Annotated in this window: 51 protein-coding genes and 1 pseudogene (1 of these 52 running past the window's edge); 23 read left to right on the forward strand and 29 right to left on the reverse strand. The window is 44.5% G+C overall.

Annotated elements, in window-relative coordinates; translation table 11 throughout:
- Positions 1-277: pseudogene (locus tag H6F63_RS15360) on the reverse strand (IS701 family transposase); the annotation flags it as partial.
- Between the two features lie 94 nt (positions 278-371).
- A protein-coding gene (locus H6F63_RS15365) for an IS630 family transposase (protein ID WP_199298062.1) occupies positions 372-1,243 on the reverse strand; the annotation gives its coding sequence in 2 pieces (ribosomal slippage) (positions 372-926 and positions 929-1,243; 870 coding nt in all).
- Positions 1,244-1,249: 6 nt separating this feature from the next.
- Between H6F63_RS15365 and H6F63_RS15370 the strand changes: the two genes are divergently transcribed.
- Positions 1,250-1,492: a DUF1206 domain-containing protein gene (locus tag H6F63_RS15370; RefSeq protein WP_190638465.1), complete on the forward strand. Its 243-nt coding sequence runs from the start codon at positions 1,250-1,252 to the stop codon at positions 1,490-1,492.
- A 203-nt stretch (positions 1,493-1,695) separates the two neighbouring features.
- On the opposite strand, the gene H6F63_RS15375 is transcribed toward H6F63_RS15370, so the two are convergent.
- The 6 genes from H6F63_RS15375 to H6F63_RS15400 all read right to left on the reverse strand — a co-directional run bounded on the left by H6F63_RS15375 (position 1,696) and on the right by H6F63_RS15400 (position 6,621).
- Positions 1,696-2,454, reverse strand: a complete 759-nt coding sequence (locus H6F63_RS15375) for a hypothetical protein (RefSeq protein WP_190638466.1) — start codon at positions 2,452-2,454, stop codon at positions 1,696-1,698.
- 202 nt (positions 2,455-2,656) lie between these two features.
- Complete coding sequence (locus H6F63_RS15380; RefSeq protein WP_190638467.1) at positions 2,657-2,860, reverse strand: hypothetical protein; 204 nt, start codon at positions 2,858-2,860, stop codon at positions 2,657-2,659.
- A gap of 917 nt (positions 2,861-3,777) precedes the next feature.
- Positions 3,778-3,978, reverse strand: a complete 201-nt coding sequence (locus tag H6F63_RS15385; RefSeq protein ID WP_190423974.1) for a hypothetical protein — start codon at positions 3,976-3,978, stop codon at positions 3,778-3,780.
- A gap of 211 nt (positions 3,979-4,189) precedes the next feature.
- Complete coding sequence (locus tag H6F63_RS15390; protein ID WP_190638468.1) at positions 4,190-5,287, reverse strand: HAMP domain-containing sensor histidine kinase; 1,098 nt, start codon at positions 5,285-5,287, stop codon at positions 4,190-4,192.
- 2 nt (positions 5,288-5,289) lie between these two features.
- The gene (locus H6F63_RS15395; RefSeq protein ID WP_190638469.1) at positions 5,290-5,997 is read right to left on the reverse strand and encodes a response regulator transcription factor; all 708 of its coding nucleotides are present in this window, start codon (positions 5,995-5,997) and stop codon (positions 5,290-5,292) included.
- 165 nt (positions 5,998-6,162) lie between these two features.
- Positions 6,163-6,621 carry a hypothetical protein gene (locus H6F63_RS15400; RefSeq protein ID WP_190423980.1) on the reverse strand — a complete coding sequence of 153 codons (459 nt, stop codon included), beginning with the start codon at positions 6,619-6,621 and terminating at the stop codon, positions 6,163-6,165.
- A gap of 198 nt (positions 6,622-6,819) precedes the next feature.
- Between H6F63_RS15400 and H6F63_RS15405 the strand changes: the two genes are divergently transcribed.
- Positions 6,820-7,602, forward strand: coding sequence for a CPBP family intramembrane glutamic endopeptidase (locus H6F63_RS15405; protein ID WP_190638470.1), 783 nt, complete (start codon positions 6,820-6,822; stop codon positions 7,600-7,602).
- A gap of 247 nt (positions 7,603-7,849) precedes the next feature.
- Here H6F63_RS15405 and H6F63_RS15410 read toward each other — a convergent pair whose 3' ends face one another.
- Positions 7,850-8,755, reverse strand: coding sequence for a CoB--CoM heterodisulfide reductase iron-sulfur subunit B family protein (locus H6F63_RS15410; RefSeq protein ID WP_190638471.1), 906 nt, complete (start codon positions 8,753-8,755; stop codon positions 7,850-7,852).
- A gap of 563 nt (positions 8,756-9,318) precedes the next feature.
- Between H6F63_RS15410 and H6F63_RS15415 the strand changes: the two genes are divergently transcribed.
- From H6F63_RS15415 to H6F63_RS15425, 3 genes are read left to right on the forward strand one after another with little or no spacing between them, the layout of a single operon-like run.
- Complete coding sequence (locus H6F63_RS15415) at positions 9,319-9,477, forward strand: hypothetical protein (protein WP_190638472.1); 159 nt, start codon at positions 9,319-9,321, stop codon at positions 9,475-9,477.
- A 13-nt stretch (positions 9,478-9,490) separates the two neighbouring features.
- Complete coding sequence (locus tag H6F63_RS15420) at positions 9,491-10,417, forward strand: isoaspartyl peptidase/L-asparaginase family protein (RefSeq protein WP_190638473.1); 927 nt, start codon at positions 9,491-9,493, stop codon at positions 10,415-10,417.
- A 54-nt stretch (positions 10,418-10,471) separates the two neighbouring features.
- Positions 10,472-11,743 (forward strand): ATP-grasp domain-containing protein, encoded by a 1,272-nt coding sequence (locus tag H6F63_RS15425; protein ID WP_190638474.1) that lies wholly within the window; start codon positions 10,472-10,474, stop codon positions 11,741-11,743.
- Positions 11,744-11,748: 5 nt separating this feature from the next.
- Here H6F63_RS15425 and tnpB read toward each other — a convergent pair whose 3' ends face one another.
- Complete coding sequence (tnpB, locus tag H6F63_RS15430) at positions 11,749-12,942, reverse strand: IS200/IS605 family element RNA-guided endonuclease TnpB (RefSeq protein ID WP_190638475.1); 1,194 nt, start codon at positions 12,940-12,942, stop codon at positions 11,749-11,751.
- A 505-nt stretch (positions 12,943-13,447) separates the two neighbouring features.
- On the opposite strand from tnpB, the gene acpP reads away from it, so the two are divergent.
- The 3 genes from acpP (at position 13,448) to tkt (ending at position 17,371) form a co-directional block, all read left to right on the forward strand.
- On the forward strand, positions 13,448-13,699 hold the full coding sequence (acpP, locus tag H6F63_RS15435; RefSeq protein WP_190423992.1) for an acyl carrier protein: 252 nt from the start codon (positions 13,448-13,450) through the stop codon (positions 13,697-13,699).
- Between the two features lie 206 nt (positions 13,700-13,905).
- Positions 13,906-15,156: a beta-ketoacyl-ACP synthase II gene (gene fabF, locus H6F63_RS15440; RefSeq protein WP_190638476.1), complete on the forward strand. Its 1,251-nt coding sequence runs from the start codon at positions 13,906-13,908 to the stop codon at positions 15,154-15,156.
- Positions 15,157-15,358: 202 nt separating this feature from the next.
- Positions 15,359-17,371, forward strand: coding sequence for a transketolase (gene tkt, locus H6F63_RS15445; protein WP_190638477.1), 2,013 nt, complete (start codon positions 15,359-15,361; stop codon positions 17,369-17,371).
- A gap of 324 nt (positions 17,372-17,695) precedes the next feature.
- On the opposite strand, the gene gloA is transcribed toward tkt, so the two are convergent.
- On the reverse strand, positions 17,696-18,124 hold the full coding sequence (gloA, locus tag H6F63_RS15450; protein WP_190638478.1) for a lactoylglutathione lyase: 429 nt from the start codon (positions 18,122-18,124) through the stop codon (positions 17,696-17,698).
- Positions 18,125-18,453: 329 nt separating this feature from the next.
- Between gloA and eno the strand changes: the two genes are divergently transcribed.
- Entirely contained in the window at positions 18,454-19,746 is a 1,293-nt protein-coding gene (eno, locus tag H6F63_RS15455) for a phosphopyruvate hydratase (RefSeq protein ID WP_190638479.1), read from the forward strand.
- A gap of 90 nt (positions 19,747-19,836) precedes the next feature.
- Here the strand turns inward: eno and argC are convergent, their stop codons facing one another.
- Positions 19,837-20,898 carry an N-acetyl-gamma-glutamyl-phosphate reductase gene (gene argC, locus H6F63_RS15460; protein WP_190638480.1) on the reverse strand — a complete coding sequence of 354 codons (1,062 nt, stop codon included), beginning with the start codon at positions 20,896-20,898 and terminating at the stop codon, positions 19,837-19,839.
- A 475-nt stretch (positions 20,899-21,373) separates the two neighbouring features.
- Between argC and H6F63_RS15465 the strand changes: the two genes are divergently transcribed.
- A complete protein-coding gene (locus H6F63_RS15465; protein WP_190638481.1) occupies positions 21,374-22,240 on the forward strand; it encodes a site-specific DNA-methyltransferase in 867 nt (288 codons plus the stop codon).
- Here the strand turns inward: H6F63_RS15465 and H6F63_RS15470 are convergent.
- A complete protein-coding gene (locus H6F63_RS15470) occupies positions 22,220-22,834 on the reverse strand; it encodes a ScaI family restriction endonuclease (protein WP_190638482.1) in 615 nt (204 codons plus the stop codon). The genes H6F63_RS15465 and H6F63_RS15470 overlap by 21 nt on opposite strands.
- Complete coding sequence (locus H6F63_RS15475; protein WP_347276800.1) at positions 22,831-23,046, reverse strand: helix-turn-helix transcriptional regulator; 216 nt, start codon at positions 23,044-23,046, stop codon at positions 22,831-22,833. Before H6F63_RS15475 ends, H6F63_RS15470 begins: the two co-directional genes overlap by 4 nt.
- 175 nt (positions 23,047-23,221) lie before the next feature.
- Here H6F63_RS15475 and ribBA point away from each other — a divergent pair, with 175 nt between their 5' ends.
- Positions 23,222-24,922 carry a bifunctional 3,4-dihydroxy-2-butanone-4-phosphate synthase/GTP cyclohydrolase II gene (gene ribBA, locus H6F63_RS15480; RefSeq protein ID WP_347276801.1) on the forward strand — a complete coding sequence of 567 codons (1,701 nt, stop codon included), beginning with the start codon at positions 23,222-23,224 and terminating at the stop codon, positions 24,920-24,922.
- A 61-nt stretch (positions 24,923-24,983) separates the two neighbouring features.
- Positions 24,984-25,970, forward strand: a complete 987-nt coding sequence (locus H6F63_RS15485) for a tetratricopeptide repeat protein (RefSeq protein ID WP_190638483.1) — start codon at positions 24,984-24,986, stop codon at positions 25,968-25,970.
- Between the two features lie 179 nt (positions 25,971-26,149).
- Here the strand turns inward: H6F63_RS15485 and H6F63_RS15490 are convergent, their stop codons facing one another.
- The 3 genes from H6F63_RS15490 to H6F63_RS15500 form a co-directional block, all read right to left on the reverse strand.
- Positions 26,150-26,893 carry a pyridoxine 5'-phosphate synthase gene (locus H6F63_RS15490; protein WP_190638484.1) on the reverse strand — a complete coding sequence of 248 codons (744 nt, stop codon included), beginning with the start codon at positions 26,891-26,893 and terminating at the stop codon, positions 26,150-26,152.
- A 6-nt stretch (positions 26,894-26,899) separates the two neighbouring features.
- Complete coding sequence (locus tag H6F63_RS15495; protein WP_190638485.1) at positions 26,900-27,586, reverse strand: pyridoxamine 5'-phosphate oxidase family protein; 687 nt, start codon at positions 27,584-27,586, stop codon at positions 26,900-26,902.
- A 64-nt stretch (positions 27,587-27,650) separates the two neighbouring features.
- Entirely contained in the window at positions 27,651-28,124 is a 474-nt protein-coding gene (locus tag H6F63_RS15500; RefSeq protein WP_190638486.1) for a GNAT family N-acetyltransferase, read from the reverse strand.
- Between the two features lie 123 nt (positions 28,125-28,247).
- Between H6F63_RS15500 and H6F63_RS15505 the strand changes: the two genes are divergently transcribed.
- Positions 28,248-29,702, forward strand: a complete 1,455-nt coding sequence (locus H6F63_RS15505) for a PLP-dependent aminotransferase family protein (protein ID WP_190638521.1) — start codon at positions 28,248-28,250, stop codon at positions 29,700-29,702.
- 22 nt (positions 29,703-29,724) lie between these two features.
- Here the strand turns inward: H6F63_RS15505 and H6F63_RS15510 are convergent, their stop codons facing one another.
- Complete coding sequence (locus H6F63_RS15510) at positions 29,725-30,450, reverse strand: Uma2 family endonuclease (protein ID WP_190638487.1); 726 nt, start codon at positions 30,448-30,450, stop codon at positions 29,725-29,727.
- Between the two features lie 215 nt (positions 30,451-30,665).
- On the opposite strand from H6F63_RS15510, the gene H6F63_RS15515 reads away from it, so the two are divergent.
- On the forward strand, positions 30,666-32,168 hold the full coding sequence (locus H6F63_RS15515; protein WP_190638488.1) for an NAD(P)/FAD-dependent oxidoreductase: 1,503 nt from the start codon (positions 30,666-30,668) through the stop codon (positions 32,166-32,168).
- Positions 32,169-32,210: 42 nt separating this feature from the next.
- Here H6F63_RS15515 and H6F63_RS15520 read toward each other — a convergent pair whose 3' ends face one another.
- Both H6F63_RS15520 and H6F63_RS15525 read right to left on the reverse strand, forming a co-directional pair.
- Positions 32,211-32,558 (reverse strand): type II toxin-antitoxin system PemK/MazF family toxin, encoded by a 348-nt coding sequence (locus H6F63_RS15520; RefSeq protein ID WP_190638489.1) that lies wholly within the window; start codon positions 32,556-32,558, stop codon positions 32,211-32,213.
- The gene (locus tag H6F63_RS15525) at positions 32,545-32,730 is read right to left on the reverse strand and encodes a hypothetical protein (protein ID WP_190444935.1); all 186 of its coding nucleotides are present in this window, start codon (positions 32,728-32,730) and stop codon (positions 32,545-32,547) included. Before H6F63_RS15525 ends, H6F63_RS15520 begins: the two co-directional genes overlap by 14 nt.
- A 221-nt stretch (positions 32,731-32,951) precedes the next feature.
- On the opposite strand from H6F63_RS15525, the gene H6F63_RS15530 reads away from it, so the two are divergent.
- Complete coding sequence (locus tag H6F63_RS15530; protein ID WP_190638490.1) at positions 32,952-33,779, forward strand: hypothetical protein; 828 nt, start codon at positions 32,952-32,954, stop codon at positions 33,777-33,779.
- Positions 33,780-33,858: 79 nt separating this feature from the next.
- On the opposite strand, the gene H6F63_RS15535 is transcribed toward H6F63_RS15530, so the two are convergent.
- Positions 33,859-35,436, reverse strand: coding sequence for a Na+/H+ antiporter (locus tag H6F63_RS15535; RefSeq protein ID WP_190638491.1), 1,578 nt, complete (start codon positions 35,434-35,436; stop codon positions 33,859-33,861).
- Positions 35,437-35,606: 170 nt separating this feature from the next.
- On the opposite strand from H6F63_RS15535, the gene H6F63_RS15540 reads away from it, so the two are divergent.
- The 3 genes from H6F63_RS15540 (at position 35,607) to H6F63_RS15550 (ending at position 38,346) form a co-directional block, all read left to right on the forward strand.
- A complete protein-coding gene (locus tag H6F63_RS15540; protein WP_190638492.1) occupies positions 35,607-36,284 on the forward strand; it encodes a uracil-DNA glycosylase family protein in 678 nt (225 codons plus the stop codon).
- A 356-nt stretch (positions 36,285-36,640) separates the two neighbouring features.
- Positions 36,641-36,910: a hypothetical protein gene (locus H6F63_RS15545; RefSeq protein ID WP_190638493.1), complete on the forward strand. Its 270-nt coding sequence runs from the start codon at positions 36,641-36,643 to the stop codon at positions 36,908-36,910.
- Positions 36,911-37,041: 131 nt separating this feature from the next.
- Positions 37,042-38,346 (forward strand): response regulator, encoded by a 1,305-nt coding sequence (locus H6F63_RS15550; RefSeq protein WP_190638494.1) that lies wholly within the window; start codon positions 37,042-37,044, stop codon positions 38,344-38,346.
- A 35-nt stretch (positions 38,347-38,381) separates the two neighbouring features.
- Here the strand turns inward: H6F63_RS15550 and H6F63_RS15555 are convergent, their stop codons facing one another.
- From H6F63_RS15555 to glgP, 3 genes are all read right to left on the reverse strand, one after another.
- Entirely contained in the window at positions 38,382-38,756 is a 375-nt protein-coding gene (locus H6F63_RS15555; protein ID WP_190638495.1) for a hypothetical protein, read from the reverse strand.
- 329 nt (positions 38,757-39,085) lie between these two features.
- Entirely contained in the window at positions 39,086-39,892 is an 807-nt protein-coding gene (locus H6F63_RS15560) for a Tab2/Atab2 family RNA-binding protein (protein WP_190638496.1), read from the reverse strand.
- Between the two features lie 153 nt (positions 39,893-40,045).
- Positions 40,046-42,241, reverse strand: a complete 2,196-nt coding sequence (gene glgP / locus H6F63_RS15565; RefSeq protein WP_190638497.1) for an alpha-glucan family phosphorylase — start codon at positions 42,239-42,241, stop codon at positions 40,046-40,048.
- A gap of 477 nt (positions 42,242-42,718) precedes the next feature.
- Between glgP and H6F63_RS15570 the strand changes: the two genes are divergently transcribed.
- The 3 genes from H6F63_RS15570 (at position 42,719) to rimM (ending at position 46,029) form a co-directional block, all read left to right on the forward strand.
- A complete protein-coding gene (locus H6F63_RS15570) occupies positions 42,719-43,999 on the forward strand; it encodes a valine--pyruvate transaminase (protein ID WP_190638498.1) in 1,281 nt (426 codons plus the stop codon).
- A gap of 267 nt (positions 44,000-44,266) precedes the next feature.
- A complete protein-coding gene (locus H6F63_RS15575; RefSeq protein WP_190638499.1) occupies positions 44,267-45,205 on the forward strand; it encodes a DUF4394 domain-containing protein in 939 nt (312 codons plus the stop codon).
- Between the two features lie 170 nt (positions 45,206-45,375).
- Complete coding sequence (gene rimM, locus H6F63_RS15580) at positions 45,376-46,029, forward strand: ribosome maturation factor RimM (protein WP_199298063.1); 654 nt, start codon at positions 45,376-45,378, stop codon at positions 46,027-46,029.
- Between the two features lie 152 nt (positions 46,030-46,181).
- Here rimM and H6F63_RS15585 read toward each other — a convergent pair whose 3' ends face one another.
- Complete coding sequence (locus H6F63_RS15585) at positions 46,182-46,610, reverse strand: hypothetical protein (RefSeq protein ID WP_190638500.1); 429 nt, start codon at positions 46,608-46,610, stop codon at positions 46,182-46,184.
- A 289-nt stretch (positions 46,611-46,899) separates the two neighbouring features.
- On the opposite strand from H6F63_RS15585, the gene H6F63_RS15590 reads away from it, so the two are divergent.
- Complete coding sequence (locus H6F63_RS15590) at positions 46,900-47,538, forward strand: L,D-transpeptidase (RefSeq protein WP_190638501.1); 639 nt, start codon at positions 46,900-46,902, stop codon at positions 47,536-47,538.
- Positions 47,539-47,602: 64 nt separating this feature from the next.
- Here the strand turns inward: H6F63_RS15590 and H6F63_RS15595 are convergent, their stop codons facing one another.
- The 4 genes from H6F63_RS15595 to H6F63_RS15610 form a co-directional block, all read right to left on the reverse strand.
- Positions 47,603-52,006, reverse strand: coding sequence for a PAS domain S-box protein (locus tag H6F63_RS15595; protein ID WP_190638502.1), 4,404 nt, complete (start codon positions 52,004-52,006; stop codon positions 47,603-47,605).
- Between the two features lie 435 nt (positions 52,007-52,441).
- The gene (locus H6F63_RS15600) at positions 52,442-53,908 is read right to left on the reverse strand and encodes a HAMP domain-containing sensor histidine kinase (RefSeq protein ID WP_190638503.1); all 1,467 of its coding nucleotides are present in this window, start codon (positions 53,906-53,908) and stop codon (positions 52,442-52,444) included.
- 212 nt (positions 53,909-54,120) lie between these two features.
- Complete coding sequence (locus H6F63_RS15605; protein ID WP_190638504.1) at positions 54,121-55,617, reverse strand: ATP-binding protein; 1,497 nt, start codon at positions 55,615-55,617, stop codon at positions 54,121-54,123.
- A 293-nt stretch (positions 55,618-55,910) separates the two neighbouring features.
- Positions 55,911-57,008, reverse strand: coding sequence for a GGDEF domain-containing protein (locus H6F63_RS15610; RefSeq protein WP_199295268.1), 1,098 nt, complete (start codon positions 57,006-57,008; stop codon positions 55,911-55,913).
- Between the two features lie 292 nt (positions 57,009-57,300).
- Here H6F63_RS15610 and H6F63_RS15615 point away from each other — a divergent pair, with 292 nt between their 5' ends.
- On the forward strand, positions 57,301-57,671 hold the beginning of the coding sequence (locus tag H6F63_RS15615; RefSeq protein ID WP_190638505.1) for a permease. Its footprint extends 640 nt past the window's final position; the window shows 371 of its 1,011 coding nt (coding positions 1-371); it begins with the start codon at positions 57,301-57,303; its stop codon lies off the right edge, out of view.

Below are 57,671 nucleotides of genomic sequence, written 5' to 3' on the forward strand. Positions count from 1 at the left end.
TTAATCTTCGGCTTTTTAATTTCTTTACTGACCAATCTGAATAGGCAAGAAAATGATGTAATGACTGTGCCGAGTTTATACTTACTACTTTGGCTATTTCTGGTAATGATTTTCTTTTTATTTCTGATATTATTCCTAAATGTAAATACTTTAAGCATTCATAATTTCTGACTTCTTTGAACAGGTCTTTATACTCTGCACAATATTCATCTATTATTGCCACTGTTGGCTGGGCATCCCTTGGCAAATGTTTCCGGATTTGTAATTCTACATCCATTGCTCTATCTACCTTGTAGAGTTTTTTCTTTTCATTCTTCTACTTATAATACCCGGAGAGTGACAGAAGAGGGTTATAGCACTCGAAGTATAGGTTAGGACGCTAAACGAACAGAAGTATCTACTCTTTCTCGGAAATCTTCAATCGTTCCAATGGATTTTCTAACCCGATTTTTTATCGGAAACCAGTAATGCTCAATTTCATTCAAATCCGGGGAATAGGGCGGTAAATATTGCAGTTCACATTCGACTGATTCGATTAATTCTTTAATTGAAGCGGATTTATGAAATGTTGCATTATCTAAAATAATAGTTTTTCCTGGTTTCAACTTAGGCAGAAGTTCTGATGATAACCACTTCTCAAATACTGCTCGATTACAAGAACCTTCAAAAGTCAGTGGGGCTATCAGTTTTCCTTGGCATAAACCACTTATTATACTCACCCTAACACTTCTTTTTCCTGACTTCATATCATAATATCTTTGCCCTTTTTCATTCCATCCATATCCGTAATCGTCTCGGTTATCTATCCCTGATTCGTCAACATATACTAAATCTTCCGGCTTCTTTAACTTGATTTTTTGCAGAAATTCTTGCCGAATTTCTTCATTTCTTTCTCGATACCCATAAGTTTTTTTTTGCGAGTAAAGTTGATTTTTTTTAACGCCTTCCCGATAGTCAGGTCACTGATTTTCTCCGGCCAAGCTTGGGCCATTTCTTTTTGGGTCTTGCTTCCCTGTTGCTGAGCAAATTTTCTAAAACTTTCTAAGTCTGTAATTTTCGCTCCATACCCTTGTTGATATCCTTCCTTGGCTTTATAGTCTCCTGTTTCTTCCCTTCTAGCCAACCAGAGATTAATGGTATTCCGGCTAATTTTAAATATTTTACTGGCAAGGCTTTTGCTCATCCCATCATCAATGGCCTCTAACACTTTCTTTCTCAAGTCGTAGCTGTAGGGTGAAGGCATTTTTTTTTGAAGTTTACTTTTTGTCTATTATGTCCTAATCTTTGCTTCGAGTGCTATATCGGTCTTTTGGTGATTCAAGCTGCACTTCAGGATGACCCAGGCGAAGTTCAAGGACTGGGGGGTTCTCTGCAAGCGCTTGCAGAAGAACCTCTCGGTCAGTGGATTTTGGGCGCGATCGCTTTTGGTTTCATGGCCTATTCTCTCTATATGTTGATTCAAGCGCGGTATCGTCGCATTGATCCCCCATAAACTAATCTAATAATCTTATTTACTGGGTTGAAAGCTACTTTTTTTAACCCAAGTGCCGAGACAAGTCAAATAGGATTGCTATATAAAAATTTTGATTTCTTCGTAAACAATAATTTGGGGATAATTAGTGATTGGAGAAAAACTATTACCGTTGTAAGTTTGCTCTGTGCAAAATAGCGTTACCTACTAAATGGCTCAATCTCTTATTTCAACCTTTTGACTGACTGAGCAATTACTACAGGTTGGTTCTCATATTCTATTTTCAATTCAGGCTGCAAGTTAAAATCGAAATCTCTCTCGATTTCGGCTGTAACAAACTTGCGGACTATACCTGTCACTTCAACAATTTCACCTTTTTTAATCGGATATCCTGCTATAACGGCACCTGTCACGAGTAACTCTTTACCCCCAATTAGTTCTTGGTCATCGAGTAGAAAGGTATTTGAGCTGATAACTTTTTCAACATTGCTAGTTACAGTTACAACCTGACCAAAGTATTTATTTGGTTCTTCTCCGACTTCACCCGGTTCGGGTGTTAGAGTCACATCCGAGGCTATAATTACAGATTCGCCCTCGTATTTTTTAAATAAATCATCCTCTAAATCAAGGCTCAAATTTCTCTCGATATCGGCAAGAATAAATTTAGTAACTTTACCCGTCACTCTGACATGAGAATCTTCAATTAGACGCGCTTTTTTAACACTTACTATCAACACTACTGGGTCGATAAATAGCGTTTCCCCTTCGATTAAGAACGCTTTTGAGCCCATAAGTTCTTCGACTTCGCCATTTACAGTTATAGTTTTGCCTATGAAATCCTTAGCCGATTTGCTAACAACTTTACTTATCGTTGTGGTAGCCTCAGGAGTATATGAGGGAGTACACGCGGCAAGAAATACAGCAAAGAGTAATAGAGCGATCGCTTCTTTAGCCTTCCATTTATGCAAACATTTATTTACCATTAAGATTACCACTCTTGAAAATCTCTTTACTCTTATCAATCACTCGAAAATAGTCACTGGAAAAAGTAATTTTTCTTTCTTCAGTGTGGGGCAGATAAAATTTATGAAGTTTCGGTAATCTAATACTTGAAAGAGAATAAAAACCGATTCATAAAACTAAGGGGAAGCAACTTGCTTCCCCTTAAATTATAAGCCTGTCAGCTTATGGCGTTACTGGGGCTGCTGGGTATACATCTTTAACAACCAGTACGGGCTTGTTCTTGTATTCCACTTCCAGTTTTCTTCGCAATTCCAAATCCCAGGTTAAATCGTCTTCTTTTTTAATGTCAACGACAACGAACGGACGAAGAAGACCAGTAGCGACAACCTTTGTGTCCTCTTTAATAGGTGTTGTTGTCGCAACCAACTTTATAAAATAACTTTTACTTTATTTTATATGACTTGTAGCACCAATCAAACTGCCTGACTTTTACTCAATTAACCCTAACGCGATCGCTCCCTTTACTTTCCACAACCCTTGAGCCAAACCGTTATTTTCTAGATTATTTTGTATCATTTGGGAACGCTTTCAAAACTATAATATTTTAGGCATAATTGATAAATTTTCCTACTGATTATGGACAGAAAACCCCTTATTTTTAAACTCAATAAAGGTTTCTTTCCACTGTTTTTAAAATGCCCAACTAGGCAACGATAAAACCCCCCGCCACCCAATTAAATCAGGCAACTTATCGTCATGGGATAACGACCAATTACTTGTAATTTAAAAGCCAAAGCCGCTGTTTTGCGTCTGCCTAGAGAAAGAGAAGTAGAATACATACTTATTTCTCAAGGAGTGCTCTTTGTGAACTTTCTTTAAAAGCGAGCTTGGTGGAAGCGATGTCCCACCGGAACAGCCCACAATAGGTAGGGTTTGGACTCCATTTTTCCCCTCAACAGCAACCTCTGTACCATTCACCCTAACTTACTGCGGCTTAAACCCTTGGAGATGCAGTTGTACACCTGCGTAAGGGAAAGCTTAATCGCCCGTTGTTCTATCTATCAAGCTCTTTTATGGTGGCGACTAAATACCACTGATATCAATATTAAAGGTGTGAAAGTGAAATACTGCTTGAAATACTTTGAGATCCAATGTCATGCGATCTAAAAGCATTTCAAGCAGCATTTTTATCAAGCTATACCAAATACTCGTCCTAGATATATGAATCGCCAGACTGATTGACAATTATTTGACAATAGTCTCTTTACAAGAACCCATATAATTCAATTGCTATTCTCAACTGAGAATAGCATTAAGAAAAACAAAAACAGTATTGCTTTTCCTTATAATTGAGATTTGGATTTCAAAATTTCTATATAAGCAATGGGAAGAACCAGAGGCCAGAAAACAGTTGCTACCACCAAAGTCACAAAACCTGCAAGGCGCTCTTGTGTCTTCCAAGTGCGATCGCGTTTGAAGAAGTCTAACCAGATAGTAAACAAAGTGGTGGCTATCAGCAGATAAATAACTTCTACGCAGATCATAAGTGTCTCCAGAACAACTTCTTTTATAAGGGTTCCCGTAATCTAGATCGGCCATTACTATTTCTTTACAAAACGTTACAACAAATAGTAGTGGCTGATACTTACAGCCTATCAGCCTGGTGTTGCAACCATGTGACCAACTTGTGTAGAGAATCTGTAGCGAAAGAAAGTTGTAGGTAGCTGATCCCAATCCGAAATAAAAAATTTATACTCAAGCCAAAGGCAGAAAAAAACGAAACGTGCTGCCCATGCCCAGCTTACTTTCTACCTCAATCTGACCGCCTTGCAGTTCAATCAAGCGCGAGGAGATAGCTAACCCGATGCCAGTTCCTCTAGAATTTTGACGAGACTCGTCAGCCCGCCAAAAACGCTCAAAGACATGGGGCAAATCTTCCGGTGCAATTCCTTTACCCGTATCAACTACAGCAATCCACAGCCGTTGTGATGCACTCCAAACTCGGACAGTAATCGAACCAAAACTGGTATATAGCAGCGCATTTCCCAACAGATTCACCAAAACCTGTTCCACGCGGTCAATATCAGCTAAGACGGGGGGCAGTTGGGGCGGACAGTCTAATTTCAGGGCTACCGGGCCATCTTCTAGTAACTGCTCAGAAAATCTTTCTACCAGAGACTCTAATAAAGGTCGTAAATTAACAGGCTGGAGATTAATCGGCAGATAGCCAGCTTCCGCCTTAGAAAGTTCCTGCAAATCGTTGACTAACCGCTCTAACCTAGAGGTTTCGCGCACCAGCTGCTGGTAAACTTCTGGCGATGGTTCAATTCCGCCGTCAGCCATCTCCTCCAAATAACCGCGAATCACTGTTAGGGGTGTCCGAAGTTCGTGAGTGAGGTCGCTAATAAGTTCCCGCCGCCGCTGTTCCACTCCTTCGAGACTGGATGCCATGCGATTAAAACTTGCAGCCAGCCGATTGAGTTCCCGAATTTCGCTGTTTGGTAGTCGTTCATCCAGATGTCCGGCAGCAAACTTTTGGGTGATTTGTTCCATTTGTTTCAAAGGCTGGACGATCCGCCGCGTTACCAAATAGCTCAATCCACCAGCTGCGGTAGCACCCACAAGAACTGATAATAAGGTGCTGCGACTCCAAGCTGTTTCAAAGCTTCTTACCAGCTGCCTCCGGGCATAGCGTACTTGCACCCCAGATATTTCGATTTGTTGCAGCTGCACGATAAAAAAGCGCGGCGAAGACAATTTGCTAATCGCCAGTAGGCTACCCACTCCCACCATCATGACCAAGAGGTGGGAAAGAAATAGACGCGATCGCAATCCAACTTTATTGAACGGCATTTTTATCCTATGGCATCTTCAAATTTATAGCCAACACCTACCACCGTCTTAATAAAGCTAGGATTGGCTGGATCTGGCTCAATTTTTTTCCGCAACCGTGCCACATGAGTATCTACAACTCGTTCATCACCAAAAAAGTCATCTCCCCAAAGTTTCTCTATTAGTTGCGTTCGGTTCCAAACTCTACCAGGATGACTGATAAAAGTAGATAACAAGTTAAATTCTAGAGTCGTCAAATCTAAAATTTCTGATTGTTGAGAATCGATTTGGCGTTTAGCAGTGCGCTGCTCTACATCAAGAGCGAAATGTTGGGTATGATAAACCTGATGCTGTCCTCCCTGACGCAAGCTGCGGCGCAATAACGCCCTTACTCTAGCAACCAATTCTCTCGGACTAAACGGTTTGACCAGATAATCATCAGCACCAGTAGAAAGTCCGATAACGCGGTCAATTTCTTCACCCCTAGCGGTCAGCATCAAAATATAAGGGTCTTTCGCACCAGGTTTCTGTCGGATTCTGGCACACACTTCCAGCCCATCTAAACCAGGTAGCATCAAATCAAGAACGATTAAATCTGGTTGTTGCTCCTGAAAAACTTGTAAAGCTTTCAAACCATCGCGGGAGTGATGGCAAGAAAAACCCTCTCGTTCTAAAGCTGTCTGGATGAGCTTAGCAATTTCCGGTTCATCCTCAACAATCAAAATATCCATTTATAACAATTAAAAATTAGTAAGTAGGTGGGATTAATTATTTGTAGGATGGGTTACGCTATCGCTAATCCATGCAGATGTTGGGTTTCCTACGTCAACCCACCCTACGAACATCTTCAATCTAATCGCGTCCGCCTACTTAAATTAAAAATTGAGCATCAATTTTTAATTTTTCGGACGCATCGCTTCTCGACCCAATATCATCATCCCAGCAACACCTAGACAGACAAACCAGACGTATTGATACCAATATTCTCGAATCTGTTCTGCTGCGCTAAGTTCCGGGTGCAGGGCATCTAAATAGAGTACCAATAAAACCATAAATAACGCCCCAAACCCCGAAAAGGTCAAACCGATGAAAATTCTAGCGGGTTTTAGTTCATCATCACTGATGGCATCCAGGTCAATTTCTGCCAACTCGCTGAGAGACTCATCTGCAACTGCTGAAGCTGCTTGCAAATTATTGGCCACAGGCGGCGGCAAAACTGGCATTAAGGTTTTTACGGTTTTGCGTCGCAGCAAACATTCTGTATCCCGCAGCAATGCTAGAGGCTTTGCTTGAGGGTAGTCAAATTCGGCGGCTTTGGGTGTCGATGTAGTGGTGACTTCCGGTTCAAAATCCATAGCTTGCCTACCAGTGCTTGTTTCTAAGATACAGCACCAAACTGGATTAAAGGTATATCCGGCAAATAGCTCTTAAGTTAGTAACAAAGCTTTTTTTGTTCGCCCAGTTAGGTGAACCCTGATGGAGGAAGTGCGATCGCTCTAGCTAATTCTATGCTGAAACTTAGCTGGAATTTGAGAAAACTATAGATGATTAGGATGTCTAGGAAAGCAACCTTAGACCCAAATAAGTCCGCGAACTTAAAAGTCTTTGGAATACTAACGGCTGGCGGAGTGCTTGGCTCCTTAGCAAGCCTTCCTTATGTTTTTAGCTTAATCGAGCCGCCTCCCATACCTATTTGGCAATTCTTGCTATTAGCGACAATACAAGCTTCCGTGCAGACAGCTTTCCTCACCGGGCTGGGACTTTGGTTAGGGGGTAAAGTTGGACTAGGCGCACCCGTGCTTAAAGCTTGGTTAGCAGGCGACCCGAAAGCGTTCCATCGGTTTCGGTCATCCCTACCCATATCTGTTGGTGCAGGTGTGGTCGTAGCAGCGATTATGTTGCTGCTAGAGATTTTTGTGTTTGTCCCCTTGTTACCTGATGCCTTACGCAAAGTATCGCTTCCCTCAGTGTGGCAAGGTTTCTTGGCTTCCTTCTACGGTGGAATTACCGAGGAGTTGATGTTGCGCTTGGGTTTGATGACGTTACTGGTTTGGTTGGGAACAAAACTCACCCGTCAGCAACATCCTAAGTCAAGTGTAATGTGGAGCGCGATCGCTCTAACTGCCTTAATTTTTGGGGCGGGTCACTTACCAATAACCGCTCGTCTAGTTCCCCTAACTCCCTTTGTGGTCACACGGGCCCTATTGCTCAACGGTATCCCCGGATTGCTTTTTGGCTGGCTCTATTGGAGAAAGGGACTTTTAGCCGCAATGGTAGCGCACTTCTGGAGTGACATCGTTCTGCACGTTATTGGAGCAGCTTTATTCTTGGCGTGAAAAAGTTATTCACTTACCCAACAAGTGCTTATACAGCGGCTTGCAGTCGGATGAAGTACAGGCTATCTGGAGAGATGCCCGACTTATCTAAGAAGTCGGGCATCTGTGTCCCTCACTCACAAGGGAAAGCGCTGTATGTGTTCGAGTTCGTCCCTCAACGAGGGAAACCCCCACAGCAGGGTGGCTCCCCAACCTAGAACTTTTAGGGTTTGACGGCCCGCTTCATTAAATGTGGAACAACTTCAAACTAAAAGCCTAATTTTTCCAACACCGGACGAGTTGAGACAATGTGCCTATCTAAACCGAGTTGTTGCGGACTAATCCCCAACGCGAGGCAGATAAGCTGAGGTAGATGCAGCACTGGCAAACCCAAAGTTTTGCCGATTACCTTTTCCACTTCCGGTTGACGAGAATCTAAATTCAGGTGACACAATGGGCAAGGCGTTACCATACAATCGGCACCAGCGTCAAGTGCTTCTTGGATGTGCGAACCAGCCATCTTAAAAGATTGCGTCGTCGCATAGCTGGAAAGAGGCCAGCCGCAGCATTGGGTGCGTCCTCGGTAATAAACTGGTGTCGCCCCCAGCGTCCGGAACACATTCTCCATTGATTCTGGTTCCAGCGGATCGTCGTAGGGTATATGAGTTTGGGCGCGTAGCAAGTAGCAACCATAAAATGCTGCACACTTCAACCCAGCAAGCTTGCGGCTAACCCGGTTTTGCAGTTCTTCTAGCCCGTAATCTGCTACTAACGCCCATAGTAGGTGTTTGACTTCGGTACTGCCCCGATAAGGGGAACAGCCTTCTTTTTTCAATAAGCCATTAACCTGCTCAAAGTAGTTTGGGTTGGTTTGTTGGGATTCCTTCAAGCGTTCATCCACATGACCAATCACCCCTTGACAAGTGCTGCAATGTGTGAGCAAGGGCAGATTCAGTTGCTCGGCTAGAGCAATATTGCGGGCGTTAACGGTATCTTCTAGTAGTTGGGAATCTTCTTTGAAGGTGCCAGAACCGCAACAGGAGGCTTTTTTCAGTTCAATCAGTTCAATTCCCAATGCTTGGGTGAGGGCTGCTGTAGATTGGTAAAGTTCCCGGCAAGCTCCTTGGGCAACGCAGCCGGGGAAGTAAGCATATCTAAGAGTTTGGGATGGCATAGCCTTGAGTGAAGAAAACACGCGATCGCATGAGCGTAGCGTGGGGGAAACAAGCTGATATCTCTATCATCGCTCTTGAAGGGGGAATTATTAGGTCACGTTGCGAAGATAAACATAAAACCTTCTCGATGTGAGTTGGGCGTTTGTAGGTATACAGATGGGCTGGTATTGAATCCTATTGTGAGGATAGATACAGCTATTTTTTGATTGGGATGAGGCTGCCTTGAAATAACCGAACAGCCTATTGTTCGCGCTTGCAGAATTTTAAAAAATAATGTATCGAAAGATACAGATTGACGTAATGTAGAACTCCGTCTGTAGAGAAAGCCAGCCGCCTCCTGCGGTAGAAGCTTGGTAAAACGACGGCATCTATTCTATTAAGAAGCCACTGCCCCGTAAACATTCCCAGCCATCAGCAAAAAACGACAAGGATGCAACTCAAGCTTATCAATCAACAAGTTGTTGCCATCTTGGGAGTTTCTTGCAGTATCAGGCGCAAAACTGTTTAGCAATTTGCTAAACAGGGCGTCAACTTGGTAGTGGCTGCTTGTAGTCAGGTAGGGTTGAACCTTCGTGTAGACAAGATTCCTCGCATGGGCAGTAACGCGGTTCTAGTCGTTGCTGATGCAACCGTCTTTGAACAAGTCAAGGCAGTTAAAACAGTTGAAACTGCCAGCGAGGATCAGTCAACGCCAAAGGTGCTGTATTCAAATTCAATTTAGCTGGTAGAAAAATATGACAATAGCGATCATTGTGCATGGTGGAGCAAAAACCATTTCAGAAGATAAGACAACAGCGAATACAGAAGGTTGTTTAGCTGCTGTCGAGGCAGGTTGGGCTGTGCTTGAACAAGGCGGTAATGCCAAAGACGCAGTTGAGGCTGCCATCCGAGTGCTGGAGAGCGATGCAACCTTCAATGCCAGTCTTGGTGCCACCCTCGACGTTGAAGGCCAAGTGTACCTGGATGCCGGGATGATGGAAAGTGACAAATTGCGGTGGGGAGGTGTGGCAGCAGTACAGCGAATCGCTCACCCCATTTCAGTGGCAAGGAAAATTTTAGACGAAAAGCCGTCGCTGCTTGTAGCAGAAGGCGCAGAACGCTTTGCTGCTGAGCATGGCTGCGAGATGTGCGAGCCAACAGATTTGATTAGTGATGAACAGCAGGAGGAATGGGAGCAGCAGAACACGCCGCACGATCGCCCTGCTACTGTCGGCTGTGTGGCGCTGGATATCAATGGTAACTTGGTTGCCGGAACCTCAACGGGAGGTCTTGAGAACCAACTACCAGGTCGTGTAGGGGATACCGCACTGGTGGGAGCTGGCTTGTACGCGAATAGTCAGGGAGCTTGCTCAACTACAGGCGATGGGGAGTCTATAATCCCGGTGGGTTTGGCTAGGACTGCTGTCGATCTATTGGCGGGTAATTCCCCTAGCTCGAATGGCTCCGCTACCCGTCATCCAGAGGAAGCAGCTCAGATGGCAATTGATAAGCTCAAGCAGCAGGTTTCTGGAGAAGCCGGATGTATTGTTTTAGATCCTCACGGACAAATCGGTTGGGCGTACAATTCCCAAGACATGGCAGTTGGCTATAGAAGCTCAGAAATGGATCGGGCAGCAGTATTTACAAAGAAGGAAGACGAGCGTTTCGCTAAAAGCGCATAATTGCTTTGACTGCTTCTGGTAAATAACGGTTTTGAGACCTCCAGGCATCTCCCTATGAACCATCAATACAACTTCCAGTATTTCCAAGGAAGTTCTTTTTCTGAGCTATTTGCCCAAGACATAACAGATGCGGGGTATACGTTCATCTTGAATTACCCCGCGACTGCTAGTTGGGCAACTTATCCCAACACGAAAAAATACTTCCTTCAAGACGGTAGTGATGAAGCCACCAAAACTGGCTATGACAAGATTGGTGAGAAGGAACCTTGGAAAAACCTGGCGGTTCTAGGGGATACCATTCCCGGCATTATTCTTAGTCCGCCGCCAGACCTGTTAATTGACTACTGGCGAGAGTGTTTTGGCTTTGGCTACAACAATTTGGAACTGTTGGATCGGCAGGTTTATTTAGATGAACTCAATCAGAGCGATCGCTTCGAGCGAGTTATTACCTTATTCCCTTTCGATGGTTTACTTCCCCAGAAGCACGCTGTCGATCCAGATACTCACTACCGTCTCCTGAGCAAAGTGACGCTAGCCGATCTTGGGGTACCCTGTCCAAAGTATCAGAGCTACAATCTGCACACCTGCAATCTTGATGAGATTAAGTTACCGGAGCAATTCCCCTACTTGATCAAAACATCTCACGGACTCTCAGGCGAAGGTACTTATATTATCAAAAGCGCCAGCGACCTGAACTACTCTTTGGAAGAAATCAGGAAATATCTGGCTATCAAGCTGGTGGATACCATCATCGTCTCGGAGTTCGTCAAAGATGAAGTACAAAACTACTGCGTGCAGTTTTACGTCAACAAGGTAGGAGACATCACGCTGATTGGTGTTACTCAGCAACTCGTCACCCCTGATGGCAAATATCTAGGGGGGCTAATTCACTACCGTACTGACATGAGCAAGTTCTATGAGATGATTGCTGCTGTCGGTCAGTATGCTCACCAGCAGGGATATTTCGGCGTTATTGGGTTCGACGTGTTGGAAAATAAAGACGGCGAACTTTACGCGATCGATGCCAATTTTCGAGTTAATGGCTCAACGCCCCTCTGCTTGCAGCGTCATAGGCTGCTGGAACTAGGGAAGGAAGTCGCTAAATATTCCAGTGACTACCGTATGGATGGAACCTTGGAGTCGATTTTAGTCAACCTAAAGCCAGAACTAGAGCGCCAGGACTTCACGATCCTGTCGGCTCTAGAGAAGGTTAAATATGGCAAAATCTACACAGAAATTTACGGAATCGTCACTGGAGAAACCCTTGAGGAGATGCAGAGCATTGAGCATAGCCTGCATGATAAGGGATTGCAGTTGGTTAGCTAAGTGAATTACTGCGGGGACAAGCCCGCGCAGCTTCCCAAGCCCAAGGAGTAACCCCCTTGGTATCCCTGTCTCTCAACAGGCTCTTTGGGCGTAGATTCCGGCAATTCCTGCCGTATTTGTGGGTCTGAGAATATGAGAATGTTGGTCGCTGCATTGATATCCCGGTCGTGGTGAGTGCCACATTCTGGACAAGCCCATTCTCTGATATCTAGCGTTAGAGTCTGGTGAATATATCCACACTTCGAGCAACGCTTAGAGCTTGGAAAGAATCTATCGAGTTGGCGAATCTCGCATCCGTAGAGTTTTCCTTTGTACTCCAACATCGTTAGAAATTGACCCCAACCTGCATCACTAATAGCTTGAGCCAGCTTGTGGTTTTTAACCATTCCCTTAATATACAAATCTTCCACAGCCACAACTTGGTTATTGCACGTTAACTGTAGAGAGAGTTTGTGTTGCATATCTAAGCGCTGGTTGGCTACTTTTTCATGGGATGCAGCCACAAGTAGCCGTTGTTTATTGCGGTTGTTTGACCCCTTGACTTTACGGGACAAAGAACGCTGCAACCGCTTCAGGCGCTTTAATGAACGTTTGTAGAATCTAGGATTTGGATATTTCTCACCCTCACTGGTAATCAAAAACTCCTTTAGCCCTAAGTCAGCGCCAATCTTCCCACCATTGAGTGGAGCTTCCCTATGGTCATATTCAACCAAAATAGAGGCGTAATACTTACCCCCTGGAGTTTTGCTGATAGTGACGCTACTTGGCGTTCCTTCCATTTCCCGATGTTGCACCATTTTAATCGGCTGCATCTTGGGAAGTTTTAGCATCCCATCAGGGGTAATACTCCAATGCTGTGGAATACGGAATGATTGGCGGTTGCGCTTTTTCTTGAATACTGGAAAGCTTCCTAGCTTCTTAAAAAAGCGTACAAAGGCTGACTCCAAATCTTTGAGTGACTGCTGTAGAGATTGACTATTAACGTCTGTAAGCCACGAAAACTGCTCGTCTTTCTTTAAAAGAGTTAGTAGCTTGGCTGTGTCGGTGTACTTAAGGTGTTTCTTAGATTCAGCATAAGCATCAATGATTAACCGCAAAAAATAGTTATACACAAAACGACTGCATCCAAAACACCTGGAGAGATATTGCTCTTGCTCAGGGGTGGGATACAGCCTCCATTTGTAACCTTTGTTTGCCATCAATCACTGCTTTTATCTATTTGTTTTATTTTAGATAAGCGCCGGAAGTTGGTCAATACAACCAGGTTAATTTGGCAATCTCCGTATCTCCGATTGCCCTGCCTTTGATCTGCGTACCCTCGTGGTCGCGGATCAAAGGCGGAGCCGATAAAAATAAAAATTTTTCCCGATCTTCCCCACTGGGGAGGGAGTGAGCAGGCTGGGGGTTAAGTCTTGTATTTGAGTCCACAGACAACCGTTGTAGATTTCAGGATTGTTATTAGTATTATTTAAATTTTATTCTCAGGCCATTGAGCTGAAAAGCTTTGTGGGCGGAGTTTTCAGGTTGTTATGGTAACTCAATATCCCTGTTTCCCAGTGTGATGATCCCCGACTCTGACTAAGTGCCACTTAGATAAGCGACTATCTATCGCTTTTGTTGTCCCTCTTTCAGATAAGATGAAAAAATGCTTAAAAACCGTATCACCCTATATAGCAAGTTCTGGAGACTGGGTAGAGGATTAATATGAGCCAAGAGGAAATTTTTGCAAGAGTCAAGAAGATTGTGGCGGAACAACTAGAGGTTGAACCCGATCAAGTAGTGCCGCAAGCGAACTTTGCTAACGATCTGGGAGCGGATTCCCTGGATACGGTTGAACTCGTCATGGCCCTAGAAGAAGAGTTTGATATCGAAATTCCAGACGAAGCAGCTGAACAGATTGCCACTGTTCAAGCCGTTGTGGACTACATCAACAACAAAGTCACGGCTTCGGCATAAATTCTAGTGTGCTGAGTGCTGTAGGGGCGGGTAAGACGAAAATTTCTTCTAACATTGGATTAACACAATGTGTACGCACTCGCCCCGACGCGAGGGCGATAGTTGAAAATAGTAAGTGATACTGAAGTTCTCAGTATTCTTAGCTCAGTCAGTTCTGTATAGTGTTTCCGCGTTCTGGGTGTAAAAACCCTTTTAGTATTGGCATCATGACAAATTTTGAATGCAAGCGGGTTGTTGTAACAGGTCTCGGCGCGATTACACCGATTGGCAACAATTTGGCTGATTATTGGGCAGGGTTGTTGAGCGGTCGCAATGGAATAGCCCCAATAACCTTGTTCGATCCATCCAAGCACGATTGCCGCTTTGCTGGGGAGGTAAAAGGATTCGACCCCCACGAGTACCTGGATCGTAAGGAAGCTAAGCGGATGGATCGATTTGCCCAGTTTGCGGTTAGTGCCAGCAAACAAGCGATCGCAGACGCTAAATTTGTCATCAACGATCTGAATGCAGAACAAGTGGGCATCATCATTGGTACGGGCATTGGCGGTATCAAGGTACTCGAAGACCAGCAAGAAGTCTACCTGAATCGCGGCCCGGATCGGTGTAGTGCGTTTATGATTCCCATGATGATCGCCAACATGGCAGCTGGGTTAACAGCAATTCACACGGGTGCTAAAGGGCCAAACAATTGCACGGTGACAGCTTGTGCCGCAGGTTCTAATGCGGTAGGAGATGCTTTTCGCTTGATTCAGCGAGGATATGCTCAGGCGATGATCTGCGGTGGGACAGAAGCGGCGGTAACGCCTTTGTCGTTTGCTGGATTTTGTGCGTTGCGGGCGCTTTCAACGCGCAATGATGACCCGCAAAAAGCTTCTCGTCCGTTTGATCGCGATCGCGATGGTTTTGTCATGGGCGAAGGCTCTGGCATTCTCATTCTAGAAGAATTGGAACACGCCCTCAGTCGAGGAGCCAGAATTTATGCCGAAGTTGTCGGTTACGGCATGACTTGCGATGCCTATCACATGACAGCACCAGTTCCCGGCGGCGAAGGTGCCTTCAGAGCTATGCAAATGGCTTTAAAGGATGCCTCCTTAACTCCCGATCTGGTAAGCTACATCAACGCCCACGGCACCAGTACCCAGGCGAATGATGTCACAGAAACAGCCGCGATTAAAAAAGCTTTGGGCGAAAGTGCTTACAAAGTAGCAATTAGTTCTACCAAGTCCATGACTGGTCATCTTTTAGGCGGAAGCGGTGGTATTGAAGCAGTCGCTACGGTGATGGCAATTGCCAACGACCAAATTCCACCCACAATCAACTTGGAAAATCCCGATGAGGGGTGCGATCTGGATTATGTCCCCCACACAAGTCGCTCTTCAAAAGTAGACGTAGCACTTTCAAATTCTTTCGGATTTGGCGGTCACAACGTAACCTTAGCATTTAAAAAGTACGTCTAGAGGCGATAAAAATATAAATAGGTCAGGTAAAGACTCAAACGTTTTGGTCTTTATCTTTCATAATTTCGTCTTTTCCACAGCTTGCCCATAAGTCCTGCTAATGGGATGATAATCGGGTAATGGGTGCTTAGGGCGATCCCAGAGCATTCAATTTCCAGCTCATCCAAAAAGCGTGCTAACCCGTCGTTAAGTAGAATAAATCATGGTTGTTGCAACCCAATCACTCGAAGAGCTTTGTATTAATTCCATCCGCTTTCTGGCGATTGATGCCGTAGAGAAGGCAAAATCAGGCCATCCAGGGCTACCAATGGGCGCTGCGCCGATGGCATTTGTGCTTTGGGATCGCTTTATGCGGTGTAACCCGAAAAACCCCAAGTGGTTTAACCGCGATCGCTTTGTCCTCTCCGCTGGACACGGCTCAATGTTACAGTATGCTCTGCTGTATCTAGCTGGCTACGACAGCGTGACGCTGGAAGACATCAAGGAGTTCCGTCAGTGGGAATCAAGAACCCCAGGACACCCGGAAAACTTCATGACATCTGGAGTGGAAGTCACGACGGGGCCATTGGGACAAGGTATTTCTAACGCTGTAGGTTTAGCGATCGCTGAAGCTCACCTAGCAGCTAAGTTTAACAAGCCTGATAGCACCATAGTAGACCACTATACCTATGTAATTTTAGGTGATGGTTGCAACATGGAAGGTGTTTCCGGCGAAGCTTGTTCCTTGGCGGGACACTTAGGTTTGGGTAAACTCATTGCCCTGTACGACGACAACCACATTTCCATCGATGGCTCCACTGACCTAGCTTTCACCGAAGATGTCGGTAAGCGCTTTGAAGCTTACGGTTGGCATGTTCTGACTGTAGAGGACGGCAATACCGACCTAGAGGCAATTCACAAAGCAATTGAAGCAGCAAAAGCTGTCACCGATAAGCCCTCAATGATCAAAGTCCGCACCACCATTGGTTACGGCTCCCCCAATAAAGCCAATACCGCAGGTGTCCACGGTTCCGCATTGGGTGGCTCAGAAGTAACTGCAACCCGTGAAAAACTCGGTTGGGAATACGAGCCTTTTCAGGTTCCAGAAGATGCCCTTAACCATTGGCGCAAAGCCGTTGAACGCGGTGCTAAGTACGAGGAAGAGTGGAATAAGAACTTCGCCGATTACAAAGCCAAGTATGGTGCCGAAGCAGCCCAACTAGAACAAATGCTCAGCGGTAAACTGGCAGAAGGTTGGGAGAAAGTACTACCTACCTACACCCCAGAAGATAAGGCAGATTCCACCCGCAATCAGTCTGGTAAGTGCCTCAACGCCTTGGCTGATGTTGTCCCTGGATTAATTGGCGGTTCTGCTGACTTAGCTCACTCCTGCATGACCTTGCTCAAGTCTTCCGGCGACTTCCAGCCCGGTCATTACGAAAATCGCAACATCCGCTTTGGTGTCCGCGAACACGGCATGGGAGCCATTTGTAACGGCATTGCGCTACATGGTTCCGGATTAATCCCTTACGGTGCCACCTTCTTAGTTTTTGCTGACTATATGCGGGCGGCGATTCGTATTTCAGCATTGTCCCACGCAGGTGCTATCTGGGTGATGACCCACGACTCCATCCAACTAGGTGAAGATGGCCCCACCCACCAACCAGTTGAAACCATCGCATCTCTGCGGGCAATTCCCCAGCTAACAGTAATTCGTCCTGCTGATGGTAACGAAACCTCTGGTTCTTATAAGGTAGCGATTGAAGCTGCTAACCAAAATCGCCCGACGTTGCTGGCGCTGTCTCGTCTAGCACAGCCCAACTTGCCTGGCACTTCTATTGAAGGCGTGGCTAAGGGTGCTTACACCCTCTCTGACAGCGATGGTACTCCTGACATCATCCTGATGGGTACAGGTAGCGAACTTCAACTCTGCGCTGGTGCAGCCGACAAGCTGCGCGGTGAAGGCAAGAAAGTCCGCGTCGTCTCCATACCTAGCTGGGAACTGTTCGACGCGCAGGATGCGGCTTACCGCGAGTCTGTGTTACCTAAAGGTGTCACTAAGCGCTTAGCTGTGGAAGCAGCTTCTAGCTTCGGTTGGTGCCGTTACATTGGCAGTGAAGGCGCGATGATCAGCGTTGACCGTTTTGGCGTTTCCGCCCCCGGCCCGGTGGCTCTAGAGAAGTTCGGCTTCACTGTTGACAACGTAGTTGCCAAGGCTAAAGAATTGCTCGGTTAATAACAACTCAATAATCTCTTGAGGGGTGGGCATTTTGACCGCCCCTTTTTTATTGGCAAAAATACAGATATCCTTCGCCAACAAGCTGCCGGGGTGACAACCTCGCCAGTATTGAGGTTTTTGTTTACAACTTGTTCTTTTTATGACAACTTGTACTCCTAATGTCTCAGTATAATTGCTGTCTAGTTCAGCGTGGCTAATTTTTAGAAAAGATGAACATCACTAACAAAAGAAGTATTGAGTAGGACGCAAAAAAAGCCCGGATGGTGAGCGGGCTTTGTCTGTATAGCCCCACCTTATAAGGGTGCGAGCGACATCGCAAACCTAGCGACTTGCTGCTTCAGCCGCTTCCTGCTTTTGGGCACCCTGAGTCCCCAGTTGAATCAACTCCACCTTGTATCCATTCGGGTCTTCTACAAAGGCTATCACCGTCGAACCATGCTTCATGGGCCCAGGTTCCCGCGAGACTTTGCCGCCACGCGCCTTTATTTCATTACAAGTGGCGTAAATATCATCAACACCAATAGCAATGTGACCGTAGGCATTTCCCAAATCGTACTGTTCTTTGCCCCAGTTGTAGGTTAGTTCTAACACCGTGTGGTCAGACTCATCCCCATAACCCACAAAAGCCAGGGTAAATTCCCCGCCAGGATAATCTTTTTGGCGCAGTAACTTCATGCCCAGCAGTTCGCAGTAAAATTTCAAAGACTCTTCTAAGTTGCCGACTCGCAGCATGGTGTGTAGCATTCGCATCGTTTTAATCCCAAATTCCTTCTTAATATGACGCTTGAGTGTCCGTTCAGGACGTATTCTAACAATCGGGCTACAAAACCTGATCCAGTTCAGTGAGACTACTAGATGTCAACAAATTTGTAACGTAAATCCCCCCAACCCCCGAATTTATCGGGCTTTGAGGGTACCCCGATAAATTCGGGGGCTTTGAAAATACCTCCCTTAAAGAAGGGGACTAGGGGGAGCAAATGTGTGACACCGAAATATCTGAACTGTATTTGGCTAAAAGCCGATTGAAGGCCTGCATAAATGTGAGCCACTTGCAATCTTGCTATTAAGGGTGAAACAAAATGATGAACACGCCAGATACAGCCATTGACGCTATTGTGGCTCGTGAAATTCTCGACTCTCGCGGTCGTCCGACAGTGGAAGCAGAAGTCTATCTGATCAACGGTGCGGTGGGGCTGGCTCAGGTTCCCAGTGGAGCATCTACAGGGACTTTTGAGGCACACGAACTGCGGGATGAGGATAAAAGCCGCTACGGTGGGAAAGGTGTCCTCACGGCGGTGAAGAATGTTGAGGAGAAAATCGCGCCTGAATTAATGGAGTTGGACGCGCTGGATCAGGTGTTGATTGATACCACGATGATTCAAATCGATGGCTCGGAAAATAAATCGAACCTGGGCGCAAATGCTATTCTTGCCGTCTCGCTGGCAAATGCTAAAGCTGCTGCTGCGACTCTAGAATTGCCTCTTTATCGCTATTTGGGGGGGCCGTTATCGAATGTGTTGCCAGTACCGTTGATGAATGTGATTAACGGTGGCGCTCACGCTGATAATAATGTCGATTTCCAAGAATTCATGATTGTGCCTATTGGGGCAACTTCTTTCCGAGAAGCACTGCGTTGGGGTGCTGAAGTGTTTGCGGCTTTAGCTAAGGTGTTGAAAGATAAGAATTTGCTGACGGGCGTAGGGGATGAAGGCGGTTTTGCGCCAAATTTGGAGTCGAATCAAGCGGCTTTAGAATTGTTGGTGGCGGCGATAGAGAAGGCTGGTTATAAACCAGGAGAACAAGTTGCTTTGGCTCTGGATGTTGCCGCTAGCGAGTTCTACAAAGATGGTCAGTATGTTTACGATGGAGCGTCCCATTCGCCTGCTGATTTTATTGAGTATATGGCGAAGTTAGCCGGGCAATATCCGATTATTTCCATTGAGGATGGTTTGCACGAGGAAGACTGGGAAAGTTGGAAACTTTTGACAGAGAAAGTGGGCGCATCTGTGCAACTTGTTGGTGACGATTTATTTGTTACCAACCCGATTCGATTACAAAAAGGAATTGAACAGGCAGCTGCTAATTCAATCCTGATTAAACTTAATCAAATTGGTTCTCTAACGGAAACTTTGGCAACTATTGACCTAGCTACTCGCAATGGTTTCCGGTCGATTATCAGCCATCGTTCCGGCGAAACTGAAGATACGACAATTGCCGATTTAGCGGTAGCAACTCGCGCAGGTCAAATCAAAACTGGTTCTCTGTGCCGCAGCGAACGGGTAGCGAAGTATAACCGCTTGCTGCGAATTGAAGATGAATTAGGCGATCGCGCAACTTATGCCGCTACTGTAGGTATGGGGCCAACAATTTAGCCATCCACGCAGTTTTCGGTACGGGAGGCCCAGCCTCCCACCCCCTCGTTCCCAGGCTGGGCCTGGGAACGAGAATATGAGGTGTCTTATTCATGGGTAAAAGCCCATAGTTGGCAACCCAAGTGTTTCTTCCCAACCCATCATTAGGTTGAGACACTGGAGGGCTTGACCTGCTTGGCCTTTGATTAAGTTGTCAATTGCTGACATCACTATTACGCGGTCGGTGCGGGGATCAACTTCGATGCCGATGTAGCACAAGTTGGTGCCGCAAGCCCACTTTGTTTGTGGGTAAGTACCGCCTGGTAACATTTTGACGAATGGAGATGAGCGGTAGAAGGCTTTGTAAATGGTCAGTAAATCTTCTCGCACCAGTCCGGGATCGCGCAGGGTGGCGTAGACGGTGGCTAAAATTCCGCGCACCATCGGGATCAGGTGCGGGGTAAATTGTACTCTGACTTCGTGTCCCGCCAAATCGCTACAAACTTGCTCAATTTCTGGGGTATGGCGGTGCCTTCCGCCGACTCCGTAAGGGCCAAGCGAGTTGTCAGCCTCAGCTAGTAACAGATTAGTTTTTGCTTGCCGTCCGCCGCCAGATGTGCCGGATTTGGCATCGATAATGGCGGTTTCTGACAAGATTAATCCTTGCTTTAAGAGTGGTGAGAGTGCCAGGAGACTCGCTGTGGGGTAGCAACCAGCACAACCTATTAGCGAGGCTTCAGCAATGCGATCGCGATATAGTTCCGGTAAGCCATAAGCTGCTGTGGCAGCAATTTCTCGATCTGCGCGATCGCCACCATACCAGGATTGGTATGTTTCCAAGTCAAAAAATCGGTAGTCAGCCGATAAATCCAGCACTTTGCACCCCTTCGCCACTAATGCTGGTGCCATCTGATAGGCAAGACCATTCGGCAAAGAGAGAAAAACGACTTTACAGCGACTGGCAATGGTGTCTAAATCCAGCGGTTCTATGTTTAAGTCAACGCAATGGCCTAGATGCGGGTAGAGGTCGGAAAATGGCTTTCCGGCACTACTCTCGCCACCTAAGTAAACCAGTTCGACTCGCGGATGCTCCTTCAAGAGTCTGACCAGTTGCACACCACCATAGCCCGACGCGCCAACAATTCCAACTGGAACACGTCCTAATTCACCCATGATGCTCTTGTTTCCTAAAAATCTTTAATTTTAAGCGGTCAGTAATCAGCCAAAGTCAAAGCGATCGCACAAAGCTACTTTTGCTGCATTGTAGTATCAAAACTAAGATTTGGTGGTAGAAATTTTAACATAATCGTCCAGCGCGACAATGTTAGTTGCCGGGATTCAAGGCTAACTATAGCAATTCTCATGCTGGTGAGGTACAAAAAATTTTTTTCTCTTCTCTTGCATCAAATAGATGGTGTGAGGTTGTGTACCTCACGAGTCCGAGAACCGCTATATAGCAACTCCTAACGTATTAAGTTAATAACTTGGGAATTTTACCGTGTTAAAAATCTACATTTTTGGTTGATAGTTTTGGCGATGTTGCACGCTCTAATTAGCCTTATTCATCACCATGCTGATATAGTTGACAATTTTCTAGTTGTTGAATACTATAAGTAGCATATAATATTCATCCTAGTGGGGATATCTTATGTTTCTGAATCAGCTAACTAAACTTTTGGGCAACCCGTATTTTCAGGCTCCAAACTGCCTAATTTACAACATTGATTGTTTAGACACCCTGAAAAAGTTGCCCGACGAGTGCATTGCTTTAACAGTCACAAGTCCGCCGTATAATATTGGTAAAGAATATGAAAAGCCGCTGCCACTAGATGAATATTTAACCTGGTGTGAGAAATGGATAGCAGAAATTTACAGGATTACATTGTCAACTGGTGCTTTCTGGCTAAACTTGGGTTATTTATCTATACCTGAGCGTGCCAAAGCGATTCCTATCCCCTACCTTCTTTGGGAGAGAATATCTTTTTATTTAATCCAAGAAGTTGTTTGGAACTATGGCGCTGGAGTAGCTGGCTCTAGATTCTTTTCTCCAAGAAACGAAAAGTTTCTTTGGTATGTTAAGAATCCGGATAAATATACTTTTAATCTAGATGCTGTTCGAGATCCAAATGTAAAATATCCAAATCAAAAAAAGAACGGTAAGATTAAAGTAAATGCGCTAGGAAAAAATCCTACTGATGTATGGCAATTTCCTAAAGTTACCTCTGGTAAAAATAGATCTTCAAAAGAACGCACTCCCCATCCATCGCAATTTCCAAGTGCTGTAATTGAAAGAATAATCAAGTCTTCATCAAATTTGAACGAGATTGTTTTAGATCCATTTATGGGTTCAGGTACTACAGCTATTACTGCTTTAAGTTTACAGCGTCCTGTTATTGGATTTGAAATTAAAAAAGAATACTGTGAAGTTGCTGCCAATAGAATTGATAATTTTCTTAGCCAAAAGCAAGCAAAGGAAGCGCAATTATCTTTGTTTTTAGAAGAATTGTGTTTGTAGCGGTAATCTTAGGAGTTTATAGCGCTCTACTTCAGGTCTTAGTCTTGCTTGCTGACCAGTTTGTGACTTTTGGCCTATCCAGTCATCACGATCCAGCCACCCAAATCGTATTAAGTTGATCTGTGGGTTGGGAAGACTGACAATTAATTTTTGGAAATTAATTACTAGGTAGTAACCGGACTTGGTTTTTGTTCCTGGTTTTCCAGTAGAGCTTTTTTGGGCGTAGCTACGATTACCATAAGTGTTGCGAGTGCTAGATGAAGTTTTAATTTCAATTGAGAAGGAATCATCAGGTACATAAACTAAATCTTTTTCGTCTTTAGTCGCCTGTCTACGCCAAATACCAGGATATCTATATGCAAACTCTAATGGTATGAGATCGTGTAGTAAGGAGCCGATAACTTGTGGGCTTGGGAAGAAATCGACTCCAATCTTGTATCCCCTACTCGTTATACTTGATAGAAATATCTCACTCCATACCTGAGTTATAAGTTGATAAATTTCATTAGGACTAAGTGGGTGTTCGTCTATCAATTCTAGAGTCTTGGCTTGCCAGTCTTGAACCGAAAGCCCTTCGTAGGGGGATTTATTCATTCAATTCCTTTTAATAGTTCACTTGGTGACACATTTAAGGCTTTGGCTAAGCGGACAATATTGATTAAGGCAACGTTTCTTTCACCGCGCTCAATTCCGCCAATGTAGGTACGGTGTAAATCTGTCAGTTCTGCCAAATCTTCCTGAGAAAGCCCTAGTGCTTTTCTCAGTTGTCGGACTTGTGCGCCAAATTTTTCAAGCTCAGGTGCCACTATTAGGAGAAAGGATGATACTTCAACTACCGATTGTGCCACAGACTATAAGTATCAAGGTGAGCGATCGCGCGTTAGCGCATCCCTTCTATAATCTAAGTGACTGCCCCTCTTAGTGGTGGCAACAGGCTACTATCAAGAGAGATAGTTTTTTACGGTTTATTGCTGTTAATCTGTGGAATTGCCTCAAAGCCAAGATGCGAAGCATCGCGCTGCTTCAAACCAAACGTTTAAATTTGACTCGATTGATGCTGCCTTAGCAGACCTCAAGGCTGGGCGGATGGTCGTGGTAGTGGATGATGAGAGTCGGGAAAACGAAGGTGATTTGATTTGTGCGGCGCAGTTTGCCACGCCGGACACGATCAATTTCATGGCGGTGTATGCGCGGGGTCTGATTTGTCTAGCGCTGACAGGCGATCGCTTGGATGAACTCGATCTGCCCTTGATGGTTAGCAACAACACCGACAGCAACCAAACCGCCTTCACCATCAGCATCGATGCCTCCCCTACTATGGGTGTACGCACAGGAATTTCTGCTGAAGATAGGGCGCTGACGATCCAGGTAGCTATCAATCCCGCAACATCCCCACAAGACTTGCGCCGTCCGGGTCACATATTCCCTCTACGGGCGCGGGAAGGTGGCGTTTTGAAACGGGCGGGTCATACAGAAGCCGGGGTTGACTTGCCAAAATTGGCAGGATTATATCCAGCTGGGGTGATCTGCGAAATTCAAAATCCCGATGGTTCGATGGCGCGGTTGCCGGAGTTAGTAGAATACTCCAAGATGCACAATCTGAAAATTATCAGTATTGCTGACTTAATTAGTTACCGCCTCAATCACGAAAGATTCGTTTGTCGAGAAACAATTGCCGAATTGCCTACTCAGTTTGGCAATTTCCAAATTTACGCTTACCGTAACACCTTAGATCAATCAGAAACAGTTGCTATTGTTAAGGGCAACCCAGCTGATTTTAATGACAAAAAGGTGATGGTGCGGATGCACTCGGAATGTCTGACTGGTGATGCTTTGGGTTCTCTGCGTTGCGACTGTCGAATGCAGCTGCAAGCGGCGCTGAAAATGATTGAAAATGCCGGAGCAGGCGTTGTGGTTTACCTGCGGCAAGAAGGGCGGGGAATTGGTCTAATTAATAAGTTGAAAGCCTATTCTTTGCAAGATATGGGGCTGGATACTGTAGAAGCAAATGAGCGATTGGGATTTCCGGCCGATTTGCGGAATTATGGGGTAGGGGCGCAAATTCTCAATGATTTAGGTATAACCAAAATTTGCTTGATTACTAATAATCCCCGCAAAATTGCTGGGTTGAAAGGGTACGGTTTGGAGGTGGTAGATCGGGTGCCGTTGTTGATTGAGGCAAATGATTATAATTCGATTTATCTAGCGACAAAAGCCCAAAAGTTGGGTCATATGCTGTTGCAGACGTATTTAGTTACAGTAGCGCTGCACTGGCAAGATGAACCCCAGGTAACGGAACGCTACGAAAGATTGGATAAACTGCGGCATTTGGCAAGAAGTCACGATTTGTTGTTGCAGGAAGAAACGCGACCTGTAGCGATCGCGCTTTTCGGGAAACCATCGCTAACTGTTCACTTGGGTTTTGACCAACCGCATCTGGCAGCATCCGATTGGTATCAAGACAATGGTCATCCTTATGTGAAAGCGATCGCGCAAATTCTTGACGCTTTATCGCAATGGCAACATTTGGAAGGCCTGGAATTTATGATTTCAACTGGTTTAGACCCGCTGACAGGGTTACAAATACACCTAGATCGGCAAACCTTCCCTATAGGTACTCTACCTTCCTCTGTTTGTGACAACTTAGAAACTCAAAAAATCTACAGTTTTCAGGGATTTTAGATTTTAGATTTTGGATTTTTGTCTTCAATCCAAAATCTAAAATCCAAAATTGGATAAAGCCATGCAATATCAATACACCATAAAAATTTTGGGGCTGGCGATTCTACTGAGTGGATTATCCCTCAACCCCCATTCCCTAATCCCCAGCCCCCAGTCCCCAGTATTGGCTCAATTAAGTGCTGAGGAATTGTTTAATCGGGGCGAACGAAAGTATAACAAAGGTGAATACAGCGATGCTGTCACAGATTTCAATGAAGCACTGCGCCTTGATTCCACCTTGGAAAAAGCGTATTATCGCCGGGGTTTAGCAAAGCGTCAGCTAGGAGATAATTCAGGTGCGATCGCAGACTATACCTCTGTGTTGGGGTTGAATCCTAAAAATACTGATGCTTACTTAAGTCGGGGTGCTGTGTATGCTGAAGAAAAAAATTATCGAGAAGCAATTGAAGATTACACCGCAGCGCTGAAGCTTAATTCAAAGAGTGCGATCGCTTACTATAATCGGGGAAATGCGCTGAGTGGGTTAGGCGATTCTAAAGCGGCTTTTGAGGATTTAAGCAAAGCAATTCGGATACAACCTAACTATGCTAACGCCTACGTAAACCGGGGAAATGTTCGCGTTAAATTAGGTGAAACAAAGGAAGCAATTGCCGATTTTACTAAAGCGGCGAGTCTCAATCCGAATTTAGCAGAAGCTTATTACAACCGAGGGATTCTTCGGCGGCGAATGGGAGATATAGAAGAAGCGATCGCAGATTACGACAAAGCAATCCAACTCGATGCAAACAATGCTGCTGCTTACTACAATCGGGCAATTGCACGTCATTTAATTGGTAATCCTCAAGCAGCAATTGATGACTATAGTGAGGCAATATCTATTTCTCCTAAATTTGCCAAAGCTTTTGGAAATCGGGGGTTAATTCGCTACGAAACAGGCGATGCAAGAGGGGCAATTCAGGATTTACAAGCAGCAGCAGAACTTTTTAGCGATCAAGGTATGACTGCTGATTATCAAAAAGCATTGCAATTGCTGCGACAATTACAATAGACCTGTATTGAAAGTGCTGAGGACGAATGGCACTTAACTTTTGCCCCTGCGCTAAGCCCTGAACTAAAGTTTGAGGCTCAAAGCTTAAGTCCGTTGAAACGGACTAAAATGCTTTGTGTATATGAATTTCAAATCTTAAGTCAGTGCCATTCGTGCTAAGGACTAATAACTTCAACCATTTACGCCCCCTGATTTGAAATTTCTACCTGGGATAAGACTTGTAAGTAGGCTTTGACAGCGCCAGATAAGCCGATTTCCAACGCATCAGCAATCAGAGCATGACCAATAGAGACTTCTAGAATACCGGGAATAGAGCAGAATTTTCCCAGATTTTGGTGATTGAGATCGTGTCCAGCATTAACCCCTAGACCGAGGGATTGAGCCGTTTGAGCAGCGATCGCGTATTCCTGAAAAACAGACTCTACATCGCCATGCCCAAATGCAGCCGCATAGGGTTCAGTGTACAGCTCAATCCGTTGGGTGCCGATGTCTTTAGCGTGTTGAATCTGCACCAAATCTGGATTCAAAAATAAACTGACTCGAATCCCCAGATTTTTTAACTCATCAATAATCGGGATGAGCCGCTGTCCATCTTCCGCCAGATCCCAACCGTGATCTGAAGTGAAAGTATCGGCAGCATCAGGCACCAATGTACACTGCGTTGGTTTGACTTGGCGAACCATCTCCATAAACTGCGGTTGGAATGGATTGCCTTCAATATTAAACTCAACCGCGATCGTTTCCGCTAGAGCATACACATCCTCTGGTCGAATGTGACGTTTATCTGGGCGGGGGTGAACTGTAATGCCATTGGCACCAGCTTCGATACAGATTTTCGCAGCTTTGGTGACGCTTGGGAGTTCCAAAGAACGGGAATTTCTGAGCAGAGCAACCTTGTTGAGGTTAACGCTGAGATTGGTCATTGCTTGTTACCTTTTGCAAACACGGATGTAATTTTTTACATAAACTGGCAGACTGATTCCCGGCTGTAAACGAGCATCCGCAATTGGCGCAGCAGCAGTTAATTGCAGGGGCACAACACCCGCCCACACGGGTAAGCTGTAGTCTGCTTCGTCATCGTTAGGATCGCCAGTCCGCACCTTAGCTGATGCCTCATTTAGGGGTAGGGAGAGTACCAAGGTTCCCTGAAGTTCCTGACGATTTGGCGATCGCACCTCTGCCCATCGCCCCGGTATTACGTGTTCGGTAAAGGCGAGGAGTGCTTCCAGTTTTTCTTCAGGGTTTTCCGCAATCATCGCTGTGCCAAAAATTACAACTGAGCGATAATTCATCGAGTGGTGGAAGGCAGACCTCGCCAGTACCAGCCCATCAAGCAGGGTGACTGTAACGCAGACCTCAATACCGTTAGAGAGCGATCGCAACATCCGGCTAGCAGGCGATCCATGAATATACAGCTTGTCTCCTACCCTTCCATAAGCAGTAGGAATGACAAAAGGCTGACCGTCTACGACAAATCCAACATGGCACACCAACCCTTCATCCAAAATCTGATAGATAACCTGACGTTCATACTCTGCGCGTTGAGGAAGACGCTTGACCGTGCTGCGTTGCGTATGAGTAAGTTCCTCATTTATTTCATGTTCTAAAGAACTCATGATTTCCTCCTAGTAGTATTTAATACCTTTGACGGCTTGCAGACGCTTGGTAAGGTATGTTTAATCACATCAAATCTAGCCGCATCCCGTTAGTTTCACTGAAGCCAAGACTAGAGTAAACTGGCTTACCTGATGGAGAGGCGTGTAGGATAACCCTTGTGCAGTTAAGCGATTTCAGATGGTCGATTGCACAAAGCGTGAGTTTCTTGGCAAGTCCCTGTCTGCGGCGAGGCGGTTCAACGTAAACTCCCCAGATGTATCCATAGTTGCGATATTCCGGTTTGAGGATATGCGGGTAAAGACCAGCAAACAGCTGACAACTGGCTGAAGCGATCGCTCTACCATCAACCTCCGCGACAAAAGCTTTGTAGCATCGCTCTTTTCGAGCGCCTTCTATAAACTGGAGCGTAATGTCCAGCCAGTCTGACTCTATTGAGTCAGAAGGAACATGATTATCCAGCCACATTTGATAAAAATGTTCAGCAATTAGGGAATCTTCCTCTGGAAAAGCCTCTCTGATATGGATTTCTCGTTCCATCACCACGATACGGGTTCACGCTTGTTTCACTGTTAGAGTAATCTTGAAAGTGGTCTTCTACAAGAGCCACTTTTGCGATCTAATATCAGTCCACTTCGGTCTGATTATCTCAAGCGGGTAACTATGGATTTAGCGATCACCCTCCACAGCAATGCACTACCCTTACATCGACAGCTATACGAAGAACTGCGTCAAGCTATTTTGAGCGGACGTTTAGCGCCTAAAGAGCGCATTCCTTCAACGCGATCGCTCGCCAAATCTTTAGGGATTTCTCGTACTACCGTTACCCAAAGTTATGAGCAACTCCTCAGCGAAGGCTATATCCAGACCATCGTAGGTTCTGGGACGTTTGTCTGCGATCAACTCCCCGACCTGATGCTGCGAAGTACGCCCGTTGAGTCTCAAGAGAAGATTGCTCGTCCACTTTGCAAGCTGTCCAAGTATGGGATAAACCTATCCCAGACGGATGTCTCTTTGAGGAGTGTACCCGACACCGCGATTAGCTTTCGCTACGGACGACCTGCTTTTGATAAATTTCCAATGCAACTGTGGCGCAAGCTGCTGTTGAGCCACTGTCGCAAAGGCTCCTCTTGGCTGGACTATACAACCGATCCCCAAGGACACAGACCTTTGCGAGAAGCGATCGCCCGTTACCTGTCTCGTTCTCGTGCGGTGCAGTGCGACCCCGACTCTGTAATCATGACCAATGGCACCCAGCAAGCGCTGTATATGGTGATGCGCTTGTTGATCGATCCTGGGGATGCGATCGCGATCGAAGACCCAGGCTACCTCAGCGCACGGCGAATCTTTCTCTCGCAGGGCGCTAAACTCTTGCCTATCGGTTTAGATGAGTCAGGCTTATTAGTCAAGGATTTAGCCAATACAACTGAACCGATTAAACTTGTCTACGTAACACCCTCTCACCAGTTTCCTACTGGGGCGATACTATCGCTTCCTCGGCGATTAGAGTTACTGTCTTGGGCGCACTCTACGGGGACGATGATTATTGAAGATGATTATGACAGCGAATATCGCTATGGCGATCGCCCGATTCCCGCCTTGCAAGGGTTAGATAAAAGTGACTCGGTGCTTTACATCGGGACTTTCTCGAAGGTGCTGTTTCCCTCGCTGCGGATTGGCTATTTAGTGTTACCCCAGAATTTAGTATCAATCTTTACCCGCGCTAAGTGGTTGAGCGATCGCCAGTTACCGTTGTTAGAGCAGTATATCCTGACGGATGTTATTGAAGAAGGGCATTTAGAACGTCATCTCAGAAGAATGCGATCGCACTATGACCAATGTCGAAGCGTGTTAGTGCAGGCTTTAAACGCTCACTTTGGGGAACAAGCGACTATTTTAGGCGAAAAGGCTGGAATTCATTTGATGGTGCGACTGCACACCAGCTTTAGCGATGAGGAGATTATTCATCGTGCGGCGAAAGTGGGTGTGGGGATGATGTCCGCCCAACCTCATTATCTCAAAGCGCATCGCCCAGGCGAGTTTATCTTTGGTTACTCTGAACTCACTTTGCCACAAATTGAGGAGGGTATTAGCAGGTTGGCGGAAGTTTTGAAATAGAGTTAAAGCTGGAAGGAAAGTCTTAGTCTTGGGTTAAGTCACCAAAGCGATCGCGATATCTCGCCAGTAACTCAGCCATTTCAGATGCTTGCTGTTGTGCTAACTCCCGCTGATTTCGCTCAATTTCAGTTAATTCCTCAGCAGTCTGATACCTCGCACCTTGGGCATCGTACCAGTACAATACCTCGCGCTGTATGCCTCCGACTTGAGCCACAAATCGCCCAATCCCTAAACCAATTTCTGGCATCCAGAATGGTTCTCCGATTTGTAACTGATATTGTCCATTTACTAAACGGTAAACTTCAAAAGGTTGTTCCTGGTCGCGCCGCCAGAAATTCGGATTATAAATTACATAATACAACACGCCTAAATTGGTATAAATTGCCATTTTTGTATCGTATTCTCCCCCATAGGTGTGAGAGATAATTTCTAAGACAAAAACAGGCGCAATATTATTTTCTTCCCAAAGAACATAACTAGAGCGAGAACCATTGTTTTTTCTCCGTTCAACTCCCAAACTTAGAAACCCATCTGGCACCATGGGTACTCTCGGATTCACGCCTGTCGTGTGGTAGATGCCCATATCAACACCAAAATACCAGTCAAGACGATTACCCCAAATGAACTCTAGCAAGAATAATAGAAAATTTGGGATAAAATTCTGGTCTTCGTTATCCACTGGTGTATCATCCGAACAAGGAAGTTCAGCGCTTGTTGGTAATCTGGTTTCCGGGTTGTGCTGTACCATAAAGATTAGCTCCACAAGCTATTAAGATAATTATCCAATAAATACTCCTAATTTAATAAAATCCATTTAAGTAATAATCTCTCTTCTCTTCCTCTGCGTTCTCAGCGTCTAAAGCGCTAACGCGCATGGCTAAGCGCATCCGCGCCGCTTCGCGAACGCTAAGGCGGTTCGTTTAAAAAAGATAGTGTTCATAAATAAAATGAGATTGCCATAATATGAGTTTAGATGTAATTGTTATCGGTAGCGGAATTGGCGGTTTAACCGCAGGGGCGTTACTTGCCCGTTACGGAAAAGGAGTGCTAGTGTGCGAAAGTCACGCGATCGCTGGTGGTGCTGCACACAGTTTCTCGCGGCAGGGATTTCATTTTGACTCTGGCCCCTCATTTTATTGCGGACTCACCCCTAGAAGCGGTCTAAATCCATTACAGCAAGTGTTAGAAGTTCTGGGAGAGTCGTTGCAAGCTGTTCCCTACGATCCTATGGGTCACTATCACTTTCCTGAAGGCACTTTTGCCGTTTACAGCAATGCAGAACGCTATCGGCAAACTGTTGCTGAAATTACGCCTCAGGGTGCAAGAGAATTAGAACAATTTGAAAAACGTTTACTACCTCTTTACGAATCGCTGCGGGGGATTCCTACTATTGCTTTGAGAGCAGATTGGCAGATGATACCAGTAATTTTGAAGCAATATTTACCATCTGTATTGAAACTGCTACCACATCTGAGAATCGTCCAAGGTTCTGTTGGCGATGTGATGGATCGAGAGGTGCGAGATCCTTGGGTACGGCGCTTAATTGACTTGGAGTGTTTTTTACTTTCTGGACTTAAGGCGCACGGTACAATTGCCTCAGAAGTGGCATTTATGTTGGGGGAACGTTCTCGCGCTGGTGTCGAGTATCCTATTGGGGGAAGTGGCGCAATTGTGGATGCTTTGGTGCGCGGTTTAAAGCGTTGGGGCGGCGAATTAAAATTGAACGCTCATGTTGAGCAAATACTAATTCAATCAGGCAAAGTAACAGGCGTTAAGTTGAAAAATGGTGAAGTTATTAATGCGCCTGTAGTAATTTCTAATGCTACCCTTTGGGATACTTATACTAAGTTATTGCACCCCAAAGATTTGCCGCCATCTTATCGTCAGCAGTCTCTAGAAACCCCGGTGGTTGATAGCTTTATGCACTTACATTTAGGCATCCGTGCTGAGGGTTTGGAAAATCTGACCGGACATCATGTGGTAGTTCACGATGCGAATAAAGATATTACCGAACCGGGGAATACTTGCATGATTTCTATCCCTTCAGTGTGGGACGCTAATCTTGCACCAGTGGGAAATCATGTGGTTCACGCCTACACGTTGGAACCTTATGAGGGATGGCGACGGGATGAGAGGTATGAGGAGAGGAAAAAAGAGCGATCGCAATCTCTATTCCGTGCGTTAGAGAGAGTGATTCCGAATATACGCGATCACATTGTATTAGAACTTATCGGCACACCCTTAACTCACGCTTACTACTTACGCCGCTATCAGGGAACATATGGCCCGGCAATTGTAGCTGGTAAAGGGATATTTCCAGGCACACAAACGCCGATTTCTGGATTGTATCGCGTGGGGGATAGTACGATGCCAGGAATTGGCGTTCCCGCTGTTGCTGCTTCGGGAATTTTGTGTGCGAATAGTTTAGTAACTCCGCAAGAAACAGCAAATTTATTAAAGTTATGAAATACACAAACATATTTTTTTCATGTTTAATTCAACGAGCCTTTAAGAAATACAAAGAGCCTTTTTCAGCGCTTCGTGTACTAACATCAATAAGTCTGATGGTAAAATTCCCAATTTCCTCTGAAACACTGATTCATGGACAGTTGCAATCTTATCAGCCCTAATCAAAGATGTTTTTTTCAGACCTACTTGTAAAAACTCCGGATGGTCTTCTTCAATCACAACCCAAGTTTCACGCAAAGCATCGACAGGCATTTTTGAGAAAATACCCAAAATAATCAACTCTTCTCTATGAACTGCTAAAACAAGAGCTGGTCTAACTTTTGTGGCAGTTAGATCGCTAAATGGGAAGCGCACCAACCACACTTGTGCTGGCTTAGGCTTCGTCATTATAGATATCTTCTTCTGGGTCGTTCCACTCCTGAAAACCTGTCTCTGCCAGCTGCATCATCGTAACGGTTTCCACTCTTTTTTCAATATCTGCCATTAGTGCTACAAGTTCCTCCACTGGTAGCTGGAAGATCATGGCTTTAATTTCTTCAACATTTTGATTTGATGTCATAACGCTCCTTCTTTGAAAACGGACTTTGTTTTTGTAGAGGCGATCGCACCTTTCCCCAAAATGCGATCGTGTTTTAAGAAATGAACCACTCTAAGCGATCCAGAAATTTGCACAATCACCCGTATAACTGCAACTTTAGTCCTAGTTAGTGCGTCTTTGCCATAGGGAGATACACCTACAATATCTTACCTGAAAGGAAAATATATTTTTCAGGAAAAGCTATGGAACAACTCTCAAAGCGGCAAAAAGAGGCTTTAACTATGGCGTTGTTGATGAAGACAACTGCTAACAGAGATCCGCGTTTTGAGCGTCGCCTGAAGCAAATATTGTTACGCGGTTATGTTATTTATAAAAGACGCGATCGCTTAGAAGCAAACATTTTTTATCAATATCAATGTAACTTAAAGCGCCGATTAAAAGAGTGCCTGGAATTTCAGACCGATAATACCGAAGTCCCTTATTATTCGTTCCTGTTATTAAAGGAGCAGTTTCTAGCCCCTAGTGATATAGACTACCAGTTAACCGTAGGCGCGAGTCAAGTTAATCAAAAATATTTTTCTCTTGATAATCAACACAAAATTTCTTTATTTCGATATCATATTGCGTGGGTAAGGTTGTGTTTAGCAGTATGCACAACAAATCCTCTAGTTGTTAGATTAAAGAAAAAACTTGGCTGTATTAGCTTAATTCCGATTAAAGTAAGGAAAGAGCCTGTGAAAGTCCGAAATATTCGGATTCATTATCACGATTTATACCATCTTGAGGTTGCTCAACTAGAAAGAATCCAGATGGGAAGATACATGGTAAGCGGCATTCACGGAATAAAAGCGCCAGTATTTCATGATGCTCCGATTTTACAAGAGTATGACGGATTTCTAGATGAAGCTAGAATTGCGATTCACGAGTGGTTAACTCGACCTACAGCTTTTAGTAAAATTAAGGCAATTTGCTGGATGACTTTGCTAATATTACACGGCATCAATCCTTTTGCAGTTGTCATGCGTCATCTTAAGAGTATGAAAAAAAAGCAGCAAGAATTATGGTGCTGATTCGATTTTAGAAACAAACCACAAAGGGGAAGGGAGAAGAGAAAAAATGGTTTTGTTTGGGGTGCGATCGCACCCCACGTTATTTTCTTTCATCGTCTGTTGATTCAGCTAGAATTTCCTGCAATACGGGTGAGAGTCGATTATTCAAACGTCCTGCACGGATAAGTTCGGCGTAGGTGTCGGCTTCAATATCTAAGAGTTTTTCTCGCAGTTGTTGCATATTAAGCGATCGCAACTGAGGATATTGATTTTGCAGCTTCTCAATTTCCTCCTCAATGCTTTTGAGTTGTCCTTGCACCAGATTTAACTCGTAACGATAAAACTCCTGATCGATTTCTGATTCTTTGCCAGCTTCCAATAAATAATTCAACACTCGATTTAAGGCGATGCGACGGGCAATTGCCTCTGAATATTGCTGGCGTATCGGCTGATCTCCAACTAACCCTAATCTTTCCAAAAACCACTGAGTTGTCAAACCTTGAACTAACAAAGTAAACAACACAACGCCAAACACCATATCAATAATTTCGTCTCTTCCGGGCAAGATAATGGGTACGCTTATCGCCAAGGCAATTGAAACTGAACCTCTTAAGCCACCCCACCAAAGTATTGTTTGATCTCGCCAACCTATTTGAGATTTAACTAACCAATTGCTCAAGGCACTGAGTCCATAAATAGCAATTGCTCGTGTTACTAATACCGCCCCAATTGTCACCGCAATTAGACCAAAATTTTCAACTAGACGCGAGTAGCGGATTTGATCACCAATCAAAAGAAAAACGATAGAATTTACAAAAAATGCTAGAAATTCCCAAAATTCAGATACCAGTAACCGGGTGCGCGGGTTCATGCCAATGCGAGAGCCAAAGTTACCCAAAATCACGCCAACTGTGACAACCCCAATTACACCAGAACCACCCAACTCTTCTGTTATCAAATAAGTGCCGTAAGCGGAAACAAGTGTTAGTGATTGTTCCACTAATGGCAAGTCAAAACGTTGCGTAAGGTAGGAAATTCCAAAACCAACTAAGCTGCCAATTCCAATCCCAACACCAACAAATATCAAAAACCGAGCAATGGTAGTATCTAGTGCAAATTCACTGGTTCCTAGCGGGATTCCTACTAGCAGCATAAACGCCACCACCGCCACGCCATCATTAAATAAACTCTCTCCCTCCATCAACATTGTTAAGCGTTTCCCAGCACCCAGTTCGCGAAACAAAGCTACTACGGAAACGGGATCGGTAGCAGATAAACAAGCACCGACAAGTAGGGCAGTTGTAAGAGGAACTCCAGTCAGCCAAGTGAGGGGAAATGCAATACCAACAACGGAGATGATGACACCGACAATGGCAAACAAAGTGACGGGAAATAAATCATCTTTCAAGTCTCGCCAACGGATATTCCAGGCAGCTTCAAATAGTAGGGGAGGCAAAAAAATCTCTAGAATTAATTCTGGCGAGAGATTCACCAACCGCACATCTACAAATGCTAAAAATAACCCGACAATTACCAGCAGCAATGTGTAGGGGATTTGGCGTAACCAACTGAAAATTCGCGAGAGTGTCGCCACACTCAAGGAAATAGACAACACTATCAGAAATTGCTCCAGACTTTGCTTAATGGAAGCTTCGTCTAGGGTGGTTTCTATCGCCATAGGAAACTCCAAATCGTAATTAGTAGCTAAAACACTGTAGCTTTTAATTTACCCTTCAATCTAGAGGTTGTATAGGATACTCTGTTGAATTGCCAACATCGTATCATTAAAGATATGTGCTTGTTCGTAGACACAATTTACTGCATCTATCTTAAGGAAGAAAAGACGTTATGTCAGACATTAAACAGTTAATTGCAGATATCCAGCAGGAAGCGCAACGGGAAACATTTCCCGTCGATGAACCAGTTTATCAGGCAGCGAGTATGGAGCCTACGCAGCCAATTCTCTATGCAGGCAATCTGGAGAGCAAGCTGTGCTTTTTTGCCCGCGATTTGGGCAAAGATGAAGTGCGGGCAGGTCAACCGCTTTATGGTGCTGCTGGTGGCTTTGTGCGTCGGGGTCTATACCGTGCGATCGCAGCCACCGAACCCAATAAGGATACCGATTTACAAGTTGTCCTCGATCGGGTTTTGCTTACGAATACGGTGCCTTACAAACCACCGGGTAATAAAGCATACACTGAGGCTGTGAAAAAACGATTTCGCCCGTTTTTAGAGCAATTATTGGTGTTGCATTGGCAAGGAGATAAAATTATTACCTTAGGGAATGAAGCGTTTAATTGGTTTACCCCTTATGGTGCTAAAGGTGAGTTGAAGCAGTTTTTTACAAGAAGCGATCGCTACTCTACTAGCATTCAAGTTACGCTTCAAGCGAAGGACGCAGAAAGCAACCTACATCAACGTCCCGTGACGCTACTGCCACTTCCTCATCCTTCCCCACTCAATCAAAAATACTACGCCCAATTTCCCCAATTACTTCAAGCAAGGCTTGCTGAAATCTTCCCGTAAGTGATCCCCTTCAGGAACTTGTGTGATTTCTGTCAATTCTTGATTAGGTTTCTTTGGATATCATACTTATTGTACTAACACAAGTTACTTTTGGTTGATTTTATGCTTATTTTGTAGCTTTATTACCGGAAATTTGTCAGGCAAACAGCCACTGATATTATCTAAAACCCCATTATTTGCCTGAATTTATGGTTGTAAATCAGCAACTTAATCAACCTATAAAATTGGCAATGTTAACTCAATTATGGCAATGTCATAATGTGAAATCGCGCTGATATTGTAACTTTAGGGTAAGCCTGATTATTGACAGCATAACTTTAGCAGTCAGCCTATTTGCTTATTACAGCTATGAAGTTGTGCGTAACTTGACTCTGGATAATTTAAAGCAAAATGATCTTCTGAAAGTACAGCAAGAGGTTGATGAAATCGACGGATGGTTAGCAACTCGGCTGGCTGAAATAGAAACAATTGCTAACACTCCAATAATGCGGACTATGGTTTTATCTATGACAGGTTCTTACTTAAAATCAGAATTTAAGCGGCTGAAGGAATACACGCATATATCGCTGGTTAGCCCTGAACCTTGTCCAGCAGAGCCGCTTGAGATAACTGCTAGAAGAAGCTAAAGAATAAAGCAATTAGACGTAAAATATGATCTATTTATCCAGACAATTGTGCCTTTATCTAAGAGTTCTCAAGCAGAAAGAAATAGAATATTTAATCAATATATACATTAACAGGAGTGCAATAATCGCATATGCAAAAATCTGATGTTATTTTAGTAGTAGATGATACTCCTACTAATCTGCAATTAATATCTGAGGCATTAACTGATGTAGGCTTTGAAGTTGCTACAGCTATAAATGGCGAAATGGCGCTGAAGCAGATTCAATATAGCTTGCCAGATTTGATTTTATTAGATGTGATGATGCCAGGAATAAACGGCTTTGAAACCTGTAAGCGATTGAAAGAAAATGCCGCCACCTGCGATATTCCAGTTATTTTTATGACTGCCCTTTCCGACACAGATAGTAAGGTAAAAGGTCTAAGTTTGGGTGCAGTGGATTACATCACCAAACCCTTTCAAGAGGAGGAATTATTAGCTAGGGTCAAAACTCATTTAGAATTGCGAAATTTGACGAAAAACTTAGAAAAAAAAGTTGTAGAACGAACAGCGGAACTTTCCCTGGCATTAGAAGACTTACAAGAGTCTCAAATCAAACTCGTCCAGCGAGAAAAAATGTCTGCCCTTGGTCAGTTAGTAGCAGGAATTGCCCACGAAATCAATAATCCTGTGGGATTTATTTCCGCTAATTTAGAGCATACTGAAGAATACTTTAAAGCTTTAGTTCATCATTTACAACTTTATCAGCAAGAGTTTTCTCAGCCAGGAGTAAAGATTTTAGAGGATGCAGAAGATATTGACTTAGAGTATCTGTTGACAGACTTGCCGAAAATCATCGGTTCTATGCAACAGGGAACGGAACGCATTCGTCATATTAGCAACTCTATCAGAATTTTCTCTAGAACAGATAGCGATCGCAAAGTTTTTTTTAATATTCATGAGGGAATAGATAGCACCATTTTGATTTTGCAACATCGGTTGAAAGCTAATGAAAAGCGTCCCGATATTGTGATGATTAAAGAATATGGCTGTTTGCCCAATATAGAGTGTTACCCCGGACAGATCAACCAAGTGTTTATGAATCTGCTGGCAAATGCGATTGATGCTATAGAAGAAGCCAATCAAGAACGTTCTTTTGAGGAAATTAAAGCATATCCTAATCAAATCACGATTTACACCAACCTAACTGAAGATGGCACTGGTGTGGTAATTAAGATTATAGATAATGGGGCAGGAATGTCAGAGGATACGAAGAAAAAAGTTTTTGACCAGTTCTTTACAACTAAAGCCGTGGGGAAAGGAACAGGATTAGGATTATCGATTGTCCGCCAAATTGTGGTAGAAAAGCATGGGGGAACCTTGGAGGTAAAATCAATATCAGGACAAGGTTCAGAGTTTGCGATCGCGCTTCCAGTTAAGGATGAGATTATTGATTGATAGCAACTAAATTGTGTGGCGTTTAGAACTATCTATTAATCGGCGTTAACGTAGCGGTTTGTCTTGATAACTTTGCCTTCTTTATCAAAAGCTATTTCAAAATTAATCCAAGCAAAATCACCCACGAAAGCTACTCCATCATTGCCATAATACCAGCAATTATATTTTTTATTCGATCTAAAAATATAACAATTTGTAGAAGTGCTAGATGTGGGTGGCGGCAATATTTTCAAAACCTCATTTTTGAGCATTCCTATTTTTATACTGGCAAATTTTGCTTCTGTAAATCCGGGAGGCACTATTGTGTCAATTAAAGGATTAAGTGAAAAATAACTTTCTGTAAAACAGGTTAACCATATAACAGGTGTTAAACCTACAAATAACAAAGCAATTCCATTTAGAACTTTCATGGTTTTCCTCACTTCCTAGGTGGAACCTGAAACCTATGGTTTCTTAAATCGCCTTGACTGATTACTGTTAAATTAAGTTCCTTACTCTCTACTTACTCCGAGTAACACTTCAAAATTACTGCGTTTGTAGTTTGAGTTGAAACTCACCCAATTTTTCGCGCTGGGTTGCCTTCCGCAAGGCAGCCTACCTAATCCTGATAATTTAATACTTAATTGGCAGGTTCCTATAAACGCTGAAATTGATTAAATATTTCCTCATCTAACGGGAGATAAAACTTTCATCTATCTGTGGTTAGATAGCTTGCGATCGCGCGAAATAAAATAATCTTTCAATCAACATTTTCTGCTTGCAACAACCAGAAACCGCTATAAGTCATCCCCGAATCATCAGGTTGCACCAGCAAAAAATGCAATCCTCGGCTTTGTTGTTTGCGCCTTTCAAACATTTGGGCAGAGTCGGCAACTTCTTTATCTTCAAAAGTAGCAACAACCCAACGGTCAACCAATCCAGCTTCTAATATCAAACCATCAGGCGCACCAGCGATGTAGTTGAGAGAAACAGGACGGGCATCTTGTAACCAACGCGCCAAACGCATTGATTGACGACCACCATAAATCGCCACACCGGGAACTGGAACTGTTGACGCTAAACCCAAATTGATAGGTAAGAGGAATTCTGGCATCTCCAGAATGGGAATCGGACGTTCTGCAAAAGCTTCCTCCAAATTTCCCGCAGGAAGCGTAGCAAATCGCCATTGCTCCCCCCAAAGGTTTTCTGGCAATGGCAACGGCGGCGGTTTGTCGAGAGGCGAGAAAGACTGTTGCGCCTCCTGCAACAATTTTTTTAAAGCATAGGTGCGTCGAGTCGGTTCCACCTTAACACCCAACTTTCGCCCCGCCGCCTCAAGTAAACTCAACGACTGGGGACGAAAAACTTGGATAACATTCGGCAGCTGACCATTAGCAGCTTGTTGCAACTGGTCAGCTAACCAGCTGGCATTCGCTTCCGACTGGGGACATAGCGCCTCATAGGTAAAGCTGCGACTGGAGTCACAAATCAACAACTCCCACAACACCTGCCCTTTTTCATCCTTGAGAGGACACCGATAAAAATCAGCCTGCCAAACCCGACCCATCTTAATACCTCTTCCTTCGCGCCCTATAGCATCTTTGCGGTTTAAAAAAAAAGTAGAGTGGACACAGCCCACCCTACTAATAGCTCAAAACTCAGTTAATTCAAACCTCAAGACGTAAAGTGTGGAATTAAAACTAGGCTGAGACTGGAAAAACTATGCTGTAACACTCGCCAGAATTGGTTCAGTACCCACTGAAGTTCCCGGCGCGTACACTTGAGTAACATAGTCCGCAATCATTCTGTCAGTGTTGAACAGCGGCGAATTTGTCTTAATCGACGCTTTCATCATCCCAATCCAACGATGGGAAACTCCATTCTCATCTTGGTCATAGTACAAAGGAACAATTTCCTCTTCCAGTAACCGATAGAGAGATTCAGAATCAATCCGGTCTTGCAACTCTTGGTCGCTGGTGTGGGCATCTTCACCAATTGCCCAACCGTTGGTGCCTTTTCCATTAGCATCAGCTTGATAGCCTTCGCACCACCAACCGTCGAGGACACTGCAATTGATACCGCCGTTGAAGCAGACTTTCTGCCCACTCGTACCGGAGGCTTCCAGAGGGCGACGCGGGTTATTTAGCCAAACATCGACACCTTGCACCAGTTTTTGCCCTGTGTAGATGTCGTAGTCTTCAACTAAGGCAACTCGGTTGAGAATATCTGGGTGCTTACACCATTCCATCAACCGCTGGATAATCCGCTTGCCTTCTTCGTCGGCGGGGTGCGCTTTTCCTGCAAAGACGATTTGCACGGGTTTTTCGGAATTGCCAAAAATCCTCAAGGCGCGTTCTGCATCCCGCATTAGCAAGTCACCCCGCTTGTATGGGCTGAAGCGTCGGGCAAATCCGATAGTTAGCACGTTGGGGTCTAGCAGCTTGTCAACGGCATCAATGCGGAATTGTTCTTCACCGCGATTTTGCCTTGACATTTTTACCTTAGCGCGGGTGTGGGCAATCAGGCGCTCTTTGAGAACTTGGTGCCGCCACCAGATTTCTTCATCGGGAATTTCGTCTACTTTTTCCCAGGTCTTGGGATCAACCATGCGGGTTGACCAATCTTCACCCAGGTACTGGGAATACAAATCGCTAATTAGGGGTGCTGTCCAAGTACGTGCATGGACACCATTGGTGATGTGAGCAATTGGTACTTTGTCTTCTTTGCGGTCTGGATAGAGAATATTCCACATCTTGCGGGAGACTTCGCCGTGGAGTTCGCTAACGCCGTTGGCAGTGCGACACATCCGTAAGGCTAAGACAGTCATCCCGAAGGGTTCCCAAGGATCGCCTAGTCGTCTTGCACCGAGTGCCAGGAATTGTTCGCGAGACAAGCCTAGTGTCGGCCAGTAGTGGGCGAAGTAAGAATCCATCAGGTCTGAGGAGAAGACATCGTGACCTGCGGGAACGGGGGTGTGGGTGGTGAAGACACAAGCTTCGCGCACGTCAGCTTCGATATCATAGAAAGACTTGCCGCTACGCTGAATTTCTTGCCGCGCTATCTCCAAGGTGCAGAATGCGGCGTGACCTTCGTTCAGGTGATACACGGAGGGAGTGATGCCCAATGCCTCCAGCGCCCGGACACCGCCAATTCCCAGCATTACTTCTTGGGCGATGCGTGTTTCTTGGTTGCCACCGTACAAGTGTCCCGTTAACCAGCGGTCTATCGGGTCGTTGTCATGGCGATCGCTATCGAGTAGGTAAAGTTTAACTCGCCCGACTCGCGCTAACCAAATTTGTGCTTTGACTATGCGTTGCCGGATTTCCATCTCAATTGTGATGGGTTCCCCTTGCTGATTTTTCATCAACTCTAGGGGCATCTGGTCAAAGTGATTGTCAACATAGTAGTCTTCTTGCCAACCGCCCCGATTTAACCGTTGCCGGAAGTAACCTTGGCGGTACATTAACCCGATGCCTACCATTGGCACGCCTAAATCTGAGGCAGATTTGAGGTGGTCGCCTGCTAAGATTCCTAAGCCGCCGGAGTAGATGGGCAAGGATTCGTGGATGCCAAATTCGGCGCAGAAGTACGCTACTGGTCGTTCTGGGGAGATTTGCGGGGCGACGCGACTAGCCCAAGGCGATTTTTCTTCCAGGTAGCGGTCAAGTTGATCGGCTAGTGCTTTCACCCGCTTAATATATGCTGGTTCTTTCGCTAGTTGGGTGAGTCGCACGTAGGAGGCAGATTCCAGAATGGCGACGGGATTGTGTCCGCAGCGCTGCCATTCGTCGGGGTTGATATTCTGGAATAGGGATGTGCGATCGCAACTCCAACTCCACCAGTAGTTGTATGCCAAATCTGCTAGTCGTTTCAGCGGGAATGGTAGCTTTGCTCGCAGCGTCTCAATTGTTGTCATAAATTCGATTTAATTCACGGTAGCAGGCTTATTCTTCACGAGAAACGAGAGTGAAGATAGGTTTCAGATTAGGCCAATCCCGATCTCGTTATTTCTCGTTCGGCTCACACTCATCTACTGAATCGGGATAGGAGTATTCACGGTTGAGAATATAACCGTATCAGGAATGAGTTATAGCTTGCCAAATTTACCAGGACAAAAAGTGATTTTTTACACTGTTTATTGTTTTTTAAGGCAAATTTAGGATACTTTACATAAACTAATCTGATTTTTAAGCAATTTTGTCCTTGCTCATGGAAGGGAGAACGAGGAATCATGAACCTCAACGCCGCGTTGGTGGGATATGCGCTTAGGACACGAAACAAGGAAATAACGGAAAGAGAAGTAGTTCTACATATAGTGCTGGGGCATTTGCAGTTAAATTGGTATTAGGGATAAAACCCTTACCTTTTTCCCAATTACCCTTTACCGCTGACTATGAACCCTGCCCTGACTCAATTTGGCGATCAGATGTCTCGTTTAACTGGTGTTCGCGCCATTATGAAGGACATTATTGAAACTTTGCAAGCAGGTAGTGGGCAGGAATTTATCAATTTAAGCGCTGGAAATCCGGTGATTTTGCCGGAAGTTGAGCAATTGTGGCGCGACTATACCACAGAATTGCTGTCCAGTTCAGATTACGGCGAGGTAGTTTGTCGTTACGGCTCAAGTCAAGGATATCAGCCTTTGATTGACGCGGTGGTTAACGATTTTAATCGTCGCTATGGGTTGAAGTTAACTGCTCGGAATGTATTAATTACTCCAGGCAGTCAAACTCTGTATTTCTTTGCTGCTAATGCCTTTGGGGGTTACACTACCAGCGGCGAACTCAAGCAAATTATTCTCCCACTAAGTCCAGATTATACGGGTTACGGGGGGATAACTTTGGTGCCAGAGGCGTTATTTGCCTATAAGCCTGCTTTGGATATTGATGCCCCTGCTCACAGATTTAAGTATCGCCCGGACTTTAGCCAACTGACCATTACTGAGAATACTGGTTGCGTTTTATTCTCCCGCCCCTGCAATCCTACGGGCAACGTGCTGACAGATGATGAGGTTCGCAAGATTGCGGCTTTGGCTGCGCCTTGCAATGTTCCTGTGTTGATAGACTCTGCGTATGCGCCACCATTCCCGGCATTAAATTTTACAGAAATGACCCCGTTGTTTGGGGATAATATCCTGCACTGCATGAGCTTATCGAAGGCGGGTTTACCGGGAGAGCGGATTGGCATTGCGATTGGGGATGAGCGGATGATTCAAGTGCTGGAGTGTTTCCAGACAAATATGTGTATCCATTCGTCTCGGTATGGACAAGCGATCGCGGCCCGTGCCATTGAAAGCGGTACTCTTGCAGATATCGCTACAAATGTGATTCGCCCATACTATCAGAAAAAATTTGATGTAGTAGAAAACACTTTAGACAGTTCAATGCCCAAGGATTTACCTTGGTTTTTGCATCGCGGCGAAGGCGCAATCTTTGCTTGGTTGTGGTTGGAAGATTTACCAATTACTGACTGGGAATTCTATCAGCAACTTAAACAGGTGGGTGTAATTGTTGTACCCGGTAGTTCCTTCTTCCCCGGTTTGCGAGAAGAATGGGCGCACAAGCAACAGTGTATCCGCATCAGCCTCACGGCTACAGATCCGGAAATTGAAACTGGGATGCAGCGTTTGGCTAAGGTGGTAGAACAGGTTTATCAGAAGGCAGCGCTAAGTTAAAAATAATCTTAGCGAGTTTCTACTTTTAGCTAGGCGTATTTCTACTATCCGTAGTTTCGACTATTCCTTTATCAAAATTTCATAAATATGCCAAAAAGGACGGCTAATTTAAAGATTAGGTAAAACTAGCTCTTGAGAAAAAACCGTATGGGCAACTTCTGCGTACTCTAGAGCAGGACGATTGGAAAGCTACGTAGATTTACGCTGCTTTACAGGGTGCTCTAAATTTCGCTCTCCAGCTTTGAGAAATTATCAGGAGATATTCCCATGAAGTTTAATAAGTTTGGTACAGTCCTCAGTGCGATCGCAGCAGCAACAGTGTTAAATTTGCTTGATGTTGCCACAGCTGAGGCAGCAACCCTCCAGCTAATCGGTTTAAACGACAGTAACACCCTTGTTTTCTTCAATAACAACTTTTCTCAGGTCAAGAAAACTGTTGGTGTCACTGGAGTTGATGGCACCTTGCTAGGCATTGACCTTCGTCCAGCTGACCGTCAGCTCTACGGTATCTCCAGCACTAACAAAATCTACACCATTGACTCCTCCACAGGTGCGGCAACTTTTGTCAGTACACTCTCCCTTCCCTTCAGTGGAGGAATCGAATCAGGAGTGGACTTCAACCCAGTAGTAGACCGCCTACGGCTTGTGGCTAGCAATGACCAAAACTTCCGCCTCAACGTGGATACAGGTGCTGTTGCAGATTTTGATCCCCTCACTCCAGGTACTCAACCAGATGGAAACTTAGCCTATGCAGCTGGAGATGCCAACGAAGGAGCTAACCCTAGTATCACAGCTGCGGCTTACACTAATTCGTTCGCGGGAGCGCCCTCCCCAACTCGGACAACTCAGCTGTTTGGGATTGATGCCAACCTTGACACCTTAGTTTTGCAGAGCCCCCCTAACAACGGGACTCTAACGACTATCGGTTCCTTGGGCATTGACTTTGGTTCCACGGGAGGCTTTGACATTTTCTCTCCTGTTAGTGGAGTGAATACTGCCTATGCAGCTTCCGGTTCCAATATCTACAACATCAATTTGACTACTGGTGCTGCTACAACTTTGGGGACGTTCAGTAGTGCTGATTCTGGCAATATTGTCGGTCTTGCTGCTACCCAAGTTCCTGAACCTGCTGTTACTAGCTCTTTAATTGGGTTCGGTCTTCTTGGCTTATTCCGTCGCCGCCGCAGCGTCAAGTCGCTTAGTTAGTATAGTTGGGGAGAATTAGGAGTTATTAGTTTTAAATTAATAACTCCTAATTTTTTTAAAAGTCTCAAGAGAGAAATGTTATAATATCAATTGATGGTAGATAAAATTGCTACCAAAACTAACTTCAAAATTATAATATTTTAATAGGTAAGAAGTAGAGAACGTTGGAATTGATAAGCAGCTCGCCTAAAGAAAATTTCTCATCTGATGACTGGCTAGAAGTCGGTACAATTGTTGCAGCACAAGGGTTGAAGGGCGAGTTACGAGTTTATCCTGACTCGGACTTTCCGGAACGCTTTGAGGAACCCGGAGTGCGTTGGCTGTTGCGGCCGGGGGAAACGGAACTACAACCAGTCGAATTAGTGACAGGACGATATATTCCCGGTAAAAAAATATACGTCGTGCAACTGATGGGCGTAGATGATCGGAACCAAGCCGAGGCGTTGCAAGGTTGTAAGTTACTGGTGAGGGCAAGCGATCGCCCAACCCTGGAAGAAGACGAATTTCATGTTATGGACTTGATTGGTTTGGAAGTGATTAACCAACCCACCGGAGAAAATCTTGGTGTTGTGGTGAATGCGATCGCTGCTGGTAACACTCTACTAGAAGTGAAGCGGCACGAGCCAGCAGTTCCCGCAGTTGAGGAAACAGAGAAACCCAGCAAAGGGGAGATCACCAGAACCAGTAAAATCAAAAAAATCCGCTCCAAACCGCCACAGCCAATAAACCTCTTGATCCCGTTTGTGAAAGAGATTGTGCCAGTGGTAGACTTGCAAGCTGGACGAATTGAGATTACGCCGCCTCCGGGATTGCTGGACGTTTAGGTGCCTAATCGATTAACTTCTTCCCAATGGGAAGAAGTTAATTATATTTAGATGTCAAAGCGCGATCGCATTCCCAAAATGAAAAATGCCGCTCCAGAGAACGACATCGCTAAGTTGTTCCATGTTTGAATCAGTCAAACACTGCTAGAAAGTTACCAAAGCGCTCTCACAGGAGCTGTATTTTCGGTAGCAGCTGGTGCAGTATCAACAGGCTCAGTTATTGTAGGTTCGGTCTGAGTGTTGGTAGGTCTGGTAACTGGTCTAGTTTCAATTGTCCGGCGCTGTTCAATCACTTCTTGCCGACGGATTCTATTGGTGCGGGTAGAATCTGTAGTTCCCTCTTGCTCCGTTTGCATTTGATCCACCTGCTGTCCGGCTGGATTCATCTGCATTTGATTCATCTGCTGCCCAGATGGAGTCATTGGCGTTTGGTTCATCTGCTGTCCAGCCGGAGTCATTGGCCTTTGGCCTGGGGACTGTGTTGAGGCTGGTGATTGCGCGATCGCTGGAAATACTGATACTCCGGAGAGCAACAGTGTTAACATCGTACCTGTCATTACTTTCGTTTTTTGAAGACGCATTTCACTCTCTCCTCGAAAATATTTTAGTAACAAAGCCAACTATCGGTACAAATCCTATTCAACAATGAATTGATTTATGGCATAGTTAATCTTCCAAATACTAGCCATCTTTGTTTTAATGGAAATCTACCTGAATGTATAGGTCATTAGTAGTACCAATATTAATCGCTTAGTTTTAAAAAAACTTACCGATGGGATAAATTAGGGATAAAATTAAATTTGTCTGCTTTTGTTTGATTTATTGGCTGTGAAGCAAGATTTGATAGTAGTCGTAGAGTAGAGGCAAGAAATGGCAGCAATTATTAGAGGCAACTCGCTACTTCAAAGTTTAAAACTTTTCTATTTAAGTGTAACAATTGTAGCGCTATCACTGGGACAACAGGTTTCTGCCCAAGTGACAACAAAAGAAGGTGCAGCAACTACTAACGAGGGAAATACTCCTCTGGAATTGTCACCTGTTACAGAACCAAAATTGCCTCCTTTGGGTTCACCATCTCTATATCTTCCTATTGAGGAAGCATCCCCTACAAGTACCCTGACCGATACTCAGTTGGTGATCAAATTAAGCGATCGCAAGGTCTATGTGTATCGAGATAAGCAAGTGAAAGGAAGTTATCCAATTGCTGTTGGTAAAGCAGGTTGGGAAACACCTACAGGCACCTTTAAAGTTATAGCAATGCAACGCAATCCATCTTGGGAACATCCCTGGTCTGGAAAAGTCATCCCTCCTGGGGCAGATAATCCGTTAGGAGCCAGATGGATAGGTTTTTGGACTGACGGAAAAAACTTTATTGGATTTCATGGAACGCCTCAAGAACAGCTAGTCGGACAAGCCGTTTCTCACGGATGTATCCGAATGCGAAATAAAGATATTTTAGCTTTGTATGCACAGGTAGCTATTGGCACACCTGTAGTAGTAGAACGTTAATTGGCGACAGGGAACGGAGGATTTCTTCGTTCCCTGTATCGCAGAAGGGAACCAGGAAATATGTTCAGTGGCAAGTTTTTAGAATAGCGCGATCGCGTCCAGCTGCTTTTGCCTCATAAAGCGCTAGATCGGCAGTATGAATCAGTTCAACGGGGGAATCAGGAAGAGGAACCACAACGGCGACCCCTAAACTCAAAGTAATGTATGGGCTTATTGGGGATTTGGCATGAGAAATCTGCAATTCTCGGATGCGATCGCGTATGTCCTGTGCTACTTTCAGCGCTCCTTGGGTCTTAGTGTAAGGCAAAATCACCACAAATTCTTCGCCTCCATATCGAGCCACTAAATCCGCAGGACGCTTCAGTATCTGACTAATAGCAGCGGCGACCAATTGTAAACAACTATCTCCCGCTTGATGACCATAATTATCATTATAAAGTTTAAAAAAGTCGATATCGCACATAATCAAAGCTAGCGGTGCTTTTTCCCGTGCCAACCGCCGCCACTCTCGCTCAAGATATTCGTCAAAGCGACGACGATTTGCCACCTGAGTTAAGCCATCTAAGCAAGCTAAACGCTGTAACTCATAGTTTGCTTCTTCTAGCTGTTGATATAGTTGTGCTTGCTGGATAGCGATCGCTATCTGAGTCGTCAGCTGTTGTAGCAAATTAACTTCAAACGGTTGCCAAATCCGTACTGAACTACATTGATGAGCAATCACCAATCCCCAAAGAGAAACGCTATTAACTTGTGGTTTTTCAGTAACCAAAGCCGATATATTGGCATCTTTACTAGGGATTTGTGACTGGTGATTGGGTATAGAAAATTGTTGAACCCCGAAATTTCGCCTCTCTATCCTAGTCCCTACTTCACAGGTTCTAATTCCTTCATTAGAACTTGAGCCAACCGATTCCAGAACCAGCGGCGATATTAGTTCAGCTTTTACCTCCAAGCGTTGCAAAAATGCCACCAAACAAGGTTCTACCTCATTCTCCAGGTTGTCGATTACGCGAACCTGTCCGTTTTTATAACGTTCGTAGCAGCTTTGTGGAAAAACGTCCTCATCAAAAGTTTGTCCTAGAAGACTAGGCAACTCAGGAACCACTGCTTCTGCGATCGCATTCCCCCTGTTTCCACAGCAAATGCGGTAAATGAAAACGCGATCGCATTCCAGTAATTGCCGCACCTCTGTGACTGCGGTGTTAAGAATCTCCTCCAAATTCAGCGATTGGCGAATTCTTTGGGTAATAGCTGCTACCAGTCGTTCTCGCTGTGTCTGCTGGCGCAGTGCTGCCTCTGCTCGCACGCGATCTGTGATATCCAGAGCTAGGGAGGCAAAGCCCATCACTTCTCCATTGGGAGCCACTAAAGACGTGTTGTACCAATCACAAATAATAGCTCTACCATCTTTGGTTATATTCTCGTTTGTGCTGCGATTACCACCCTTACCTGTTAGCAACTTATAACAAATTTTATTGACGTGTTCTCTAGCATTTTCAGGCACAATCATTTCACCTGTACTACCGATAATTTCACTTTTTTTATAACCAAAAATTGCTTCCGCAGACGGGTTCCATTCTACAATTTCATAATTAATATTCCATTCAATTACAGCTAACGGAGTTTGCTGTACGTGGAGAGAAAGTTTCTGTTCTGATTTCTTTAGTGCTTCTTCCGCAGCAATGCGATCGCTTATATCGCGAGTAACACATAATAGGGATTCTACACAACCATCTGCCGAAAATTCTGGTACTATTCTAGATTGATAATGTGCTAAGCCATCGGGTGTTAAAAATTCAAACTCTATCTTACCTTCGCAGCCTGTTTCCCAGACTTCCGACATCGCTTTTTCCCAGAAAGATACTATTTCATCAGGCATACCCAACTCTCGATTAGTTTTCCCAATGAATGCCTGGGGAGAAAGTCCAGAAGCCTTCCTAGCTGCTGGGTTTACGTAGAGATGACGCAGTTGTTTATCAAACCGGGTAATAATATCAGGCGCGTTTTCAGCTAACGCTCTAAATTCTTGTTCGCGTCGGTGTAACGCTTCTTCTACTTGCTTGCGTTCGGTGATATCGCGGATAATAGCTAAAACTTCCTCTTCCCGTCCTTGAGAACAGGTGACAATTCTAGCTTCACATTCGCGCACGCTATCATTAATAATAATCTGACATTCCCAAGTTTGAATTTCCCCAGACGAGAGCGATCGCTCTATATAAGTCATCCCTTCTTGTGCTACCTCTGGGGGCAAAAAATCCCACAGGGTTTTACCAACCAATGCCTCTGGAACGATTAACATAGAAATGTCTTTCGCTGCTTTGCATTCCAAAATTTTGCCTTTCTTACTAACGCGCATCATTAAATCTGGTAGAGCATCGAGAAGGGCGCGATTTTTAGCTTCGCTTGCTCTCAAAAATTCTTCTACCTGCTTACGTTCCGTGATGTCAAAACACGAGCCAATATAACCCTCGAAGCCTCCATTCCTAAAGCGAGGAACACCTTTATCCACAACCCAGCGATAATTTCCATCTGCACGTTTTAGGCGATATTCTATCAGAAAGCACTGACGTGCCGCAAAAGCTGACAGGTACGTATCCAGACGTAATTCTCTATCTTCCGGATGTAAGTTTTGAACCCAGCCATTGCCTAGTTCCTCTTCTAGGGTGCGTCCGGTAAAGTCCAGCCAACCTTGATTGAAAAAGTTACACAGTCCATTGGTGTCAGATGTCCAAAGTAACAAAGGCGCACTATTAAGAAGCGATCGCAAGCCCTCTTCACTTTCCCGCAAAGCCTGCTCCATAGCTTTGCGCTCAGTGATGTCAGTATAGGCGATAGCAACTCCATAATTTTTTAGAATAATAGGACTAGCCGTAACATTGAGCCAGGTGATTTCTTTATCATTTCTTACAACCCCCATTTCTATATTTTCAACAGTTCGATTTTCAGTTAATGCTTTCACACTAGCGAATTCGTTTGTTGGCATTGGTGTACCATCAGGACGAACAATCTTCCATTCCTGGCAGTCATAAGTTCGATTTGTCTGTTCTACCGAAGATATACATAAAATCTTTTCAGATGCTTTATTGGCTTCAATAATATTTCCGGCTTTATCTGTAATGGAAATTCCCAGAGGAAATGTCTCAAACAGAACCTTGTATTTTTCTTCGCTTTCTCTTAAGGCTTCTTCAGTTTGCTTGCGCTCGGTAATATCTCGTCCTACTGACTGGAACTCTACCAATCCCTGCTGGTCAAATATGGCGCGATCGCTCCACTGCTGAATACGAATTTCTCCATTAGAAAGGATGACTTTGTGTTCAATCATCGCCACCGGGTTTTCTCGACTCAAAGCGGCGAAATGCTTTGCTACCCTTTCTCTGTCTTCTTCTAAAATGTATTGCAGAAAGTCATCGCCAATCATTTCCTGGCGCTGCTTGCCAAAATAGCGACAGCAAGCCTCATTGACCAAGGTAAACTTTCCGTCAGGTGAAAGCCTGACGATTAGTTCAGTTTGCTCCTCAACAATTTTGCGATAGCGTACTTCGCTCTCCCGTAGTGCTAACTCACTTCGCTGGCGATCGCATTCTTGGATTGCCAAAACCACCATTTGCGCGATCGCGCAAGCAAAATTCTGCTCATCTAACGCCCACTCCCGAACCGTCCCCGTCTGTTCATGGCAGATTACCCCAAATCCAGAAATTGGCGCATCCAACATGGAGGTAATGCCTAGCTCCAGATAAGATCCCAACTCAGATGTACGCCGATCGTTACGAGCATCGCTAGCTGCAATGACGCGCTTTTGTTTGATCGCAGCGAAGTAATTAGGATAGTCCGCCGCCGCCAATTTCATCCCGTTTGAATGGCAGTTATTCCCCAATTCATACAAGTCAGCGCAGCAAATCTGGGAACAGTCTTGATTGTAAAACCACACGCTCACCCGCTCTACACCGAGAGTCCGCGCTGCCACCTCTGTAATTTCCCGCAACGCCGCTTGTAGTTCCCCATATTTCCGACTTGCCAGTTCCAAAAGCGCTGTCTGTTGGCGTAGGAGCCGATGTTCGCGCTCTTGAGAAGCTTGTTCTGCAAGCTTGGCGCGAGTAATGTCGCTTCCATTCACCAATAGCTTTTGGCGGCTGCCATCTGGGTTGAAAAGCGGGGTTTTTTTGATATCAAATACCTTTATCTCCCCATCGCCATCTTGAATCACTTGTTCGCTATGGCTGACAGTTCCTTCACGCCAAACTTTCTCATCGCAGGCAGCACAAGCTAAAATAGCGGCCCGACTTTTGTCATCAGTGTGTGCAGCTAGTTCTAAGCTTGTCTTACCTTGATAATCTACTCCTGATAACCGAAATAGCTCTATTGTGTAGTTATTTGCCATCAACCAGCGTCCCTGGTTATCTTTAACGACAATAAAGCCGGAAGCAGCGTTAATTAAGTTATAAAGCAAGATGTCTTGAGTTGGCTGCATATATGCCTTATTTTTGATTGATAATGTCTTAAATTGGCAAATTTTTACCTCTAGTTTTGTATACTGCCAATCTCCAGAAGTAAATAATTTTAAGGAAGTTATTTGCCTGAATGGGAAAATTGAGATTTATTACAAAGGCTTCCCAAAACCCCGAAAAAACTTATAATCTAAGCGCCAAAAACTGTAGTTGTTTATTTATATTTTAGTATTAGGATAATTCAAAAAAACTACTACAAGTATAGTTTATGTAATAAATTAAAATAATTGTAGGTGGGGTTGTAGCTTGCTTGGGCGTAGTGGTACGACAGCGCAACCCAACAAATGATTATAGTTGCTGAGTAAGGTTTAGTTAAAATAGTAGAGTACGGAAGCCTCAAACGCCACGCACCACGGGCGCGGTAAACAAAGCAGCACCAGGTAGTCCAACCTACGAAGTTACACTAAGGGCAGCAGAATCTCAAATTCAGTACCGCTGCTTACAGGAGATTCTATGCTTTCATTTGCGGATGCTTGTGATTCCGCTTCGTATAGGCGATCGCTAACGATAGGGGATTCTTCTTGGGAGACGCTACGCGATCGCATTTTAAATTCTCCCCCGTGCTTTGCTGTCACGATTTCATAACTTAGCGATAAACTGGTTTCTTTAGTAGCACGTTTTTGCACAGAAAAAGATTCAAAAATTTGCTGCTGTAATTCCGGAGACATTCCCGGCCCATTATCAGCAATCAGAATAGAAACCCAGCGAAGATCGCAAATTCCCGGATTAGGATTAGTAAAAGTCCGAGAAAACACCTTTGTAGTGATTTCAATGCGAGACTTTTGTATAGCGTCTGCTGGCATTCCCCCTTTAAACTCTTGGGAATACTTCTCTCGCACTGCCTGCTCAATCAACGCATCAATGGCATTTGTGAGAATATTCATAAAAACCTGGTTCAGTTGCCCAATGTAACATTGGACTGGAGGTAAATGTCCATAATTTCTGATAATCTCAATCTCGCTGGTCAGACGACTTTTTAACAACAAAAGAATACTATCTAAATTAGCGTGTAAATCAGCAGGCTTAGGATAAACATCATCAATATGGCAAAAGTTTTGCAACCCAGATACCAATTTTTTTAAGCGTTCTGCTCCTGAGCGGATGCTGCCAATTGCTCTGGGAAAATCTTGTTGGATAAAATCTAACTCAATATCTTCTTTTAGGTCAGCAATTTCTTCAGGCGGAACAGTAAGATACGCTGCATAAGCAGACAGCAATTCTAGTAAATTATCGCTGTAGGTTGAGACATAAGTTAAGTTTCCCCAAATAAAGCTTACTGGATCTAAAATTTCGTGTAATAATCCATCCACCAAACGCCCCAAACTAGCCATTTTTTCACTTTGGATCATCTGCGCTTGGATGCGTTCGTATCGTACTTGAGTTTCTATTCCTCGAATTTGCCAGGAAACAAGGTTCAATTCCTGAACATCTAACAAACGATAGTCAGATGCTCCCACTTGTACCACGATTGGTTCTGCTCGCAGTTCAGGCGATCGCTTTAGTGCCTGCTGCGTTGCTGTCAGAATTGGCGTACTATCGGGAAGCACTAAAACCTCAGAGCGATCGTACCTGTAGATAACGTGCAGGGGTTTGTGCAAAAATAACTCTAGCCGATGAGGACGAAGCAGGCACTCCAAGAGCCGTCGCCGCGAAATCATACCTGCAAACTTACCTTGTTCTATCAGGATTGCTCCAGGTAGCAGGGGCTGCTTCTCGAAAGTGCGGGCGACATCTACACCCTGGCAGCTGGTTTTAACTTGAAAATTGTACAGGGGTAACTCTCTCAGGGCTGACTGTGTAGAGAGATCGCGATCGCTCCCCTGAGACAAGGATGGAGGTGAGATAAATCCATTTGATACCAACACACAACGCCCAAAATGCAGTAGAGAAGCTGGATTCAGCTATTAACATACATTATCATCTCCAGCAGCCTTTCACCTGTACTTTGGGCTGATTCCAACTACTTTCGGGAAATATTTTCTCTACAATTATTTTTTGGTACGTTAGTTCTAACCTGCGGCGTTGCATGAGGTCAGGCTTATATGCCTGCGTTACATATAGTTGGCGCTACTGCCGATTAAACAAGCGGCAGCAGGATCTCAAATTCCGTGCCGAAGCTTGGTTGTGAATCTTCCATGCCGATTGCGCTGTTTAAATGCTCTAAGGTCGCTATCTTTGCAGCCACTTTGCTAACGCCCTCCCCTACACTATGGGAGGAGACGCTATTAGCAGCGTACAACCGAGACGGGGAGGGGCTATTAGCCGCATTCCAGCGAGGCGATCTCACAAATAATTTACCTCCATGCTTTTGCGTAACAATTTGATTACTTATAGCCAACCCCAGCCCTGTCCCCTTACCTACTGGCTTTGTGGTAAAAAACGTCTCGAAAATCCGCTTTTGAATCTCCGGCTCAATTCCAGGCCCATTATCCGAAATCTTAATTACTACCCATTCAGAATCTTTGGTTTCTAAAACTTCAGTTGTAATTTGGATCTGGGGTTGCCAATCTTTTGCTGGGAGGAAATTGGGATGAGCGTTTTCCTTACTTTTTGCTTCCCCTAAAGCATCAATTGCATTACTGATAATATTCATAAACACCTGGCTCAGTTGTCCTGAGTAACAACTTACAAGCGGCAAATCCCCATAATTTTTAATTACTTCAATACCATTTTTTAGGGGATTATTTAAAATTAGTAGGGTACTTTCAATACATTCGTGCAAATCAACGGTTTGACGCTTATTTTCATCCAAGTGAGAAAAGTTTTGTAGGCCGCTAACGATTTTCGTCAATCGCTCCGCGCTCACTTTCATACTTTCTATTAACTTTGGCAAATCTTCCAAAAGAAAATCTAGTTCAATTTCTTCTTTGAGGTCAACAATTTTAGCTGATATATTTGGTTCTGCTTCATAAGCTGCCACTAACTGCATCAAGTCTTGACAGTAAGTTGACATGAATGCGGAATTACCATTAATGCAGTTAACCGGATTTTTAATTTCATGGGCAATTTCAGCAACCATCCGCCCCAAAGTCGCCATTTTTTCTGCTTGCAACATTTGGGCTTTGGTTTGCTCATCTAAAAGCTGAGTTGTCAGTTCGTGAATCTGAGACTGAGCTACCAGTAATTGATGCACGTCTACTAACCGATACACTCCATTCGCCAACTCTACTACAATCGGTTCATTTAGTAACTCAGGTGGACGCTGCAAAGACAATTTTGCTGCCGTCACAATTAACGTATCACCTGGTAATTTTAAAAAATTTGTTGCGGCAAATTCATATAGAGATTTTAGAGAGCGTTTTAAAAATAGTTCCAACCCATAAGGGCGACTCATTTGTTCTAAAAACCGTCCCCGCGAAATCATCCCCACAAATTTATTTTCTGTGGTCAAAATGACTCCCGGCAACAGCTTGTTAACTTCAAACCTCTGAGCAACTTCTTTGCCCTGGCATGAGGCTTCTATTTGAAAATCGTATAGTGACAGCTCTTGAAGAGTTGACTCCAAACTCAGCTTTTTGGTAGCGAATTCCGGTAATATTGATAATTCGGCCTTGGACTTTTGCAAACTAACCATAATATCCCTGAGTTAGTTATTTCAACTTTTTTAATAATATCGTATTTTTACTGTAGCACTCAATTTTACTAATTTATATAATAAAGATTTTTCCTACAATATTTATTTACTTTTAATCTAATCTAAAGTTTATTTTAATCAAATCTTAACTTATAAATCAATTAGATAATTTAATTTTCGTAGACTAAAATATAATTTTTTTTGAAGGAAGTTAAAGTTTAACTATATATTTATTAAAGAAAATATTTTTTCATTTAATAAGTTGCCAATGGCTTAAATAACGCCTGGAAATACTAAAAGCTGCATACGCTAACGCGATCGCGTCCAGTCTGCTTTGCTTTGTACAGCATCTCGTCAGCTGCCGTAACCAGCATTGATGGTGAGAAAGCTGGACTGGGAAAACCGATGGCAACACCTAAACTGACGGTGACGTACTCGCTAACCTCTGAACAAGCATGGGGAATTTTCAAAGCTTTGACTGCCTGTTGAATAGATTCTGCAACATGAACCGCACCAGCAAGCGGCGTGTGCGGCACAATTATGGCAAATTCTTCCCCGCCATAACGTGCTACCAAATCTTCAGGATGCTTCACCGTTTGCTCAATGGCAGCAGCTACCTGCCGTAAACAGTCATCACCTGCTTGATGACCGTAGGTATCGTTATACTTTTTGAAAAAGTCAACATCGCACAGAATCAGGCATAGCCCAGAACTATTTTCCTGCATCTGTTGCCAGCAAGAAAGGAAATACTCATCAAAACGGCGACGGTTGGCAACCCCAGTTAAGCTATCAGAACTTGCCAGGTGTAGTAACTGTTGGTTTGTAATTGCCAGCTGGTTGTAGAGTTGAGTCACCAGCTGGGTTGCCAATTCATGAATTTGCGCCTGAGCTAGGAGTAATTGATGTACATCCAATAAACGGTAAACTTGCGGTGCCACCTCTACCACAATCGGTTCATCAAGTAACTCAGGGCGTCGATCTAAAGACCGACGGGCCGCCGTCACGATCGGTGTTTCCCCTGGAAAAGTTAACATCTCCGTTTGAGCAGCTCGGTATAAACACTCAATTGGTCGCTGAGAAAACAATTCTAACCCGTAGGGACGACTCATGAATTCTAAAAATCGCCGCCGGGAAATCATCCCAGCCAAACGACCTTGCTGGTTTAAGATGATGCCTGGAAGGAGAGGATTAGCTTTGAAAGCCCCAGCCACCTCCCTGCCGATTTTATCGGTTTCAACCTGACCATCGTGCAGTGATAGTTCCTGAAGCGTGGATTGTAAGGATAAATAGCGATCGCTTACCTGGAGTGACAAGGGCGGTGCTCCAAGGGCATTCATGTCAGGTTGCGCTACATAACTGATATCCAGTCTTAAAGCTTGAGCCTGATTCATAAATGTTTTATAAATATCTTACTGTCTTGAGTAAATTTACAGTGTAATCAGAAATACATCATCAGCAAAAATGCTGAAATTACTCAAAATTACCTATAAATTTGTAATCTAGAGAACCAGCATTTCTCTTTGTTTGAGGAAAATACTTATACGTTTGGGATGTTGAAAGAAACAATTGAAACAATTGCAACAATACCTCGTCGAATACCACATTCATCAAATCAACAGTAATTACCGCTAAAATGGCTTGGCAGCCGCAAAAAGCTAGAAAAGGCTACTCACGACCAACAGCATGAATCAACTGCACAACGCTTTCACCTTGTTTTTAAGTTTGCTAGTAGAGGCAATGCCTTTCTTGCTAGTGGGGGTTTTGCTCTCCGGTATACTGCTGTTGTTTATCGATGAGCGGAAGCTGATTGGTGCCATGCCGAAGAACCCAATTTTAGGGGCTTTTGTGGGCAGCTGTGTAGGCTTCTTGTTTCCAGTGTGCGAGTGCGGTAATGTGCCAGTAGCGCGGCGGTTGCTGATTCAAGGGGTGCCATCACCAGTAGCGATTGGGTTTTTGCTGGCAGCGCCAACAATCAATCCGATTGTGATCTGGTCTACCTGGGTGGCATTTCGAGATCAGCCGGAAATTGTCGTGTTGCGGGTAGTATTTTCGTT

This window comes from Trichocoleus sp. FACHB-40 (assembly GCF_014695915.1).
Taxonomy (GTDB): domain Bacteria; phylum Cyanobacteriota; class Cyanobacteriia; order Cyanobacteriales; family FACHB-T130; genus Funiculus; species Funiculus sociatus.

Excerpts from the sequence above, each read along its gene's own strand:
- acpP (WP_190423992.1), top strand. The coding sequence starts at position 13,448 with ATGAGCCAAGAGGAAATTTTTGCAAGAGTCAAGAAGATTGTGGCGGAA.
- H6F63_RS15500 (WP_190638486.1), bottom strand. The coding sequence starts at position 28,124 with ATGGAACGAGAAATCCATATCAGAGAGGCTTTTCCAGAGGAAGATTCC.
- H6F63_RS15390 (WP_190638468.1), bottom strand. The coding sequence starts at position 5,287 with ATGCCGTTCAATAAAGTTGGATTGCGATCGCGTCTATTTCTTTCCCAC.
- gloA (WP_190638478.1), bottom strand. The coding sequence starts at position 18,124 with ATGCGAATGCTACACACCATGCTGCGAGTCGGCAACTTAGAAGAGTCT.
- H6F63_RS15400 (WP_190423980.1), bottom strand. The coding sequence starts at position 6,621 with ATGGATTTTGAACCGGAAGTCACCACTACATCGACACCCAAAGCCGCC.
- H6F63_RS15605 (WP_190638504.1), bottom strand. The coding sequence starts at position 55,617 with ATGGTTAGTTTGCAAAAGTCCAAGGCCGAATTATCAATATTACCGGAA.
- H6F63_RS15385 (WP_190423974.1), bottom strand. The coding sequence starts at position 3,978 with ATGATCTGCGTAGAAGTTATTTATCTGCTGATAGCCACCACTTTGTTT.
- H6F63_RS15585 (WP_190638500.1), bottom strand. The coding sequence starts at position 46,610 with ATGCGTCTTCAAAAAACGAAAGTAATGACAGGTACGATGTTAACACTG.
- H6F63_RS15595 (WP_190638502.1), bottom strand. The coding sequence starts at position 52,006 with ATGCAGCCAACTCAAGACATCTTGCTTTATAACTTAATTAACGCTGCT.
- H6F63_RS15505 (WP_190638521.1), top strand. The coding sequence starts at position 28,248 with ATGGATTTAGCGATCACCCTCCACAGCAATGCACTACCCTTACATCGA.
- H6F63_RS15420 (WP_190638473.1), top strand. The coding sequence starts at position 9,491 with ATGACAATAGCGATCATTGTGCATGGTGGAGCAAAAACCATTTCAGAA.
- H6F63_RS15515 (WP_190638488.1), top strand. The coding sequence starts at position 30,666 with ATGAGTTTAGATGTAATTGTTATCGGTAGCGGAATTGGCGGTTTAACC.
- H6F63_RS15570 (WP_190638498.1), top strand. The coding sequence starts at position 42,719 with ATGAACCCTGCCCTGACTCAATTTGGCGATCAGATGTCTCGTTTAACT.
- H6F63_RS15495 (WP_190638485.1), bottom strand. The coding sequence starts at position 27,586 with ATGAGTTCTTTAGAACATGAAATAAATGAGGAACTTACTCATACGCAA.
- tkt (WP_190638477.1), top strand. The coding sequence starts at position 15,359 with ATGGTTGTTGCAACCCAATCACTCGAAGAGCTTTGTATTAATTCCATC.
- fabF (WP_190638476.1), top strand. The coding sequence starts at position 13,906 with ATGACAAATTTTGAATGCAAGCGGGTTGTTGTAACAGGTCTCGGCGCG.
- H6F63_RS15535 (WP_190638491.1), bottom strand. The coding sequence starts at position 35,436 with ATGGCGATAGAAACCACCCTAGACGAAGCTTCCATTAAGCAAAGTCTG.
- H6F63_RS15610 (WP_199295268.1), bottom strand. The coding sequence starts at position 57,008 with ATGAATCAGGCTCAAGCTTTAAGACTGGATATCAGTTATGTAGCGCAA.
- glgP (WP_190638497.1), bottom strand. The coding sequence starts at position 42,241 with ATGACAACAATTGAGACGCTGCGAGCAAAGCTACCATTCCCGCTGAAA.
- H6F63_RS15485 (WP_190638483.1), top strand. The coding sequence starts at position 24,984 with ATGCAATATCAATACACCATAAAAATTTTGGGGCTGGCGATTCTACTG.
- H6F63_RS15540 (WP_190638492.1), top strand. The coding sequence starts at position 35,607 with ATGTCAGACATTAAACAGTTAATTGCAGATATCCAGCAGGAAGCGCAA.
- eno (WP_190638479.1), top strand. The coding sequence starts at position 18,454 with ATGATGAACACGCCAGATACAGCCATTGACGCTATTGTGGCTCGTGAA.
- H6F63_RS15395 (WP_190638469.1), bottom strand. The coding sequence starts at position 5,997 with ATGGATATTTTGATTGTTGAGGATGAACCGGAAATTGCTAAGCTCATC.
- H6F63_RS15560 (WP_190638496.1), bottom strand. The coding sequence starts at position 39,892 with ATGGGTCGGGTTTGGCAGGCTGATTTTTATCGGTGTCCTCTCAAGGAT.
- H6F63_RS15525 (WP_190444935.1), bottom strand. The coding sequence starts at position 32,730 with ATGACATCAAATCAAAATGTTGAAGAAATTAAAGCCATGATCTTCCAG.
- H6F63_RS15425 (WP_190638474.1), top strand. The coding sequence starts at position 10,472 with ATGAACCATCAATACAACTTCCAGTATTTCCAAGGAAGTTCTTTTTCT.
- H6F63_RS15510 (WP_190638487.1), bottom strand. The coding sequence starts at position 30,450 with ATGGTACAGCACAACCCGGAAACCAGATTACCAACAAGCGCTGAACTT.
- H6F63_RS15555 (WP_190638495.1), bottom strand. The coding sequence starts at position 38,756 with ATGAAAGTTCTAAATGGAATTGCTTTGTTATTTGTAGGTTTAACACCT.
- argC (WP_190638480.1), bottom strand. The coding sequence starts at position 20,898 with ATGGGTGAATTAGGACGTGTTCCAGTTGGAATTGTTGGCGCGTCGGGC.
- H6F63_RS15550 (WP_190638494.1), top strand. The coding sequence starts at position 37,042 with ATGCAAAAATCTGATGTTATTTTAGTAGTAGATGATACTCCTACTAAT.
- H6F63_RS15410 (WP_190638471.1), bottom strand. The coding sequence starts at position 8,755 with ATGCCATCCCAAACTCTTAGATATGCTTACTTCCCCGGCTGCGTTGCC.
- tnpB (WP_190638475.1), bottom strand. The coding sequence starts at position 12,942 with ATGGCAAACAAAGGTTACAAATGGAGGCTGTATCCCACCCCTGAGCAA.
- H6F63_RS15530 (WP_190638490.1), top strand. The coding sequence starts at position 32,952 with ATGGAACAACTCTCAAAGCGGCAAAAAGAGGCTTTAACTATGGCGTTG.
- H6F63_RS15405 (WP_190638470.1), top strand. The coding sequence starts at position 6,820 with ATGTCTAGGAAAGCAACCTTAGACCCAAATAAGTCCGCGAACTTAAAA.
- H6F63_RS15490 (WP_190638484.1), bottom strand. The coding sequence starts at position 26,893 with ATGACCAATCTCAGCGTTAACCTCAACAAGGTTGCTCTGCTCAGAAAT.
- H6F63_RS15375 (WP_190638466.1), bottom strand. The coding sequence starts at position 2,454 with ATGGTAAATAAATGTTTGCATAAATGGAAGGCTAAAGAAGCGATCGCT.
- H6F63_RS15470 (WP_190638482.1), bottom strand. The coding sequence starts at position 22,834 with ATGAATAAATCCCCCTACGAAGGGCTTTCGGTTCAAGACTGGCAAGCC.
- H6F63_RS15575 (WP_190638499.1), top strand. The coding sequence starts at position 44,267 with ATGAAGTTTAATAAGTTTGGTACAGTCCTCAGTGCGATCGCAGCAGCA.
- H6F63_RS15465 (WP_190638481.1), top strand. The coding sequence starts at position 21,374 with ATGTTTCTGAATCAGCTAACTAAACTTTTGGGCAACCCGTATTTTCAG.
- H6F63_RS15590 (WP_190638501.1), top strand. The coding sequence starts at position 46,900 with ATGGCAGCAATTATTAGAGGCAACTCGCTACTTCAAAGTTTAAAACTT.
- H6F63_RS15520 (WP_190638489.1), bottom strand. The coding sequence starts at position 32,558 with ATGACGAAGCCTAAGCCAGCACAAGTGTGGTTGGTGCGCTTCCCATTT.